The organism is Pseudactinotalea suaedae (assembly GCF_009733815.1).
Lineage (GTDB): Bacteria > Actinomycetota > Actinomycetes > Actinomycetales > Beutenbergiaceae > Pseudactinotalea > Pseudactinotalea suaedae.
In genome coordinates this window covers 228224-283891 of sequence record NZ_WNXY01000008.1, presented here as the reverse complement: position 1 = coordinate 283891, position 55668 = coordinate 228224, and the positions used below count along the sequence as shown (strand labels likewise).

Below are 55668 nucleotides of genomic sequence, written 5' to 3'. Positions count from 1 at the left end.
CCCGCGGCATCGAGGACGCCTACCGCACCGGGCGGGGCTCGATCACGATGCGTGCCGTCGTCGAGGTCGAGGAGATCCAGGGCCGGCAGTGCCTGGTGGTGGGTGACCTGCCGTACCAGGTCAACCCGGACAACCTGGCCGCCAAGATCGGTGAGCTGGTCCGCGACGGCCGGATCTCCGGCATCGCCGACATCCGCGATGAGACCTCGGGCCGGTCGGGTCAACGACTGGTGATCATCCTCAAGCGCGACGCGGTCGCGAAGGTCGTCCTCAACAACCTGTACAAGCACACGCAGCTGCAGGACAACTTCAGCGCCAACATGCTGGCGCTGGTCGACAACGTGCCGCGCACGCTCAGCCTCGACGCGTTCATCCGGCACTGGGTGGACCACCAGATTGAGGTCGTGGTCCGCCGTACGCAGTGGCTGAAGGCCCGCGCCGAGAAGCGGATCCACATCCTCAAGGGCCTGATGAAGGCGCTCGACGCGCTCGACGAGGTGATCGCGCTGATCCGCGCGTCGGCCACGGTCGACGCGGCCCGCACCGGGTTGATGGAGCTGCTCGACATCGACACCGACCAGGCCGACGCGATCCTGGAGATGCAGCTGCGGCGGCTGGCGGCGCTGGAGCGTCAGCGGATCCAGGACGAGCACGACGCGCTCGAGCGGGAGATCGCCGAGTACAACGCGATCCTGGAGTCCCCGGCCAGGCAGCGCGAGCTGATCCGCTCGGAGCTGAAGGAGATCGTGGACAAGTACGGCGACGAGCGCCGCACCACGATCCTCCCCTACGACGGCGACATGAGCGTCGAGGACCTCATCCCCGAGGAGGACGTGGTCGTCACGATCACCCGGGGCGGGTACGCCAAGCGGACCCGGGTGGACAACTACCGGGCCCAGCGTCGCGGCGGCAAGGGCGTGCGCGGCGCGCAGCTGCGCGGCGACGACGTGGTGGACCACTTCTTCACCACGACCACGCACCACTGGTTGCTGTTCTTCACCAACCTCGGACGCGTCTACCGGGCCAAGGGGTACGAGCTGCCCGAGGGTGGCCGTGACGCCAAGGGCCAGCACGTCGCGAACCTCATGGCGTTCCTGCCGGACGAGAAGATCGCCCAGGTGCTGGCGATCCGCGACTACGAGCAGGCGGAGTACCTGGTGCTCGCCACCGCGCGCGGCCTGGTGAAGAAGACGCGTCTGGGCGAGTACAACTCGCCGCGCTCGGGCGGCCTCATCGCGATCAACCTGCGCGAGGTCGATGGCGCGCCGGACGAGCTGGTGGCCGCACGCCTGGTGGACTCCGACGACGACCTCCTGCTCGTCTCGCGCAAGGGTCAGTCGCTGCGGTTCACCGCGACCGACGAGGCGCTGCGCCCGATGGGACGCGCGACCTCGGGCGTGACCGGGATGAAGTTCCGGCACGACGACGCGCTGCTGAGCATGGACGTGGTCTCCGACGGCTCCAACCTGTTCGTGGTCACCGAGGGCGGCTTCGCCAAGCGCACCAAGGTGAGCGAGTACCGGGTGCAGGGCCGCGGTGGCCTCGGCATCAAGGTGGCGAACCTGGTGGAGGCTCGCGGCGACCTGGTCGGGGCGTTGATCACGCAGGAGAGCGACGAGGTGCTCGTCATCATGGAGCGCGGCAAGATCGTGCGCTCCGCCGTGAGCGGGGTGAACCTCACCGGGCGCACCACCCAGGGTGTGACGTTCGCCAAGCCCGACGACGGCGACCGGATCATCGCGATCGCGCGGAACATCGAGTCCGTGCCCGTGGTGGCCGAGGGCGTCGAGGGCGAGGGTGAGATGCCCGCCGAGGGTGAGGCTCCGCCGTCGGGACCCTCCTCGGAGACGGCTGAGATGGCCGATCCGGAGAACGATGGCGTACCGTCGACCGAGCAGAGCAAGCCGGAAGGACGCTGATGAGCGAGAAGACCGTGACCTCGGGCGGCTCGGGCGGGCTGCCCCCGGCCGTTCCGCCGAGCGTCCCACCGGCGCGACCTGGCGGCAGCGGGAGCAACCCGCCGGCGCGTGTGTCGACGGCGGCGGCCCGCAACGGCGGCGGGGCGGGCACCTCGGGCCGGGAGGCCGACAGGCCTACCACCGAGCGGCCCGCGTCGAACGACGGCGGCTCCGGGGGCCGCGAGAAGCCGGCCCCGAAGGCCAAGCCTCCGGGCCCGCGCCGGGTGCGGCTCGCGGTGTCCCGCGTGGACCCGTGGTCGGTGATGAAGCTCTCCTTCCTGCTCTCGATCGCGCTGGGCATCGGCCTCGTGGTGGCCACGGCCACCGTGTGGACCGTGCTCAACCAGATGGAGGTGTTCGCGGAGATCCAGAGCGTCATCGAGCAGGCCGAGGCGATGAACCAGTTCGGGCCGCTGCTGGCGTACCTGGAGTTCTCGCGGGTGCTGTCGGTCGCGACCGTGGTGGCGGTCGTCGACATCGTGCTGCTGACCGCGCTGGCCACGCTCGGCGCGTTCGTCTACAACCTGGTCGCCGCGATGGTCGGCGGCCTGCACCTCACCCTGACCGACGACTGACGCATCGGTTTGGGTGGAACGAGGGGGCTGAGGTACCCTCGTGCGGCGCCCGCTCGTCGGGTGCCTTGCTTGTGCGGGCCTATAGCTCAGACGGTTAGAGCGCTTCCCTGATAAGGAAGAGGTCGCTGGTTCGAGTCCAGCTAGGCCCACGACCCGCGCCGGAGGAGTGTGACATGAAGAAGCTCGTGATCACCGGGCTCCTGGTTGCCGCGGCGGCAGTGATCTGGCGTGCGTGGGAGGACCAGCGCGAGCAGCGCGACGTGTGGACCGAGGTCACCGACCCGCTCTCCTGAGCGTCCAGGTCGCGACAACTTCATCCAGGGGCCATGGCGCAATTGGTAGCGCACCTGCTTTGCAAGCAGGGGGTTGGGGGTTCGAGTCCCCCTGGCTCCACCCATCAGCTCAGCTCGAGCGCCAGCCCGACCGCCTGTGCGGGACGAATTGGTCGCTCATCGTGGCGAGTCCCCGATGTGAGCGTTCACGTCCGCGACCAGCGACGAGTTCTGCCCGCTGCTCCGGACCAGGCCGGACCTACCGGAGCAGCCGGGCCTCCATCGCGACGATGCGATCGCCCTCGCTCGTGATGAGCAGCAGCGACGACGGCTCGCCGTTCTGCGAGCTGAGCACGCCGAGCTGGTCCCCAAGATCCACGACCTCGAACGCGTATCGGGTCGCGCCCTGGCGGAACCGCGTGGCGCCGTTCGCGACCTGCGGCGCGCCGCGCACGATCCGGATGCCCGAGGGGCCCTCGTCGATGCGGAACTCCACCTCCGGGTGCAGCACCCCGATCAGCGCCTCGAGGTTTCCGGCGCCCGCCGCCTCGAGGAAGGCATCCACCACGGCGCGCTGCTGCCGGCGGGTCGCGTCACCACGGGAGGTCCGACCGCCCCCACGCAGCCGCTCCCGAGCCCGGCTCGCGAGCTTGCGCGCGGCCGCCGGTGTTCGATCGACCACGCCCGCGACCTCTCGGAACGGCAGGCCGAACACGTCGTGCAGCACGTACGCGAGCCGCTCGTCGGGCTCGAGCTGGTCGAGGACGATCATCAGGGCGTAGCTGACGCGTTCGGCGGTCTCGGCGCGCGACGCCGGTCCGGGGGCCGGCGCCTCCACGTCGGGAAGAGCCTCGAGCGGGTCCTCGGGACGCCGGCTCCGGGCGCGGAGCTGGTCCAGGCTTATCCGGCTGACCACACGCGTCAGCCAGGCCCGCAGGTCCTCGACGTCGGACACGTCAGTCCGCGCGAGCCGCAGCCACGCCTCCTGCACCGCGTCCTCGGCGTCCGCGTGCGAGCCGAGCATCCGGTAGGCCACCGTCGCCAGGTAGGCGCGGTGCCGGTCGAACTGGACGGCGAGACCCTCACCCGCTGCGCTGCCGGTCATCATCGACGACACTAGTTGGCGCTCCTCCTCGCGAACAGCGCCGCCGGGTCGTACGAGGCCCGGACCTGCTCCAGTCGGCGGCGGGTTGCTTCAGGACGGGCGCTCGCCTGCACCTCGGGTGAGCTTCCGTCGAGGAAGTTGGCGTAGGCGCCGTCGACGTGCGGCGTAAGCCTGGCCCAGACGCTCTCGACGCCGGCGAGGATCCCGTCGAACGCCGGGGCCGGGCCGCCCGCGAAGGTGCTCAGCATCAGCTCGGCGCGGCGGTGTGCGAACGCGGTCTCGTCGGCTCCGACGTCGGCCAGGGCGCCGCCGAGACTGTTGAGCACGATGGCGGTCGGCTGCGGCTCAGCGGCGATCGCCACCACCTCGGCCACCGCGGCGTCGGCGGACTCCGGCGGTACGAGCCCGTTCCGCACGGCGAGCCGAAGTCCCGCCGGCAGCACATGACCTTCCTCGAGGATGTCACCGTACGCCTGCACCGCGACGGTGTCGCTCTGCAGCGTCCCGAGGCCGCGCAGCGGCGCGACGAGGGAAGCGGCGTCCTCCCCGATCGCACACACCGTGACCTCGACCGGAGCGTCCGGCCCGCCTGCGAACGGGTTCGCGAGCCTGACGGCGGAGGTCAGCTCGCGCGGTGCCGTCCGCAGGTGTGCCGCCCACCCGCCCACCACCTGGGCAGCCTCGGCGGCGGGGAACGTCAACGTGCCGAACGTGACCGTGGTCAGCTCTGCGGCCTGGAGCTCGAACGCGGTCACGACCCCCACGCCACCGCCGCCGCCGCGCAGCGCCCAGAAGAGGTCGGGGTGGCTGGTGCTGGACGCCGTGAGGACCTCGCCGGCCGCGGTCACCACCTCCGCCGCGACCAGACGATCGAGCGTCAGCCCGTGCGCCCGCACCATCCAGCCGATCCCGCCCGAGAGCGTCAGACCACCCACACCGACCGATGCCGTGTCACCCGAGGAGATCGCGAGGCCGTGCGGCGCGAGCGCCCTGACGACCTCACCCCAGGTGGCGCCGCCACCGACACGCACACGACCGCCGTCGAGCACCTCGACCGAGCTGAGGGCGCCCAGGTCGATGACCACCCCGTCGTCCACCGTCCCGAGAGCGGCGAACGAGTGCCCGCCGCCGCGCACGGCCACCGGCAGACCGGATGCGGCAGCGGCGCGAACGGCTCGCTGCGCGTCGGCCACGTCGCGCGGGCGCAGCACGAGCGCCGGGCTGCTCGAGGCCAGCGGGGTGCGGGCGGCGGCGTCGTAGTCGGGCGAGTCCGGGGTGATGATCGGGCCCGTGAATCCGTCGAGCTGCTGCTCGAGCGTGCTGAGCATGAGGTCTCCTTCCGAATCCCGCCCGAATGGCGGGTCATGAGGAAGACGTCGGGCGCGGCGAGAATGTGACCGATCGGCGAGCGCGTCGCTGCCGTGACCGGGCGACCGCCTGGTCGCCGGTCCGCTACAGCTGCCGCGCGACGGCGGCCGCCGCGCGCAGCCACGCCCGCTGGGTCGCCGAGCCCAGGGCGTCGAACCGCAGCACGTTCTCGACCATGGCCCGGTCGTAGGGGATGGTGACCGCGCTGGAGACCCATCCCTCGAAGCCGCGTGCGATGTCGGCGGCGGAAGGGTTGGAGTCCTTCTCACGCGCCTGCGACACGATCACCACGGCGCGCTGGGCGAGCTCGGCGGACCGCCCACCGCGCTTGGTCAACGCCTCGAGCAGCAGCGCACCGGCCTCGGCGTGCTCGGGCTTGGCGATGGTCGGCACCACCAGCTGGTCGGCCTTGTCGATCATGCGCAGCCAGTGGCCGGCGGACTCGTCGTTGCCGGAGTCCACGAAGATCAGCCGGTAGTAGCGGCCGAGCACGTCGTGGATCGAGTCCACGTCGTCACCGCTGATGCGCTGCTCCGAGCTCAGCAGGTTGGGGTTGGAGCGCAGCACGTCGTACTTGTCAGCAGCCTGGTGATGCACGTAGTGGCTGATGTCACCGGCGCGGGCGCTCGGTTCGAGCAGCTCGGCGGCCCGCGGGATCAGGTCGAGCACGGTCGACTCGTGCTTGCCCTGCTCGGTGCGCCAGCCGAGGGTGCCGCGGGTCTCGTTGTTGTCCCAAGCGATCGTGGCCGCACCGGAGTACCGGGCGAACGTCGCCGCGAGCAGGGCCGTGGTCGGGGTCTTGCTCGCGCCGCCCTTGCCGTTGACGACGGCGATCGTCCGCACCCCCGGCCAGTGCTGGGAGACCGCGTGGATGTCGTCGCGCTCGGAGCGCTCGGCCGCCGACGGCTGGGTCCGCACCCCGACCCGCGCCAGCACGCCGCGGAATCCCTTGGTCGCCGGCGCTTCGGGCTGCTCGGTCTTGAGGAAGGACTCCCGCAGCTGCCGGCGGGTCACCGGCGTCTCGGGGCCGAACGGCCCGACGGCGGAGCCTGGCTGGGCGGGCGCCCCACCCTGGTCCTGCGTCCACCCGGGCGGAGGCGTCTGGTGCTGTCCCGGGTTCTGCTGGCCCGACGGCGAGCCCGGCGTCCACGGTGAGGCGGCCGAGGGCTGCTGCATCGCGGGCACTGGGACCTGCTGCACGTGCGCCTGCTGGGTTGCTGCCTGCTGAGGTGCTGCCTGCTGGGCCCTCCCCTGGTGGGTCTGCTCGACGGGCGCCTGCTGGGCCGGTCCCGGTCGCTGCTGGTGGGCCGGGAGCGCCTGCGGATCGCTCGCCGCCGACCTCATCCACGACGCGACGGCGGCCGGATCTGCGGGCTGCTCCCGCGGCGCGGACGTCTGCGGGACGGCGTGCGGTGACGGCTGCGGTGGTGCCGAGGGCTGCGGTGCGGACGCCGCTGCCGGTGGTGGCGGCGTCTGCAGCGGGGACGGCACCGGCGGTCCCGCTGTCGGCTGCTGCTGGGCCTCGGCCGCGGCCGGCTTCGGCCCCCGCGGGCCCCAGGCGGTCACCGTGTCGTCGAGCGCCGGCGGGATGTCGATCGGCTTCTGCAGCTGCGCGGGCGGGATGGTGTCTTCGGGCAGGTCGTTGCTGGTCATCTCGCCGAGCGAGCCGTCGGGATTCACGGTGAGGAGGAAGCGGCCCTCGGGGTCGTAGACGTCGACCTGGATCGGCCTGCCCTCGGCTCGTGCCCGCGACGCGACGTGCGCGACGACGTCGGAGCGCGTCTGCTCGAGCGTGGTCGCGAGCACACGCTGCGCGACGCCGTCGATGACGATCTCGGCGTTCCCGTCGGCGCGGATGGTCGCAACAGCGCGTGGTGGCTCGAAGGTCACAGCAACTCCCTTGGCTCCGGCAGGGCGCACGCCGCGCGCGCACCGGGGTCCATCGTGGCAGCAGTGGGCCGCCCGGCGGCCCAGGTCGGTGGTGAGTACTCCCCACCCGCGAGGGCACCGCCGTCGGGCATCGGCTCGGCGCTCCGCTCGCGAGCGCGGGCCGGGGACCGAGGCACCGTCAGCCGGGCTCGCCCGCCGATGGGAGGATCACGTGATGGCCGCAACTCTCCTGGTCCAGGGCCTGGCAGGCGGGTACGGCCACCGCACGCTCTTCGACGGCGTCGACCTGACGGTCGCTCCGGGTGACGTCGTGGGTGTCGTCGGCGCCAACGGTGCCGGCAAGTCCACTCTCTTGCGCCTGCTCGCCGGGGTGGACGTACCGCAGGAGGGCACGGTCGTCCTCTCCCCCGCCGACGCGTTCGTCGGATGGCTGCCGCAGGAGCACGAGCGCATCCCGGGTGAGACCGTGACCGGCTACATCGCCCGCCGTACTGGCTGCGCGCAGGCGACCGCGGACATGGATGCTGCGGCCACCGCGCTCGGAGAGCCACCCGAGAGCGGGCCGAGTGGCGTCGATCCGGCCGATCGCTACTCCGCTGCGCTCGAGCGCTGGTTGGCGAGCGGCGCCGCCGACCTCGAGGAGCGCATCCCGGTGGCGCTCGCCGACCTGGGTCTGGAGGTGGCCGGCCAGGACGTCGGAGCGACCCTGATGACCTCGCTCTCCGGCGGGCAGGCGGCCCGCGTGGGGCTGGCGGCGCTGATGCTGTCGCGGTTCGACGTGGTGCTGCTCGACGAGCCGACCAACGACCTCGACTTCGACGGGCTGGACCGGCTCGAGGCGCTCGTGCGCGGCCTGCGGGCCGGGGTGGTCCTGGTCAGTCACGACCGCGAGTTCCTCGCGCGCTGTGTGACCCGGGTGCTGGAGCTCGACCTGGCGCAGCGCTCGAACCGCGTCTACGGCGGCGGTTACGACGCCTATCTGGAGGAGCGAGCCACGCTCCGCCGTCAGCAGCGGGAGAAGTACGAGGAGTTCGCCGACAAGAAGGCCGACCTCGTCTCACGGGCCCGGACGCAGCGCGAGTGGTCGAGCCAGGGCGTGCGCAACGCGATGCGGAAGGCGCCGGACAACGACAAGATCCGGCGCAAGGCCTCGACGGAGTCCAGCGAGAAGCAGGCGCAGAAGGTGCGGCAGATGGAGAGCCGGATCGCGCGGCTCGACGAGGTCGAGGAGCCACGCAAGGAGTGGCAGCTCGAGCTCACGATCGGTGCGGCGCCCCGCTCGAGCACGGTGGTCGCGACGCTCAACGCTGCCCTGCTCAGGCTGGGCTCGTTCACTCTCGGGCCGCTCTCGCTGCAGGTCAACGAGGGCGAGCGCATCGGGATCACCGGACCCAACGGCGCCGGGAAGACGACGCTCCTCCGGGTCCTGCTCGGGCGGCTCCGGCCGGACGAGGGGACCGCGAGCCTGGGAGCGAGCGTGCAGGTCGGCGAGATCGACCAGGCGCGCTCGTCGCTGGCCGGGAACCAGGCGCTCGTGGAGAGGTTCGCCGCGCAGACACCGGAGATGATTCCCGCCGACGTGCGGACGCTGCTGGCCAAGTTCGGGCTGAAGGCCGATCACGTGGGTCGCCCGGTGGACGAGCTGTCCCCGGGGGAACGGACACGGGCGGGGCTGGCCCTGCTGCAGGCGCGCGGGGTCAACCTGCTGGTGCTCGACGAGCCCACGAACCACCTCGACCTGCCGGCCATCGAGCAGCTGGAGCAGGCGCTCGAGTCCTACCAGGGCACGCTGCTGCTGGTCACGCACGACCGGCGGATGCTCACGACGGTGCGCACCGACCGGCAGTGGGTCGTGGAGTCCGGCCGCGTCATCGAGCGGTGACGACGGCGGCTCGGCTCTTGCCGACGTCGGTGGTGCGTGCCAGCCTGAGGAGCATGTGCCGCAACATCCGACCCCTCCACAACTTCGAGCCGCACGCCACCTCGCAGGAGGTGCACGATGCCGCGCTGCAGTACGTCCGCAAGATCAGCGGGACGACCAACCCCTCGCAGGCCAACCGCGAGGTCTTCGACCGCGCCGTGGCCGAGATCGCGCACGCGACCGAGCACCTGCTGGCGGATCTCGTGACCACGGCGCCGCCGAAGGACCGCGAGGTCGAGCGTGAGAAGGCTCGCGCCCGCAACGCCAAGCGATTCCCGGAGACCGCCGCGTCCTGATCCCGGGGCTCCGCACCGGGCTCGCCACGAGGGCGCGTCCGGAGGAGGCGCTCGAGGGCGGCTCCGTCAGACCTCGCTGCGCCAGCTGTGCTGGGGTGCGAAGCCGAGCAGCCGCCGCGCCTTGTCGATCGAGAGCAGCGTCTGGTGCTCACCCAGCTCCCCGCGCACCTCGACGTCGGGGAACACCTCGGCGAGCAGCGACGCGTTGGGGCGCGTCATCACCGTGTCCTCGTTGGCCACGATGAACACCTCGGTGCCCGTCAGGTCCGAGTCGAGCGCGAGCCGGACCGCCTGCGCGCCGTCGCGCGCGTCGATGTAGCCCCACAGGTTCCACTTGCGTGCCTGTGCGTCGTCGTCGAACGCGGGGGATCGCTGGTAGTCGGCGGGCTCCATCACGTTGGAGAACCGCAGGCCGATCATCTTGAGCGCGGGGTCCCAGCGGCACAGCTCGACCGCCATCCGCTCCTCCAGCGTCTTGACCAGCGAGTACGTGGAGTTGGGTCGGGGTGGGTACTCCTCATCGACCGGCACGTACGGCGGCGGCACGTCGAAGGGCAGCCCGAGCACCGTCTCGCTGGAGGCCCAGACGATGTTGCGAACGCCTGCTCGCCGGGCCGCGCTGATCAGGTTCCAGCTGCTGAGCATGTTGTTGGCGAACGTCTGGTGGTCCGGGACCATACCGGGCGCCGGCACGGCCGCGAGATGCACCAGGGCGTCGACCTGGTGGTAGCGCTCCTCCACCCCGAGCATCGCGTCGATGACCTGGCCGTAGTCGGTGAGATCGAGCGGGATGTAGGCCACCCCGTCCGTGGGATCCGCCGGCCGGGCGCGGTCGAACACGACCACGTCCCATCCGTGGTCGACAAGATCGCGGACGCACGCGCGTCCGAGCTTCCCGGCTCCGCCGGTCACCACCACCCGTGCCATCGACCACTCCTGCCCCGCGTCGGACCGCCCCGATGAGGGGCCGCTTCCCGAATATAGACCGCAGCATGTGTGGCCGGCTCGTCAGTGACCCGGCCTTCGGCTGGCTCTCGGCCACCCACCACGTATCAGCGATATCATCGCCGTATGACGATGAGTGTGACCGAGGCGCGGGACGGAGCCGACAGCCGCTGTATCACCACCCGGCACGACCACGAGGCGGTCGCCGCCGTGTTCCGCGCGCTCGCCGAGCCGGCCCGGCTCCAGATCGTCCATGCCCTGTCCGACGGCGAGCGCCGGGTGGTCGACCTCGTCGCCCAGGTGGGACTGGCGCAGTCGACGACGTCGGCTCACCTCGCCGTGCTGAAGGAGGCCGGACTGGTCACACCTCGCGCCGTGGGGCGCTCGACGTACTACTCGCTGACGACGACGTCCCTCGGCGCCCTTCTCCAACGCGCCGAGGAGCTGCTGGACGAAGGCCTGCTCGCCGTCGTCCACAGTCACGGAGCCGGGGGCTGAGATGGGTCTGGGTCACGACCACGGCCATGACACCCCCGGGCAGCGGCACCGAGGTCGGCTCGCGGCCGCGCTCGCGATCACCTGCGTGGTGCTCGTGGTGGAGGTCGTCGGTGCCGCCGTCACGGGCTCGCTCGCACTGCTGTCCGATGCCGGTCACATGCTCACCGACGCCGCGGGGCTGACGATCGCGCTCGCGGCGACCTGGTTGGCAGCCAGGCCCGCCGACCATCGGTGGACGTTCGGGTGGCAGCGCGCCGAGGTGCTCGCCGCCCTGGTCAACGGGGTGCTGCTGACGGTGGTCGCCGTGCTGGTGCTGGTCGAGGGCGTGCAGCGGTGGCAGCAGCCACCGGAGGTGCAGGCACCGGGGATGCTCGCGATCGGTGTGCTCGGGCTGCTGGCGAATCTCGTCGCCCTGCTCCTGCTGCGCGGTGGCCAGCGCGAGAGCATCAACGTGCGCGGCGCCTACCTCGAGGTGCTCGGCGACCTGATCGGCTCGATCGCGGTGATCGCGGCAGCGGTGGTGATCGTCACCACGGGCTGGGAGCGCGCGGACGCCGTGGCCTCGATCGCCATCGCGCTGCTGATCCTGCCCCGGGCGGTCTCGTTGCTGCGGACGGTCGCGAAGGTGCTCCTCGAGGGAACGCCCGAGGACCTCACGCTCGCCGACGTGCGCAAGCATCTGGAGGGTGTCGACGGCGTCGTCGACGTGCACGACCTGCACGCCTGGACCATCACGTCCGGGGTGCCGGTGCTCACCGCGCACGTGGTGGTGGACGACCGCGTGCTCACACCGGACGCCTTCTGCCACGTGCTCGACGCGATGCAGGGCTGTCTGCGTGGGCACTTCGACGTCGAGCACTCGACCTTCCAGATCGAGCCGAGCACCCACGACGACCACGACGAGGTCGCGACCCACGCCTGAGGCGAGCCGAACCGCCCCCGACGACCGCCGCCGTCAGGCGACGGGTTGGGCTCCGATGACCGACAGCAGCCGCAGCTTCTCGGCGCTCTCGCTGCCGGGGACGGCGGTGTAGACGAGCAACGAGTGCGACTGGTCGGGGTCCAGCAGCCGCTGGCAGGTGAGCTCCAGACCGCCGAGCTCGGGATGCACGAACCGCTTGACCGTGTGCGGCCGGATGCCGATCTCGTGGTCGGCCCACACCCGCCGGAACTCCTCGCTCCGCTCGAGCAGCTCGTCGACCAGCCGTGCGGCGCGCGAGCCAGGACCCCGGAGAGTGGCGATCTCCCGCAGGCCCGATGCCCACATCCTGGTGAGGAACGGGTGCTCCTCGGGTGCGTAGAGAGCGCGGGACGCGGGATCGGTGAACCAGCGGTAGCCGATGCTGCGCGCGGAGCCGGTGTGGCGGGTGTGGTCCCCGGTCAGGGCGACGCCCATCGGGGACTGCCGGAGCGTCTCGCCGAGCTCCGTGACGACCTCAGCCGGGGTGTCGTCGAGCCGGTCCAGGATCCGCAGCAGGCCAGGGCTGATGTGCTCGCTGATGCCGCCTCGCACGGGCGGCTGGTGACCAGCCAGGCGGAACAGGTGGTCGCGCTCGGCGACCGCGAGATGGAGCCCCAGGGCGATCGAGGCGAGCATCTGCTCCGAGGGTTGAGGTCCGCGTTCTTGCTCGAGGCGTGAGTAGTAGTCGGTCGACATGTGGCACAGCGAGGCCACTTCCTCGCGGCGCAGGCCACGGGTGCGGCGGCGCATCCCGCGCGGGAGGCCGACATCCTCGGGTTGCAGCGCCTCACGGCGCCGTCGCAGGAACTCGGCCAGCCCGGCGCGGTCGATCATGGTGGTCCCCCTCGTGGTCCTGCCTCGTTTGTACCCCGGGACGGCGCCCGTAGCCACGGTTCGCTGATCCCCCTCTGGCCGGGGCGGACCGCGGACCCGGGGATCGACGCTCCCTGGAACGGCCTGCGGGCGTGCCTGAAGGTGAGGACACACCACCACAGGAGGAGCACAGCCCCATGCCCAGTCACATCGACTTCACCATGCCGGACCTCTCCGGCACGCGCGCTCTCGTCACCGGGGCCAGCGACGGCATCGGGCTGGGAATCGCCACCCGCCTCGCCGGGGCCGGCGCCGAGGTGATCATGCCGGTCCGGAACCCGACCAAGGGCGAGGCCGCGGTCGCGAGGATCCGCGACCGGCACCCGCACGCCAAGGTCTCGCTCCGCCGTCTGGATCTCTCGTCGCTGGCGTCGGTGGCGGCCCTGGGTAACGAGCTGCGCGAGGAGGGGTCTCCCATCCACCTCCTGGTCAACAACGCGGGAGTCATGACACCGCCGGATCGCCAGGTCACGGCCGATGGTTTCGAGCTGCAGCTGGGGACCAATCACCTCGGCCACGTCGCGCTCGTCGGCCACCTGCTCCCGCTGCTGCGGGCGGGGAAGGCGCGCGTGACCTCGCAGGTGAGCATCGCGGCGCGGAGCGGACGCATCACCTGGGACGACCTCAACGGGGAACGCCGCTACTCCGGGCAGCGTGCGTACATCCAGTCCAAGATCGCGCTCGGCCTCTTCGGGCTCGAGCTGCAGCGGCGCAGCCGGGCGGGCGGCTGGGGCATCACCAGCAACCTGTCACACCCGGGCGTTGCACCGACCAGCCTGCTCGCCTCGCGCCCCGAGATCGGGAGGACCCAGGACACGGCTCAGGTGCGGGTGATCCGGGCGCTCTCGGCCCGGGGCATCCTGGCGGGCACCGTCGAGACGGCCCAGCTACCCGCGCTCATGGCCGCCACTGCCCCCGACGTCAAGCCGGGTGTCATGTATGCGCCGCGCGGACTTGGCGGTGTCGGTGGCCCGCCCGGCGAGGCTCGCCTCTATGGTCCGCTGCGGAGTGCTGAGGAAGCCGCGCGGGTGTGGGAGTTGTCGGTGGAGCTAGTAGGAGCGAAGTTCTCGACGGCGTGATCGATCAGCGATCCGAGTCAGCCCGTTCGCTACCAGTCGACCGGGACTGGATCAGACTCGACGCCGTCGACCACCAAGACCGCCTCGATCTCGGAGTCAGGCTGAATCCGGGGGTCGACCGCGATGAGGACCCACAGCTCCCCCAAGGAGATGACGGCACCGATCTCCCTGTCCGGACCCTCCTCGACGAACCGAACGACGACCGTGCCGCTTTCTGAGGTCGTTCCTGTCACGGTCAAGACGCCGTTGAGGAAGACGACCGTGTCGATCTGCAGAGGCGGTGCGATGAAGGGAATGCTCGCCGCCTCGCTCACTGACGTCCGGTCGCCGAGGGTTTGTGTCGCTACGACAGGGGTGTCGCTGAGCGCGTGGTCAGCGGGGACCGAGGAGGACCATTCGCCATTCTGATTCACCGAGACCGGATCGGTCTCGAAACCCTCGCCACTCACCGTCACCGAGGCGCCCGGCTCACCGGTGCCGGAGAACCTGATGACGTCGCCATCGACAACGGGGACGCTCAGAATCAGATCAACGAGCACGAACTCGGGAATTGGGTACGCCGAGACCTGCGACGGAAGGTCATCGAACCACTGACGTGCCGTGATCTCGCCCCCACCCGAGGTCAGAAGGTCGATATTGGCGCTCCAAGTGCCGTCCTGAAGCAGGACCAGATCGGTAACACGGGTGCCATCGCTCGTGTCGATCTCGATGTCCCCACCTGCCTCGATCTGTCCACGGATCGTGACGTACTGACCAACTCGATCTGAGAAGGTGATCTCCGGCGCTGCTGGCCGCGAGGGAAGGTCGACGGTGACTGCCGCCGACACCCTCCCGTCGACGGTGGTCTGGATGGCCGAGACGCGCTGCCCGGCGACCAGGTCGAGCTCCGGTGTCAGTGTCCAGTCCCCGTCCGGGTCGACCTCGACCGTGTCGAGCGGCGTACCGGTGACCTCCGTCGGCATCCGGAGCGGCACGGAGCGGACGGCCCCGCCAGCCGCGTCACCTCCGCCGCCACCGGCGACGGGCACAGTCTCCAGCGTGATGGTCGCGCCCGGTTCGCCACGGCCAAAGAGCACGATCACGCCCTCGACGACGTCGAAGTCCAGGCCTGGGGCCGCGGCCTCGTCCGGCTCATCCGTGGGCGGCACGACCGGCGGAATGGTCGGCGGCGTCGTCGGAGCCGGGGACACCGCGGGATCCGAGGAAGGCGTGGGGTCGGGATCCGGCGTCTGGTCCGGACTCGACGGTGGATCGTCCCGGATCGTCGTCCGCTGCGCGGTCGTGGTGTCGTCGGGGCCGGGCGTCGGCACGGCCGTGGGGTCGTCCGACGGTCCGTCCGTCGGCTCGTCGCTCGGGTCCTCGCTCGGGTCCTCGCTCGCCTCGTCCGCATCAGCGCCGGCGCCGTCGTCGTCGGGACCGGACCCACCCGGAAGACCGAGCGTGACGAGAGGCCGGGCCCCTCCCGGATCGTTCCCGAAGGCGTCGGCGGCCCCGGGATTCATCGTGACGGTCGCGATGACGATCGCGGTGACCGCCGCGGTGGACGTCGCCCCCAGCGCCATGCTTCGCGTGCTGACACCAGCGGCCATCTTGGAGAGCCCGGCCAGCGTTCCACCTGCGACACCGCCGCCCGCGAGCGCGAGCCCGGCCCACACGGCGACAGGGATCAGCAGCACGCGCAGCTCAGATGCCGCGGTGTCGACCTCGAACAGGACCCCGCGGCAGTAGTCGCAGTCCTCGAGATGGGACCGGACCTGGGCTTCGCGGCGGTCCGTGAGCTTGCCCTGCGTGTAGCGGCTGAGGTCGGTGACGAACGGGCGGCACTCGTCGGGCACCAGGCCCTCGTTGACATGGGCATCCAGCCACGCCGTGCGCAGGCCTTCCCGGGCGCGGTAGGACAACGCGGCCGCGGAGTTCGCCGACATGTTCCAGCGATCGGCGAGCTCGGCGGGCGCCACGCCTTCGACCTCACCCAGCCACAGCGCCTCCTGCCAGCGTGTGGGCAACGACTTGAACGCCTTGGTCAGGAGGTGCCAGCGCAGCCGCGACTCGGGCCGGTGGCTGTCGCGGGTGTCCTCACCTGCGAGCTCCTCGAGCTTGTCGGTGAGGATCGTCTGCTCGCCGCGCGTCCATCCGGCGATGACGTGGCGGACCGTCGTCGCCAGGTAGGCGCGGAACTCCGTCTTCGGGCCGCCACCATCCTGTGTGGCCTGCAGGATGCGCATGAACGCCTCCTGCACCGCGTCCTCCGCGAGCTGTGTGCGCGAGGAGTAGCTGTGGGCAGCACGCGTGGCGGCGCGGTGATGCCGACGATAGAGGGCCTCGAACGCCTCACCATCGCCGTCCCGGGCACGCGTGAGCAACGCGTGATCGGGCATGCCGACCGGCACCGCCAATATCCGCCCCTGTCTCGTGCACATCGGCGTGTTCCGACGCCGTCCCCAACCGCCTCATGCTACGTGACCACCGCTATGACCTAGTTCACACCCGAGGCCGCGTCATGATCACCGCTCCCCAGCATCTCTGAGTCAGATCCAACCGGGCAGGGTGGATCAGATCATCAGCTCGGGCGGTGGGGCGGAGTCGGGGGGCCCCACCCCACCGCACGAGGATGGTTGACACGATCGTTCGGAGGGGACGGCCGTGCGTGGCGGGCTGGAGAGGGGACCAGCCCGCCCGCACCACGCGGGGGACGTCGCCCAGCTGCTGAGTCCAGCGGCTGGGCGACACACCGCGCGACTCACATCCGGTCGGGCGCCGCGATGCCCAGGAGCTCCAGCGCCTGCGCCACCGTGCGCCGCGTCAGATCCACCAGCGCCAGCCGGCGATCGCGCACCGAGCCGTCCGCCGCCAGCACCGGGCACGCCTCGTAGAAGTCGGTGAACGCGCGCGCGGTCTCGTACAGGTAGGTCGCCAGCTTGTGCGGCTCGTAGGAGTCGAGCACGTCCGCGAGGACCTCGCCGAAGGCGTCGAGCTGGAGGGTCAGCGCCCGCTCGGCGGGCTCCAGCGCCACCTCGACGGCGGCGGGCACCCTGCCGGGCACGCTGAGTCCGCGGTCGATCGCCTTGCGCAGGATCGAGGCCATCCGGGTGTGCGCGTACTGCAGGTAGACGCCGGTGTTGCCGGTGAACGCCACCATCCGCTCGGGATCGAACACGTAGTCCTTGACCCGGTTGCCGGAGAGGTCGGCGTACTTGACCGCACCGATCCCCGCCTGCTCCGCGATCTGGGAGAGCGCGGCCTCGTCGACCACCTCGCCGCGGGCCTCTGCGCCCTCGCGGACCACGGCCGCCGCTGCCTCCACCGCCTGGTCGAGCAGCTCGGCGAGCCGCACGGTGCCGCCTGCGCGGGTCTTGAACATCTTCCCGTCCGGGCCCAGCACCGACCCGAACGGCACGTGCACGGCCTCCACGGCCTCGGTCAGCCAGCCGACCCGCCGCGCCGCCTCGAACACCTGCTTGAAGTGCATCGCCTGCGGTGCGCCCACGACGTACAGGATCCGGTCGGCCTGCAGGTCCTTGATCCGGTGCCGGATCGTGGCCATGTCGGTGCTGCCGTAGCCGTAGCCGCCGTCGGACTTGCGGATGATCAGTGCTGCGGGCTGGTCGTCGCGCCCGGTGATCTCCTCCGACAGCACCACGAGGGCGCCGTCGCTCTCGACGGCGACCCCGGCGTCGACCAGCTCCTGCACCACCGAGGCGAGCACCGCGTTGTACGTCGACTCGCCCGCCGAGTCCGCCGAGGAGATCTGCACGCCGAGCCGGGCGTAGACGGCGTCGAAGGCGTACTCGGACTCGGCGACGATGTCCTTCCAGACCACGAGGGTGTCCTCGTCGCCGGCTTGCAGGGCGACCACGCGCTGACGCGCCCGGTCCGCGAACTCCGGGTCGCCGTCGAACGCTGCCCTGGCCTTCTTGTACAGCTCGTCGAGCGCCGAGACGGGCGACGTGGCGTCGTCCGACGCGCCGCTCTCGAGGTCGGCGTGGCGCCACGGCTCGTCCGGGTGCTCGTCGATGTAGGTGATGAGCATCCCGAACTGGGTGCCCCAGTCGCCGAGGTGGTTCTGCCGGATCACCTGGCTGCCGAGGAACTCCAGCACCCGCACGAGCGCGTCGCCGATGATCGTCGAGCGCAGGTGCCCGACGTGCATCTCCTTGGCGATGTTCGGAGCCGAGTAGTCGACCACCGTGCGCCGCCCCAGCTCGGTCGCCGGCACGCCGAGCCGGTCGTCGGCCAGCCGCGCCTCGACCTGCGCCCACAGCGCGGTGTCGGAGAGGGTCAGGTTGATGAAGCCCGGCCCGGAGATCTCGACCTTGCCGATCAGGAGGTCGTCACCGATGTTCCCGACGACGGCGCTCGCCACCTCTCGCGGTGAGGCGCCCACCTTCTTGGCGAGCGCGAGGGCCGCGTTAGCCTGCAGATCGGCGTGGTCGCTGGGTCGGATCAGCGGGTCCGCCCCGGTCTGGTCCGGGTAGGAGGCGGCGATCGCGTGGCCGAGCGAGGCGGTCAGCTGCTCGGCGAGGGGCGTGACGGGGGCAGACACGCGCGCCATTCTCGCACTGCGCCGCCCCCGACCGCTTTCACCGCACTTTCGGCACGGCGAGACTTCACCGCACGTCCGACGAACGCGCTCGTGCAGGTGGACGCGCGTCGAAAGTGCGGTGAAACCGGTCTGTGGTCGAAAGTGCGGTGAAACCGGTCGGTGGTCGAAAGTGCGGTGAAATCGAGTGAGCGGGCGGGCGGGACGACGACGGCCCCGCACCTTCCGGTGCGGGGCCGTCGTGGAGATGACCTGAGGTCAGTCGTTCTTGGCGTCCTTGACGGCGCCCTCGGAGCTGTCCTTCGCCTCGGCGACGGCGTCCTCGGTCTTGTCCTTCGCCTCGACGACGGCCTCGTCGGTCTTGCCCTTCGCCTCGGCGGCGGCGTCCTTGGCCTTGGTGGTGGCCTCGGCCGTGGCGTCCTTGACCTTGGCGGCGGCGTCGGAGGCAGCCTCCTTGGCCTTCTCAGCTGCTCCCGCGACCGAGGTCGCGACGCCGGAGGCGGCGTGCTTGGCCTTGTCGACGGCGGAGGTGCCCTGCGTGGGCGAGCTCGCCACCGCGTCGTCCCAGTACTCCTCGGCCCACGGGTCGTCGACGGGCTGGGTACGGCGCCAGATCAGCACGCCGGCGCCTGCGACCGCGGTGCCCACGAGCACCCAGCCGAGGGTCTTGGCGAACTTGTTGCCGCCGCGAGCCTGCGCCTCCTGCTGCTTGACGGCCTTCTCGGCGGCCGCGATGGCCGCCGTCGCCTTGCCCTGCAGGTCGTCTGCGCCACCGCGGGCGGCCTTGGCGGCCTCCTCCATCGCGGCGATCACTCGCGGGATGACGTCGTCGACGAGCTTGTCGTGCGCGATGTCGACGGCGTCGCGGCTCTTGTCAGCGGCGCTCAGGACGCGCGGCGCGGCGGCCTCGACGCCCTTCTTCCAGGCACCTTCGACCCGGGGACCGGCCCACTCGATCGCGGCCTCGACCTTCGGGGTGGCCCAGTCCTTGCCCTGGTCGGCGAGGGACCTGGCGATCTTGCCCGCTTCCTGTGCAGCGTCCTGGGCGGTGTCGCGGAGCTGGTCCGCGGAGATCTTGTCCTTGCGCGCCATGTCTCTCCCCACGCTTGCGCATCTGCGTCGATCCGCAGATGACGGGTTTTGCCACAGCCTATGTCGTCTGGGCGCGGCGCGCACATGGAGCGAGGCAATGCGAGGATGAGGGGCATGGATGCGATCCTCCACACCAGCGCCGGCGACATCGTCATCGAGCTGCTGCCCCACCATGCCCCCAAGACCGTCAAGAACTTCGTCGAGCTCGCCACCGGTGCGCGGACCTGGACGAACCCGGCCACGGGTGAGGAGACCAACGAGCCGCTCTACAACGGCACGGTGTTCCACCGCGTGATCCCGAACTTCATGGTGCAGGGCGGCGACCCGCTCGGCACCGGCACCGGTGGTCCCGGCTTCGAGTTCGACGACGAGATCCACCCCGAGCTGCACTTCCGCGAGCCCTACGTGCTCGCGATGGCGAACGCGGGCAAGCGGATGGGCCGCGGCACCAACGGCTCCCAGTTCTTCATCACCACGGCCGCCACCACCCACCTGCAGGGCAAGCACACGATCTTCGGCAAGGTCAAGGACCCGGCGAGCACCGCCGTCGTCGACGCGATCGGGAGCACCCCGACCGGCCCGAACAAGCGCGCGATGGAGCTGTTCTCGATCAGCGACCCGCGCCAGGCACCCGGCGACGCGCCGGTCGAGGACGTGGTCATCAACTCGGTCGAGATCGTCGACTGACCCCATGACGTCCTACCCCTCGGCACCTCCCCCCGGTCAGTCCGGCCAGCCCGGCCAGCACGGCGACGGCGCGCCCGCGTACGGCACCCCGCCCGCCGCCGGGCCCGGTCAGAGCTGGGCCGGCCAGGGGTGGGGCGGCCAGGGGGGTGCGCCCGCGCCACAACAAGGTGCGCCGGTCTGCCCGCGACACCCGGACCGCGTCAGCTACGTCAGCTGCCAGCGGTGCGGCCGGCCGGCGTGCCCGGAGTGCCAGCGGCCCGCCGCCGTGGGCGTGCACTGCGTCGACTGCGTGCGGCAGGCGAGCCAGGGCGGGCGCGGGCAGGTCACCGTCTTCGGCGGCAGGGCGCGGCCGGGTGCGAAGCCGGTCGTGACGATCACGATGATCGCGCTCTGCGTGGCGGTCTTCCTCATCGACATGGTGAACCCCTCGCTGCGGCAGGCGTTCACGTTCAGCCCCGCCGCCGGGCAGATCGAGCCGTGGCGCATGCTCACCACGGCGTACCTGCACGCACCCGGCCAGTTCGGGATCGTGCACCTGGGCTTCAACATGGTGGCGCTGTGGTTCACGGGTCCGTTCCTCGAGCAGGCGCTCGGGCGGGCCCGGTTCCTCGCGCTGTACCTCGTCAGCGCGCTCGGCGGCTCGGTGGCGGTGCTGCTGCTGACGCCGCTGGAGCTGTGGAACCGCGGGGCCGTCGGCGCCTCCGGCGCGGTGTTCGGCCTGTTCGGCGCCGTGGCCGTGGTGATGCTGCGCCTGAAGATGCGCAACACCTCGATCTTCAGCGTGATCGGCATCAACCTCGTCATCACCTTCGTGATGCCGAACATCTCCTGGCAGGCCCATCTCGGTGGCCTCGTCACCGGTGCGGCCATCGCCGCCGTGCTCGCCTACGTGCCGAAGAAGATCCGGACGTGGGCCGGCCCCGCTGGCATCGCCGCCATCGCGCTGCTGCTGATCATCGCCACCGTGGTCCGGTACGCGCTCGTCTGAGCGCTCGCACGTCGCCGGACCGGGGCTTACCCGGCGTCGGTCGTCTCCCCCCGCACGTGTGCACACCCTGCGGACCCCGTGATCCAGCCGCGGCAGTGGCGCGGCTTCGCGCTGCCCCGACGGGCCTTTCGACGGCCCCCGCCACCCGGTCCTGGTGATCCACAACCTTGTTCACACCTGTGGAATTACATGGCTGTAGTTCTCCACACGGTTACCCACACCTGGGGATGCCGCGGGAGGATGAGCCGTGAGCTTGTGGGTGGGCACCGCACGGGTGGACGTGGACGTCCCCGTCGGGACCGAGATGTCCGGGTTCGCCGCGCGGAGCGGCCCGAGCGACGGCGTGCACGACCCGCTCACGGTCCGGGCGCTGGTGCTCGACGACGTCGCGCTCGTCGCGGTCGATGTCTGCGGGCTGCACGAGCGCACGATCGCGATGGTGCGGGAGCTGCTCGGGGACGAGGTCCGCGAGGCCGTCGTCACCGCCACCCACACCCACTCGGGCCCGTGCGTGGCGTTCGAGAGGCTCGGCCCGCACGACGGCGCGGTCCACGACGCGGTGGTGGCCGCCGTCGTCGCGGCGGTGCGCGGCGCCGTGGCGAGCCGGACCGCCTGCACGGTGCGGTACGGCGAGACGCCCGCGCTCGGAATCGCCAACAACCGCCGGCACGACGACCGCCTCACCGACCCGCCCGCGCAGTTCCTGCGCTTCGAGAGCGAGGGTCGGACGGCGGCGTGGCTGGTCGTGCTCCCGGCTCACCCGGTGATGTTGGACGCGACGAACCGGTCGATCTCAGGCGACTTCCCGAGCTACGTGCGGGATCGGTTGGAGGCCGCCACGCCCGGTGCGCTGTGCGTCTACGCGACGGGGGCCGCGGGCGACCAGAACTGCGGTCAGCAGGTCGACCTGACCTACGACGTCGACTCCTCCGACGAGCGCACGTTCGCCGCGGCCGAGCGGATCGGGACCGCGCTGGCGGAGGCGGTGCTGGCGGCGCCGGCGCGCGAGGTCGGAGCGGCGTCGGCAGCGGTGGCCGTCGAGCCGGTCGAGCTGCCGATCGAGCGGGTGGACGTGGCGCAGGCCCGGGCGCAGGCGGCGAAGTGGCGCGCCGAGATCGCGGCGGGCGTCTCACCGCAGCGGGAGGCACTCCTCGGCGCCTGGCTCCACTGGAGCGCGGAGCTGCTGGCCGGTTCCTACGACCACGTCCCGGACGCCTGGGCCGGGACCGTGACAGCGGTGACGCTCGGCGACGTCGCCCTGGTGGCCCTGCCCGGTGAACCGTTCCTGGCCACCGCGACACGCATCGCCTCCCAGGCACCGACGCACCCCGTGCTGGTGCTGGGCTACGCCAACGGCTGCCCGGGCTACGTCCCACCCGCCGACGAGTACCCCCACGGCGGCTACGAGGTCGACGACGCCCACCGCTACTACGGCATGCCCGGCCCCTTCGCCACAGGCTGCGCAGAACGCCTGGAAACCGCCGCCCTCCGTGCCCTCAGCACGCTCCCGGAAGCCGCAAGCAGCACCCACCAAGAGAACCAAGCCCACCCCTGAGAGGAGGCGCTAAAAGAACCCGGCAACCGCCGTCGTCGGCCTCAAGAGGGGCGAGAACCACCCAAGGAAACGCACCAGGGGTCACCGGGATATGTGTGCGCGACGCTGGATGGGCCTGGCGGGAGCACGGGGAGCGAGGAACGAGCGGACCGTGCGGATGGTCGCGTCGCGCACACATGTCCCGGCGACCCGGACGAGAACGAGCAACACCACCCGCAACTCAGGTCAGACGGAAACCCCTACCGCCACCGCATCAGCATGATGAACCCGACCATCATCACCGAGAACCCGATCGCCAGGTTCCAGCCACCGATCCCGGGGATCGGGTAGGCCCAGTCGAGGATGTAGGTGGTGACGACCCAGACGAGGCCGACGATCAGGAGCGTGACGCAGACGGGCGCGTACCAGGGCTTGCTGATCGCGGGCGCGGAGGAAGCAGGGGGCGGCGTGTAGGCGGGCTTCTTGCGGCGCCGGGACGCGGACTCGGGCATCGACCTGGACTCCTTCGCGTGGTTCTGCCCGATCACGGCGTGGGCCGTCCGGACGCGCCCATGGTAGCCCGGTGAGACCGACCTAGACTGACCGCATGTCCCCGCATCGCCACGCCTCGGCACCTCAGGGGAGCTCAGGCGGCCGACGGCGGGGTGGCCGGTACTCGTTCCAGGCGTCGGTGGGCCTGGGGGTCGTGGGTCTGCTGGCGGGCCTGATGTTCAGCACGAGCGCCGGGCTGGCGGACGACCAGTCCGAGCGGCAGCCGGAGAACTTCCGCGACCTGGTGCGGGTGGAGTCCGAGCGGCTGGCCGAGACGAACGCCGACGTGGTGGCGCTGCGCGAGGAGGTGGCGGCGCTGCTGGAGGAGCAGAACGACCCCGCCGAGGCGGACGAGCTGCTGGCGCATGCCTCCGGGACGACGGCGGTCACCGGCCCAGGCCTGCTGGTCCGGCTCGACGACGCCCCGACACCGGTGCAGCTGCCGGAGTGGGCGAGCCCCGACGACCTGGTGGTGCACCAGCAGGACCTGGAGGCCGTGATGAACGGCTTGTGGGCCGGCGGCGCCGAGGCCTTGATGGTGCAGGGCCACCGGGTCACGATGACCACATCGGTCCGCTGCGTGGGCAACGTGCTGCTCATCGACGGCGCGACCTACTCACCGCCGTACGAGATCGCGGCGATCGGTGACCCCGACGAGCTGGAGGAGACGCTGCTCTCGACCGCACCGATCCAGATCTACCTCCAGTACGTGGACGCGCTGAACCTGGGTTGGCAGGTCCGAGCCGAGGAGACCATCGAGATGCCTGCGGACGAGAGCAACCTGAGCATGGAGTACGCGAGTGTCCCGGGCTGACGTGGCGGCACCCCCGGAGGTGCGCCGCCGCGCGGGGCACGCACGGCCCCGCCCCGCCCCGGGCATGCGCGCCGTCGGGTTCCTCGGGGAGCTGCTGATCACCGCGGGTGTGATCGTCGCGCTGTTCGTGGTGTGGCAGGTCTTCTGGACGGATGTCACGGGTGGCCGTGAGGCGAGCGCGCACATTGAGGCGTTCGCCGAGGAGGCGCCGGACTCGCCGGAGCGGGCGGGGACGCCGCAGACCGGTGAGCCGCCCGTCGAGCCGGTGCCGGCCGCGGGCGAGACCTTCGCGACGATGTTCGTGCCGCGCTGGGGTCCCGACTGGGAGTGGCCGGTCGCGGAGGGCGTGGGTCGGGCGGACGTCCTCGACGCCGGGTTCACGGGCCACTACCCCGACACGGCGCTGCCGGGTGAGATCGGCAACCTGGCGATCGCGGGCCACCGGCAGTCGCACGGGAAGCCGTTCTTCGGCGTCGACTCCCTCGAGGTCGGGGACGCGGTCATCGTGCAGACGGCGCAGGCCTGGTACGTCTACCGGGTCACCGACTCCTACGTGGTGCTTCCCACGCAGACCGAGGTGATCGCACCCAACCCGGTCGACCCGGCCGCTGAGGCGACGCAGCGCATGATCACGCTGACGACGTGCCACCCGCTGTGGTCCACGCGGGAGCGGTGGATCATCCATGGGGAGCTGGACCACTGGGTGGACCGCTCCGAGGGGCGCCCCGCCGAGATCATCGAGCTGCTGGAGGAGGGCTGATGTACGGATGGATCTGGCGTCACCTGCCCGGACCCGCGCTGGTGCGGGCACTGATCCTGCTGGTGCTGGTGGCCGCAGCCGTGCTGCTGCTGTTCGAGGTGGTCTTCCCCGCGGTGGCGCCGTTGCTGCCACTTGATGAGAACACGGTCGGCGACGGATCATGAGTGCCGTGACCCGCATCCTCGTCGTCGACAACTACGACAGCTTCGTCTACACGATCGTCGGCTACCTCAACCAGCTCGGGGCGCAGACCGAGGTGGTGCGCAACGACGACCCGCTGCTCGCGGAGATCGTCGCGGACCCGGCCCGGCTCGCCGCCTACAGCGGCGTGCTGATCTCACCCGGACCGGGCACACCGGCCGGCGCGGGTCAGAGCATCCCGGTGATCGAGGCCTGCGCGGCCACGAGGACCCCGATGCTGGGGGTGTGCCTCGGCCACCAGGCGCTCGGTGAGGTGTTCGGCGGCACGGTCGCGCACTCGCCGGAGCTGATGCACGGCAAGACCTCGCCCGTGGACCACGGCGGCTCGGGCGTCTTCGACGGCCTGCCGACCCCGTTCACGGCCACCCGCTACCACTCGCTCGCGGTGCTCGCCGAGACCGTACCGCCCGTGCTCGAGGTCACCGCGACCACCGGTGACGGCATCGTGATGGGGCTGCAGCACCGGGAGCTGCCGCTCCACGGCGTCCAGTTCCACCCCGAGTCCGTGCTCACCGAGGGCGGTCACCGGCTGCTGGCCAACTGGCTGGCCACCTGCGGCGACGAGGACGCCGTCGCCTCCTCCGAGGGGCTGGCCCCCCTCGCCCCGGCCACCTGATCCCCAGGTTTCAACACCTTTCCGTTCATGCACGGAAAGGTGTTGAAACCTCAGGGGTTGTTGCCGTTGCCGTTGTTCCCGTTGCCCGTGCCGTTGCCCGGGCCGTCCGGGCCGTCGGTTCCGGCCTCGGGGCCGGTCCCGCCGTCGGGGTCGGTGCCGGCGTCGGGGTCCGTCCCGGCCTCGGGGTCGGTGCCCGGGTCGGTTGTCGGCTCCTCCGTGGTCGGTTCGGGCGACGGGCCTGAGGAGACCGTCAGGGTGATCAGGGCGTCGTACTCCACGAGACCGGCGCTGGGGTCGGTCGCCGCGATCGTGTCGGGCTCGTAGTCACCGCTGAACACCGTCTCGCCGAACCGGTAGTTCAGCTGCAGGTCGTCGAGGATGTCCTGCGCCTCACCCGCCGGCAGGCTGCGCAGATCCGGGAGCTCGACCCGGCCGCTGCCGATGAAGATCGTGATCGGGGTGTCCGGCGCGGCCTCGGTACCGGCGGCAGGCTCGGTGCGGTCGGCCTGACCCTGCGGGGTGCCGGCGATGTCCTCGGGAGTGATCGTGAAGTTCGCGGCGTCGAAACCGGCCGTCGCGAGCTCCTGCCTGGCCTGCTCCTGCGTCATGCCGTTGACGTCCGGGATCGCGATCGAGTCAGGGCCGGCGGAGAACCACACCTGCACGGTCCGGTTGGTCTCGACGCTGACGTCGACCGTCTGGCCGGACTCCGGGTTCGAGCGGATGAAGCCACCCGCCTCGACCGTGTCGCTGGCCTCCGGGTCCTGCACGTCGGCCACCAGCTCGACCTCCTCCAGGGCTGCCGTGACCTCGTCCTCGGTCATGCCCTGGGTCAGCGTCGGGATGACGACCATCTCGGCCGCGGTCGTCGTCGGGCTCTCCGGCTCCTCCGGCGTGGTCCCTCGGTTGAGCAGCAGCCAGATGATCGCGCCCAGGGCGATCACACCGATGATCGAGAGGATCCAGATCAGCGCCTTGTTGCGCTTGGGCGGCTCCGCATCCTCGTCGGTGAGCGCCTGGGCCTCGGCCCGCGTGGTCGGCGTGACGGCGGGCGCCGGGCCTCCGAACACCTGGGTCGCACCGCCGCCCGCACCCGCGAGCACGGTGGTGGCACCCAGCGGCGGGGCGGACACGACGCCCTCCCCAGCGACCGCCTCGAGGTCGGACCGGAACTCGTCGGCCGTGCTGTAGCGCTCCTCGCGGTCCTTGGTCAGGGCCTTCATGACGATGCGGTCCAGCGCTTCGGGCACGTCGGGCGCGATCGCCGACGGCACCGGAGCGGCCTCGCTCACGTGCTGGTACGCCACGCTGACGGCGGAGTCGCCCTGGAACGGCGGCCGCCCGGTCAACAGCTCGTACAGCAGGCAGCCGGTGGAGTAGAGGTCGGAGCGCGTGTCGACCACCTCGCCGCGCGCCTGCTCCGGGGAGAGGTACTGCGCGGTGCCGACCACGGCCTGGGTCTGGGTCATGCCGCCCGAGGCGTCGGTCATCGCCCGCGCGATGCCGAAGTCCATGACCTTGACGTCGCCCGTGGGCGTGAGCATCACGTTCGCGGGCTTGATGTCGCGGTGCACGATGCCGGCGCGGTGGCTGTACTCCAGCGCCGACAGCACGCCGGCGGTGATCTCGATGGCCTCGTCGATCGGCAGGGCGGCACCGTCGCGCACCAGGTCGCGGACCGTGTGGCCCTCGACGTACTCCATGACGATGAACGGCACGTGCGTCTCGACGCCGTTGCCGTCCAGGCCGCCGTCCTCGCCGGTGTCGTAGACCGACACGATCGCGGGGTGGTTCAGCGACGCCGCCGACTGCGCCTCGCGGCGGAACCGGGCCAGGAACGTGGGGTCGCGCGCGAGGTCGCTGCGCAGCACCTTGATCGCCACGGTGCGGCCCAGGCGGGTGTCGCGCCCGATGTGCACCTCGGCCATGCCGCCGCGGCCGATCAGCTCGCCGACCTCGTAGCGCCCGGCAAGCATGCGCGGGGAGGGTCCGTCAGCCACTCGTCGGTCTCCTCCTCGTATGCGAACTGCGCCCGCGTTCCGCGGCGCTCAGAGCGCTCTGCTTTCCCAGCATCCCTGCGGCGCCCAGCGCCGGTGCCAGCGCAGCCGCCTGGGCAAGCGTACCCAGCCACAGCACCAGCACGATCAGCATGGCCGCGACCACCAGGACCTTCACAAGTGTCTGCCAGGCCCACACACCGGCGATCCGCTCGTGCCGCCGTCGCCGTGGCCGGGTCGTGAGAGCCGGGCGTTCGACGACGGTGCGCACCCCGGCACCCAGCGGCGCCCATGCCGGTGCGAACCCTCGATCGGGGGTCTCGACGGCGTATCGGGCGTCGGTCTCGTCGGGTCGCCACGCCGCGCCGGCCGGCTCGGGCGCACGGTTCCGACGCGGACGTGAGGGCAGCGGCGGTCGCCGCACCCCCGCCGCCTTCTCGAGGACCGCCCGCTCGGCGATGGCCGGCTGGGCCGGCTCGGCCGGCTCGACGGTGGCCTGCTCGACGGCGGACCTCCCCGTGACGGCCTGCTCGACGACGGTCGCCGCAGCTGCCGCAGCCACCGCCGTAGCTGCCGCCGCCGGCTCGGGTGCGGCCTCGGACTCGAGGTGGTCGAGCTGCAACGCCGACGATCCGACCACCGGTGCCACCACGCTCAGCCGCGCGCGGTGGTCGGCTGGCGCCGCGGCTGCGGCCGCGGCTCCGGTGGCCGCCACCGTGCGCTGGTCGCGCGGGCGCTGACGTGCTCGCTCCCGGACGAGCTGGGCCTCGTCGCGTGCCGACCCCGTCATGGGCATCGCCTGGGTGGCGATCGCCGCTACCTCGGCGCGGGCCGCCAGGTGCGGCGCCACCCGCCCGTGGGCGACCTCGGCCTGCAGCTCGCGCAGCAGGTCGTCGAGGATCCGCGCGAGTGAGGCGCCGCTGCGGGGCCGTCGCTCGGGGTCCTTGTCGAGCATCGACATCACCACGTCGCGCACCCGCGGGTCGACCCGCTCGGGCATCTGCGGCACCGGCTGGTTGACGTGCGCGAACGCGATGTCGACCTGGGTGGCACCGGTGAACGGCCGCCGGCCCACGAGCGCCTCGTAGGCGATGACCCCGAGCGCGTAGATGTCGCCCACGCCCTGCGCCGCCTTGCCCATCGCCTGCTCGGGCGGCAGGTACTGGGCGGTCCCCATCACCATGCCGGCCGCCGTCATCGGGGCCTGGTTGGCCCCGAGCGCGATGCCGAAGTCGGTGATCTTGACCGTGCCGTCACGGGTGATCAGCAGGTTGGAGGGCTTGACGTCACGGTGCACCACGCCGGCCATGTGCGCGGCGTGCAGACCGCGTGCGGTCTGGGCGAGGATCGGCAGCAGCTGCCCGGGTGCGAGCGTGCGCTCGCGGGAGAGCATGTCCGACATCGGCTCGCCCTCGACGAGCTCCATGATCAGGTAGCCGGCGCCGCTCTGCTCGCCGTAGTCGTACATCGCCGTGACGTTGATGTGCGAGAGACCCGCGGCGTTGCGCGCCTCGGCACGCATGCGCGCGAGGAAGGAGGTGTCGCCCGCGAACTCGGCGCGGAGCACCTTCGCGGCGACCATCCGGTCCAGGTGCAGGTCAGCGGCCCGCCACACCTCGCCCATGCCGCCGACGGCGATGCGATCCATCAGCTCGTAGCGGCCACCTAACGTGAGCCCTGCCTCTGGCTTCATTCCCCCAGCACCGCCTCGATGACCCCCGCGGCAATCGGTGCCGCCACCCTGGCGCCGGTGGCCTCGTCTCCGAGGTCGCCGCCCTCCTCCACCACGACCGCGATCGCGATCTGCGGGTCGTCCGCCGGAGCGAACGCCGTGAACCACGCCGTCGGTGCCACACCCTCGACACCAGACTGGGCCGTACCGGTCTTTCCGGCCACCGACACGCCGGGAACCTGTCCCGGCCATCCTGTGCCGTTGTCCACGACGTTGACCATCATCTGGGTCATCAGCGAGGCGGTCGAGGCCGACACCGGGCGTGAGAACACGCTCGGCTGGGTCTCGGCGACCACGTCGAGGTTCGGGCCGCGCTCGGTCGCCACCAGGTACGGGTGCATCAGCACGCCGCCGTTGGCGATCGAGGCCACGACCATCGCCATCTGCATCGGCGTGACGCGCACGCTGCGCTGCCCGATGGCGGTCTGCGCGAGCGCGGGGTCGTTGGCGTCGAAGTCCGAGCCCAGCGTGCTCGGCGTGACCGTCATCGGGATCGCGAGGTCCTGGCCGAACCCGAACGCCTGCGCCTGGTCCTGCAGCGCCTCCGGGCCGAGCTGCACCGCGAGCTGGGCGAACGGGGTGTTGCAGGAGACCCGGAGCGCCTCGGTCAGCGTGGCGGTGGTGCCGTTCCCGCAGACCGCACCGCCGGGGTTCCTGATCCCGGTGCTGGTGCCCGGCGGGGTGTAGACCGTGGGTGCGGGCACCTCGCTGTCGGGCGTGAAGTCCCCCGACTCCAGCAGCATCGCGGTGTCGACCAGCTTGAACGTGGACCCCGGCGCGTACAGGTCGCCCGCGATCGTGCGGTTGATCATCGGGTCGGTCGGGTCCTCGAGAAGCTGCTGCCAGGCGGCGTTGACCTCGCTCGTGCTGTGACCGGCGAGCACGTTCGGGTCGTAGCTCGGCTTGCTCACCATCGCGAGGATCGCGCCGGTCTTGGGGTCGAGCGCCACGACCGCACCGCGCTGGTCGCCGAGCAGGTCCCATGCCGCCTGCTGCGCCGCGGGGTCGATCGTGACCTCGACGGCGCCACCCTGCTGGCTGCCACCGGTGAACAGCTGCTGGATGCGCTGGAACAGCAACGAGGAGTCGGTGCCGTTGAGCACGGCGTTGCCCTTGTCCTCGATGCCGGTACTGGAGAAGACCACCGAGAAGTGCCCGGTCACGGGCGCGTACAGCGGACCGTTCGCATAGATCCGCTGGAACCCGAACGGGTCGTCGACGGGCTCGGAGAACGCGACCGGCGTGCCCGCCACGACGATCGGGCCACGGTCCTGCCCGTACTCGCGGTAGATCGTGCGCACGTTGCGCGGGTCGTCGTTGAGCGCACCCGCCTGCCCGTACTGGACCCACGAGGCGTTGCCCATGAGCAGCACGAACATCGCGAGCATCACGATGGAGAGGCGGCGCAGCGGGGAGTTCATCGCTTCACCACCTCCGTGGGGTTGTCATCGTCGTCAGCGTCGCTCGTCGAGGTCTGGTCCGGCGGACCGGGGACGTCTCGCGCGACGCCAACCATCCGCTCGCTCGTTCCTCGCTCGCTCCCGCCAGGCCCATCCAGCGTCGCGCGAGACGTCCCCGGCCCGCCTTGTTGGTCACCTGTCGTGTCGGCCGGGTTCGATTCATGGCCGACGGCGTTGGTTGGCCGCTCTTCACGGTGGTCGATGAGCTCGGTGCGGGAGCTGGCGAAGGTGTTGGGCTCGGGTTCGACGTCGTCCCAGCCGAAGGCGGAGGGGCGGGCCGGTACTGAGGGCACGGACGCCGGGACGGGGTCGGCGGGGGCGACGTCGCCCAGCGCGATCAGGGCGGTCTCGTTGCCGACCACCGAACCGGCGCCGGCCGGGGCGGGGCGGCGCGCGGCGTCGGAGATCCGCAGCAGGATCGCCACGATGATCCAGTTCGCCACCAGCGAGGAGCCGCCGGCCGCCATGAACGGCATGGTGAGACCCGTGAGCGGGATCAGCCGCGTCACGCCGCCGACCACCACGAACACCTGGAACGCGATCACGAAGGCGAAACCCGAGGCGAGCAGCTTGCCGAAGCCGTCACGCACCCCGATCGCGGCGCGCAGGCCGCGCTGGGCGAGCACCAGGTACAGCATGAGGATCGCGACCAGGCCGGTGAGCCCCAGCTCCTCGCCCAGGCTCGCGACGATGAAGTCGGAGTTCGCGTAGGGCACCAGGTCCGGGTGGCCCAGGCCGAGGCCCGTGCCCATCAGGCCACCGGCCGCGAGCCCGAACAGCCCGCGCACCAACTGGCCGGAGCCGCCGGGGTCGCGGTTGTAGATCTCGGAGTCGAGCGCGTTCAGCCACACGTCGAACCGGGCCGCCACATAGTCGAACGTCGAGTAGGCGAAGACCACGCCCACGCCCACCAGCAGCAGACCGATGAAGATCCAGCTGACCTTCTCGGTGGCGACGTAGAGCATCGCCACGAACAGGCCGAAGAACAGCAGCGAGGTGCCGAGGTCCCGCTCGACCACCAGCACACCCACGCTGACGACCCAGATCACCACGATCGGCGCCAGGTCGGCGAACCGCGGCAGGTGCAGGCCCAGCATCTTGTTGCCTGCGAGCGTCAGCGCGTCGCGCCGGTTCACGAAGTACCCGGCGAAGAAGATCGCCAGCAGGATCTTGGCGACCTCGGCCGGCTGGAACGAGAACCCGGCCACGTTGATCCACAGCCGTGCGCCGTTGATCGTCTGCCCGATGAACGGCGCCATCGGCAGGCACAGCAGCGCGAGGCCGGCGATCATCGCCAGGAACGGGTAGCGCCGCAGCGTGCGGTGGTCGCGCAGCAGCGCCAGCACCGCGATCGCCAGCACGATCCCGATGATCGTCCAGACCAGCTGTCGCTCGGCGAAGCCCGCCCGCAGCCCACGCTCGGCCAGCGGCTGGTCGATCCGGTAGATCATCGCCAGGCCCAGCCCGTTGAGCGCGGCCACCACGGGCAGCATCACCGGGTCGGCGTTCGGCGCGCGCCAGCGCATCACGAGGTGCAGCACCACGGTCAGCACGACCAGGATCCCGACGTGACGCACGAGATCGACCGGGACCACGCCGTCGAGGTTCAGACCCACGATCGCGTACGCGGCGACGCCGACGGCGAGCGCGATCGCGAGCAGCCCGAGCTCGCTGTTGCGGCCGGCGCGGGGGCGCGTGGAGGGTGCGACGGTCGCCATCAGCCGGTGGCCTCGCTGGTCGAGGTCGACGGGTCTGACGGCGTGGGGTCGGTGGCCGGGTCGGTCTCAGCGGTGCTGGCGTCGTCGGTCGGTTCCGTGGTCTCGGGCGAGCTGACCTCGGCGGCCAGGCCCTCCACGGTGTCCCGGGCGGCCTCGAGGCTGGACGCGGCGATGCCCGCCTCCACCCGCGCCTGCACGAACGGCGGCAGCTCGGCGACCACGATGTCCGACCGCTCCTCGATGCTCGACAGCGACACCGGCCCCAGCTCCTGAGGCACGCCGCGGTAGATCGCGACCACCCCGTCGGTCTCGTCGGGGGCGACGTAGAACTGCGTCTGGGTCCACCGGTAGCCGAGCGTCCCGGCCCCGGCGAGCATCAGCAGCACGACGACGATCGCGAGGATGGTGAAGATCGGACGACGCCGGGGCGGGGCGTCGAGGTCCAGCTCCTCCTCGTCGTCGGAGCTGTCCCGGATCATCTGGCGCGGCGAGCTCGCACGGGAGCCGGCGGTCAGCGCGGCGGCGCGGGCGGCCGGCGAGTTCCCGCCGCGGGTCGGGGCCTTGCGGTCGACCGCAGCCGCTCCGACCACCTGCGGCGTGGTGTCGGGCAGGCGTCCGGGATCGGTGGCGTCCTTCGTGACGTCCGCGACGATCACGGTGATGTTGTCCTGCCCGCCGGCGCGGAGCGCGAGCTGCACGAGGTCGTCGGCGCACTGGCCGGGGTCCGCGGTCTCCGCGAGCACGTCGGCGATCGTCTCGGCGGACACGTACGAGGACAGGCCGTCCGAGCACAGCAGCCAGCGGTCGCCGTCACGGAGCTCCCGGACCGACTCGTCCAGCTCGATCTCGGCGCTGGAGTCGCCGAGCACGCGGAGCAGGACCGAGCGCTGCGGGTGGTTCTCCGCCTCCTCCTCGGTGAGCTGGCCGGTGTCGACGAGGTGCTGCACGAACGTGTGGTCGTGGGTGACCTGGTGCATCGTGCCCGCGCGCACCAGGTAGGCGCGGGAGTCGCCGATGTGCACCATGGCCGCGGTCGCGCCGGTGCGCAGCAGCGCGATCACGGTGGTGCCGAGGCCGGCGTTCTTCGGGGTGTCACGGGCGTAGGCCAGCAGGTCCGAGTGGGCGTCCGCGACGGCGGAGCGCAGCAGGTCGAGGAGCTCGTCCGCGGAGTGCTCGTCGCCGTCGAGCGAGGCGAGGTGCGCCACCGCCACCGAGGACGCCACGTCACCGGCGGCGGCGCCGCCCATGCCGTCGGCGACCACGAGCAGCTGGGGGCCGGCGTAACCGGAGTCCTGGTTGTTCTCGCGCGTGAGCCCCACGTCGGAACGGGCCGCGTAGTTCAGGGAGACGGTCACGGGCTTACCGGCGCAGCTCGATGACGGTCTGGCCCACGCGGATCGGGGTGCCGGCGGGGACCGGGGTGGGGCCCTCGACCTGCGACGAGCCCAGCCACGTGCCGTTGGTGGAGCCGAGGTCCTCCACGTACCAACCGCCGTCGGCGGGGAAGATCCGCGCGTGCCGGGTGGAGGAGTAGTCGTCGTCGAGGACGAGGGTCGACGACGGCGCCCGGCCCAGCAGGATCGAGTTCTCACCCAGGCGCAGCGTCGTCCCGTTGAGCGGGCCCGCGGTGACGACCAGGCGCGTGGGGGCGCCGCGCTTGGCGCGCGCTCCCCGCCCAGGGGCGGCTCCGCCGTCGGGCGCGGCCTTGGCGCTCGAGCGACCCATGAGGCTGCCGCGCGCGAGCACCCGCGTGCCCGAGATGTCGCGGCGGAGCACGCCGATGGCGGCGAGCACCAGCAGCCACAGCAGCACCAGGTAGCCCAGCCGGATCAGCGTGACAACCAGCTCGCTCACGCGATCGCCTCCATCACGTGATCACTCCGAATCGTCGGTCCCGGTCCAGAACATGATGCGGGTGCGGCCGATCGTGAGGGTGTTGCCGTCCACCAGCGTGGCGGCCGGGACGCGGTGGCCCTCCACGAAGGTGCCGTTGGTCGAGCCCATGTCCGAGGCGATGACGCCGTCCGGGGTGACGCGGATCTCGAGGTGGCGGCGGGAGACGCCGGTGTCGTCGACGATGATGTCGGCCTCGCTGCCGCGGCCGATGACCGTGACCGGGCCGGTGAGCAGGTAGCGCTGGCCGTCGATGTCGAGGATCGGGTGGCGGCGGCTCGGGGCGCTGCCGGTGGCCGGCGCCACGGCGCCGCGGCGGGAGGAGGACCGGACGCGGAAGGAGCCGGTCGGCTCCTCGGTCTCGGTGAACGTGACCTCGACCGGGCCCACGAACACATACCCCTGCTCGCGCGCGTGGTCCTCGGCGGCGGCGACCATCTCCTCGGCCAGGGCGTCCGCGCCCCAGTCCTGGATCTGGTCGAACTCGGTCGGTCCCAGCTCCACGGTGAACGTGTTCGGCACCACGGTGCGGCCGCGGGACAGGGCTGCGGTGCGCTCGTCCATGTCGCGGCGGATGGCCGCGGCGATGTCCACCGGCTTCAGGTCCGGCTTGAACGCCTTGGAGAACGTGTTGCTGAGGGCGCGCTCGACACCCTTCTCGAACCTGTCGAGAACCCCCATGTGGCGCCCCTCCTTCCGCTTCGCTGGCCCGCGCGAGCCACGACGGCTGCGCACACACGTGTGCACGCTCATCGTAAGCGGGGAATCGGTTCGCCACCGGGAGGCACGGCGGAGGGACAGGGGATGACCGGTGGCCGCGGTGTGAACGGCGGCGCCACCCCCACCCCGACCCTCCACCCCCACCTCCACCCCACCCCCACCTCCGCCGGTTCGAGGTAATCCGCCACCTCGCCGTGGTTGCCCTTTACCTCGACCCAGCTCGACGGCGGGGACGCGCTGCCGCGGTCGAGGTATTGCGGCACCTTCTGGCGGCCGTTGATTACCTCGATGCGATCGGAGCCGCGGGGGCCGCCGCGAGCTGCGAAGCGCGCCGGAGTCCGCCGGAGTCCGCTGGGTTCGAGGTATTCCGCCGCCTTCCGGTGGCCGTCGATTACCTCGAACCGCCGGATGGGGGCATCGCGGGGCGTCGCGGGGCGTCGCGTCGCGTCGCGTGGGGGGCATCGCGGGGCATCGCAGACCTGCACCGGCGGGGGTCGAGGTAATTCCGCACCTTGCGGTGGCTGCCGTTTACCTCGACCGCGGGTGAGGGGGTACGCGTTCCCCGAGTGGCAACCTCAGTTGCGGGGGATGTTGCGGAGGTTGGACCGGGCCATCGAGACCGCCTCGCCGGCACCGCCGTTGAGGACGATCTTGCTCAGCGCCGTCGCGAAGCCGAACACCTGGTCGCGCGTGATCTTCGGCGGGATCGACAGCGCGTTGGGGTCGGTGACGACGTCGACGAGAGACGGGCCCTTGTGCGCGAGCGCCGCGGTGAGGGCGTCGCGGACCTCCGTCGGGTCCTCGACGCGGCGGGCCTGCATCCCCATCGCGGACGCGATCGCGGCGTAGTCGACGCCGGGCACGTCGACGCCGAAGTCGGGCAGCTTGTCCACGAGCATCTCCAGCTTGACCATGCCCAGCGTGGAGTTGTTGAAGACGACGACGGTCAGCGGCAGGTCGTACATCACCGCCGTCAGCAGGTCACCGAGCAGCATCGAGAGCCCGCCGTCGCCGCTGACGGCGATCACCTGCCGGTCGGGGAAGGCGAGCTGGGCGCCGATCGCATGAGGCATGGCGTTCGCCATGGTGCCGTGCTTGAACGACCCGATCAGCCGCCGTCGACCGTTGGGGTTGAGGTACCTGGCGGTCCACACGTTGCCCATGCCGGTGTCGGCCGTGACGATCGCGTCCTCGCTCGCCACCTCGTCGAGGACCGAGGCGGCGTACTCGGGATGGATCGGGCGCAGGTGCTCGACGTCCTTGGTGTAGGCGCCGACGGCGTTGTTCATGAGCTTGTCGTGCTTGTCGAGCATCTTGTCGAGGTAGCGCCGGTTCTTCTTCTGCTTGACGAGCGGCAGCAGCGCTCGCAGGGTGGGCTCGACCTCGGCGTGCACCGCGACGTCCACGGTGGTGCGGCGACCGATGACGGCGGCGTCGGAGTCGACCTGGGCGGTGCGGACCTCCGGGAGGAACTGGTCGTAGGGGAAGTCGGTGCCGAGCAGCAGGATGAGGTCGGCGTCCTCGAGGCCCGCGGCCGCGGCGCCGTAGCCCAGCAGGCCGGTCATGCCGACGTCGTAGGGGTTGTCGTACTGGATGACGTCCTTGCCGCGCAGGCTGTGCCCGATCGGCGCCTTGATCTTCTCCGCGAGCTCGACGACGAGATCGTGCGACCCGGCCGCGCCGAGCCCGACGAACAGCGCAACCTTCTTGGCGTCGTCGATCGCGTCGGCCAGCGCCTGCAGCGCCTCCGGGGCCGGGGCGAGGACACCCTTCTGGACACGGCAGAACGGCGGTGCCTCCGCCGTCGCGCGCTCGTCGGCGATGTCGCCGGGGAGGGTGACGACGGCGACGCCGCTCCTCGCGAGCGCGTGCGTGATCGCGGCGTGCACCACGCGGGGCGCCTGATCGGTGGTGCTGACCATCTCGGAGTAGACCGAGCACTCGTTGAACAGGCGGTCGGGGTGGGTCTCCTGGAAGTAGCCCTGCCCGATCTGGACGCTGGGGATGTGGCTCGCGATCGCGAGGACCGGTGCGCCGGTGCGGTTCGCGTCGTAGAGACCGTTGATGAGGTGCAGGTTCCCGGGGCCGCAGGAGCCCGCGCAGACCGCGAGCTCGCCCGTGAGCTGGGCGTCCGCGGCTGCGGCGAGCGCCGCCGCCTCCTCGTGGCGGGTGTGGATCCAGTCGATCCCGCCCTTGGCGGACCCGCCGGTGCGGCGGACGGCGTCCACGACCGGGTTGAGGCTGTCCCCCACGATCCCGTAGATCCGCCTGACGCCGGCGGCCTGGAGCTGACTGATGAGCTGTTCGGCGACCTTCATTCCCCGACGCTACGCGGAGCCGGGGAGTTCTGCCCAGGGCTTGGGCGACGCACGGGCGTGGGCGTGCACACAGGCTCGGTATGAGTGCATCGGCGAGGGGTGTCCGTGCGGTGGTGGCTGCGGCCGTGCTGGCGTTGCTGGGGGCGTGCTCGCTGCCGTGGGTGGTCGGCGGGCCGGGTGAGCGGGTCGGCGAGCAGGTGGGCTCGTGGTCCCAGGCGAACACGGACAGCTGGGTCGACGGGATCGCGCCGATCGCTCCGGTCCTGCTCGCCTCGCAGGAGCAGGTCGAGGAGTGGGTCGCCGCGCACGAGGGTGCGGCCGAGGCCGGCGTCCTCGAGGTGCTGCAGGCGGTCGACCTGAGCGAGAACGTGCTGGTGGTCGGCGGGTACCCGCGCTGCCAGGAGACCAGCGCCGTGATCCTCGTCAGCGAGACCGAGGTGGCCTTCACGGTGATCTCCGGCGACGAGCAGATCGCCTGCGCCTGGTCGCCGTACACGGTCGACGCGTGGGCCGTGCCTCTCGAGCAGACCGACGGCGAGGTGCCGACGCTGCTGACAGCGGAGGATGGGTGACGAGCCCTCGCTCGATGCCCTGGCGCTCTGGTGCGCTCCCGCGCCTGGGACGGCTGAAGCATGGGTGCGCAGCGCAGTCCCGGACGTGAGTCGCATGCCGCCCGCGTGCTACCCTGCTACCCGCTCATCGGCTTGGGAAACCAGGCAGATGGGAGCACCACGCGCAAGTGGCGGAATAGGCAGACGCGCACGGTTCAGGTCCGTGTGCCCGAAAGGGCGTGGGGGTTCAACTCCCCCCTTGCGCACACCACAGGATCGGCGGAATCCCAACGGAAGTAGGGGTTCCGCCGGTCCTTTTTCATCCCCATCTGCCATCCCATCCGCCTTTGTGTCCCGACGCGGCGCGCCGCAGTGACGTAGCCGCAATCGTGTTGGAGCGGTGGCTACGAGTAATGCACCAACCCACTCGCAACCGGAACGGCAGGACCCTGAGCGGATCACGACGGCCGAGCAGGCGAGGCAGGCAAACCGCCACCATCATCGCTGCCGACGTCGCCCTCCTCGCGGCGGCCGCCATTCTCGCCATCGTGACGGCATTCGTGGCCTGGCAGCCCGGGGCCACTCGCCGCTCGAGACTGGTTGTGGGACGGCCGTGCTCCGTTTTGTGGCTGCATATGCCGGGTCTGCTCGTCTCGTCATCGGCTTGATCAAACTCTGCGTCAACCTTGCGTATTCGTGCCTCAAGCCGGCGACCGTCGGGGGAGCTAGCCGGTCTCGGCTCATCCTGGGTGGTCGTTGGCCAGCCGTTTGTCGAACGCCAGGGCCGAGCCGGCCCCCACCGATGGAGGCCGGGAAGCGTGCGATCACCGGAGCGCGTCTACAAAAGTAGACAATCGTCTACTATAGTGGAGAGCAGGACGGAGGTAACCATGGACTGGACTAACCCCATCTCAGCGGTGTTTCCCACCCTGGAGGGCGTCGTGCTGGAGCACCTGTGGCGAGTCAACGAACCACGCACCGCAGCAGATGTGTATCTGGTCACCCGTGCGGGGTCGCTCAACGGGATCCGCAAGGCACTTGAGCGTCTGACCGAACAAGGCGTCGTCGACATGCGTCCCGTCGCCAACGCCTACCTATATTCGCTGAACCGTGACCACCTCGCCTACCCAGCCATCGACGCAGCCCTGGCCGCCTACGATCCCGTCGCGCAACTGCACCGACGTATCGCGGAGCTGGTCGCTGACCACACCCGAACCCTCCCGGCCGAGCCGACTGTCGCAATCTTCGGATCCGTCGCCCGCGGGGAGGCGACCACGCAGTCTGACCTCGACCTGCTGATGCTCGTCGACGACGACACCCCCGAGGATCTCATCGAGCACCTAGAGGCCGATCTACGCGAGCAGGGTGAGCGGTGGACCGGGAACCAGGTGCAGGTGTTCCGCCGCACGTTGTCGTGGCTGGCCGAGGCGCTAACGAACGACGACCCGTTGCTGAAATCGTGGAAGGCAGACGCCCAGACCGTGCACGGTGAGCCCGTGCAGCAGCTGCTCGCGGGTGGTGGCGCATGAGCGCGCGCGGTGGCCGCCGACGCCGAGTAGACGCCGCGTACGTGACGAAGCGCGCCCAGACGGCGCGGACGTTCCACGCCGCCGCCGGTCTAGCTGCCGAGGAGAGCGACTGGCACCAGGCCGCCGCCGCCCTGTTTGTCCTCGCCGGGATCGCGGCCGCCGACACCATCTGCGGCAAGGAGCTCGGTCAGATCTCGCGAGGGCAGGACCACCGGCAGGCCACAGCGCTGCTGAGCGAGGTTAAAGACACCGAGAGGGCTGTCGCGGCGCTAGCGAACCTGCTCGAGGTCAAGGACGAAGCGCACTACAGCTTCACCGTGACCGCTCAGGAGTTCACACGCGCCAGGCGATCCGCACAGACACTGCTCGACGCAATGGAGTCGCGGCTGCTCCGCTGAGAGCGGATGGTTCACCACCAGCTGAACCGCCACCGCCACGCCGGCCGCGCCGCCCCACCTCGCGAACAGGCGAACAGGCCCGCGGCGCCACGACGAGTACGACGACCCGGGCCCCGACGAGACGAGCGCGATCACGAACGCGAACGCGACGAAGACGACCAGCGCGAGCACGAGCCGCAGGAACAGCAGCACGATGAGGCCGAGACCGACGTCGGGGGCCGCTGTCGCGGTCGCGGACGAGCCTGAGGCGGAGACGCAACAGCTAGGGCATCTGCAGGCCCTCGCACCTATTTGGTTACACGCCCGGCGAGCGACAGCGAGCAGCTCACCGGCCGCCGCAGGCGGCACCTACCGGGGGTGCCAAGACGTAACCCCAACCCGCACCGACCGCCGAGCGCTGCCCAACAAATCTCGCAACCTTGGGCTGGCGCGATTCCACGCCGATGCCGACAAGCTCAAGGACGAGCAGCTCCCGACCCGATACGTGGTGTTCCGCGACTGGGTCCCTGGGCCTGTCGGTGACCGCCAACTGAGTTTCACGTTCTTCCCTGGCCTCGTGGCTTGATTGAAGCGGGCCTCTCGCGCTCATCTGACGGTCCATCTGCTGCTATCTGCGCATCCGTGCACCTCCAGATGCGTGGGTCCCTCCGTTACGCGCATGTCGCGCCGTGGGGTTCAACTCCCCCCTTGCGCACAGCGTGACTCGAGTCGCGACACCGTTGACAGACGGGGTCGCGACTCGAGTCGTTTCTGGGAACGTCGCCCGAAAGCGGCGAGGCGCGTCGGCAGTCGGCGTCGAGGGCTACTCCACGCGGTAGCTGAGCATCACGGTCCCGGCGCTGGTGGCGACGTGCGACTGCAGGTGCAGGCGTCGCGGGTCCGGGAGGCCCCGGAACAGCCGCTTGCCCGTGCCGAGCAGCAGCGGATGGATGAAGAGGCGGAACTCGTCGACCAGGTCCAGCTGCATCAGCTCGTGCACCAGAACCCCGCTGCCCAGCACAGCGATGTCGCCCTCGCCGGTGCTCTTGAACGAGCTGACGGCGGGGCCGAGCTCGCCGTCGAGCACGGATGCTCCGTGCCACGCCAGTTCGGTGAGGGTGCGTGTCGCGACGTGCTTGGGCGCCTGGTTCAGCGAACGCGCCATCGGGTTGTCGTCGGGCTGGTGCGGCCAGAACGCCGCCATCTTCTCGTAGGTGCGCCGGCCGAACAGGTAGGCCGAGGTGCTGTCCGTGCCGCCGGCTGCCACCGCCTCGTGGATGGCCGGTGCGTAGGGCGCACCCCAGCCGCCGTGGGCGAAGCCGCCGTCGGTGTCTTCGTCGGGCGAGCCCAGGCCCTGCATGACCCCGTCGACGCTCAGGAACTCGATCACCACCAGTGTTCTCATGGCACCCATCGTGGGCGCGCGGCGGGGTGGCTGGCTTGAAGAAAATCGACCGGTGCCCTGCGACACTTTCTGACATGGAGGGCCAGCACAGCCTCGAGCTCGTGCGACACCGCGTCGCACCCGTGCTGCGCGGGCTGGTGGCCGGGATGGTCGGCATGTCGGAACGGAGCGCCGAGCGGGTTCACCGCCGCCAGCCGGCGGGCACCGTGGTACCCCTGGTGCTCTCGTTCGGTGATCCGCTGCGGATCGACGCCCTGGCGGACGGCGCGGGCGCGGGGCGGGCGTACGGCTCCTTCGTCGCCGGTCTGTCCCAGGGGGTGGCCGCCAGCTCGTTCGTGGGTGTGCAGCGCTGTGTCCAGGTCTATCTGACGCCGACCGGCATCCAGCAGATCCTCTCGGTCCCGGGCAGCGAGGTCGCGCGCCAGGTGGTCACTGTCGCCGACATCTCGGCGGCGCTGGGCGACCACCTGGCCGAGCAGCTGCACGACGCCGGCTCCTGGGAGGCGCGCTTCGCGCTCGTCGAGGATCTTCTGCTGTCACGCCTGGCCCGAGCCGACCCGGCGCCCGACTGGGTGCGCTGGATGTGGAGCGAGATCGCGCGCAGCGCCGGAAGGGTCGCCATCCGGGACCTCGTCCGCGCCAGCGGCTGGAGCCACCGTCACGTCTCGACCACCTTCGCCCGCCATGTCGGACTCGGTCCCAAAGAACTGGCCGGCGTGGTTCGGTTCGAGAGCGCGAGCGCCGATCTCGGCAGACGACCACTGGCCACGATCGCTGCCGAGCACGGCTACGCCGACCAGAGCCACTTCGCCCGCGAGGTGGCGCGGTACGCCGGTGAGACGCCGACCCAGCTGCTGGCGGCCCGCCGTCCGACACCCGCCACGCAGCTCGTCGCCGCCCGCACCCTGAGACCGACCGGCTGAGCCGGGCAGCGGTCAGGTCACGACCAGGTGCTGCCGGCCGTCGAGGTGCTCGCGGGCCATGTCGAGGTGGCCGGCATGCACCGAGGTCTCCTCCAGGACCCGCAGCAGGACCTCCCAGCCGCTCGCCAGCCGGGGACCGCCGAACATCTCTGACGGCGGCCACCACGCCGGCGGTGCGTCGAGGTCGGCCTCCGCGAGCACACGGTTGCCGCGATCTGCCTCAGCCCGGTAGGTGGCGCGCAGCTCCGGTCCGGGGAGCGGCGGTGCCGTCCACCCGTCGCGCAGCCGGCTGATGGCGACCTGGTCGGCACCCAGCACCGCCTGGAGCCAGAAGATCTCGACGTCGTGGAGCAGATGGCTGACCATCGACCGCGGTGTCCAGCCCGAGGGGGCGACGACGGTCCCGAGCGCTCGTTCGTCGAGCCCCTCGATCGTCTGCAGGACGTGCTCCCGGCCCGCCTCGAGCCGGGTCAGCAGGAGGTCGCGCGCCAGGCGCGGTTCCGCATCCGTGCGGTCCTCGGTCACGTGGGCTCGTGGAGCGGTCGGATCTCGACGCCGCCGTGGCTCGCCGCCGACTCGTGCAGCCGTTCCGCCCACCCGACCACCTCGTCGAGGTCGCGGGCCTCGATCACGTAGTAGCCGCCGATGACCTCCGTGGACTCCACGAACGGGCCGGTGGTCCGCGTGCGCCGACCCGTCGCGTCGGCGCGCAGGGTGGTCGCCCGCTCGGCGGGCCCCAGCTGGCCGGAGGCGAGGACCCCCGGACCGGCCGCCGCCACCAGGTCACGATGGCCCGCGTCGATCGCGGCCTGCTCCTCGTCGGACATGCCGTCCCACGCCTGCTCGTTGCCGTAGATCAGCACCAGGAAGGTTGTCATCTCGTCATCCTCTCGTCAGGCCCGTCGGGCCGTTTCGGTGATGACGCATGATCGGACTCGGTTTCGACTCGGCGGCACACCTCACCCGGTCTCCTGCACGGCGAGGGTGAACCGGTAGCGGACGTCGTTCCGGCGCAGACGGTCCAGCGCCGTGTTCACCTCCGTGAGCGGGAGGACCTCGACGTCGGCAGTGATCCCGTGCTCGGCGCAGAAGTCGAGCATCTCGCGCGTCCCGGGAACCCCGCCGCTGCCCGCCGAGGCCAGGCTCTTCCGGCCGATGAGGAGGGCGAGCGGATCGAATGTCGGCTGCCCGCTCATGCCGACGATGCAGAGGGTCCCGTCGAGCCGGAGGGCGTCGAGGTACGGGTCCAGGTCGTGCTGGCCGGATGCGGTGTCGAGGATGAAGTCATGGCCGCCGCGCTCGGCGGCGAGCTCGCCGGGTCGGGTGCTGACGACCGCGCGCGAGGCGCCGAGCCGCATCGCCTCGTCCGCCTTGGCGGCCGTCGTCGTGAAGACGGTGACCTCCGCTCCGAGCGCCGCCGCGAGCTTCACCGCCAGGTGTCCCAGTCCACCGAGCCCGACGACGCCCACCGCCGTGCCCGCGCCGACATCCCAGCGTCGGAGCGGCTCCCACACCGTGACGCCGGCGCACATCAGGGGCGCAGCTCCCGCCGGGTCGAGGCCGTCGGGCAGCGCGTAGGCGAACCGCTCCCTCACGACGTACTCGGTGGCGTACCCGCCCTGAGTGGTCGTGCGGTCGTGCCGGTCCGTGCCTCCGTAGGTGAGCGTGGGGAACTCTCGGCAGTAGTTCTCCTGGCCGGCCACGCACATGTCGCAGTCGCCGCAGCTGTCGACGATGTTGCCGACGGCGACCCGATCGCCGGGTGCGAGCTGCGAGACGCTCGCACCGATCGCGCGGACGATCCCCACGAACTCGTGCCCCGGGACGAGCGGAGCCGGGCCCTGGTGCCCGCGGATGGCATCGAGATCGGAGTGGCACACCCCGCAGTGCGTGACCGTCACGGCCACGTCGTCGTCGCGGAGCTCTCGACGAGTGATCGTGATCGGCTGCAGCGGGTGTCGGACGAGAGGGCGGCGTAGGCCGTTGCCGAAGCCATCCCTAGATCAGCCGGCCTGGACGGCGGGCAGGGCTGGTGAGGTGTCGCGTGGTCATGGGGTCCGTTCCTCGTCGTGGGGTCGGTGTGGTTCGCACCGGGTCAGGGCGCGAAGGTGCGCTGCGCGGTCTCGCGCAGGATCGCGCGCCGCCGCTGATGCTCGGACTCGTCGTCGTCCGGCGCAGCCGCGACGAGGACGCTGGCGGGCGACCAGGTCAGACTCAGGCCGATGGCGAGCTGATACGCCTCGGCCGGGCTGTACCGGTCCGTCACCACGCCCTGCGCCTGGGCGAGCGCGATGCTCTCCAGCATCGGGCCGAGGTGGTCGTTCATCTGCTCCGAGAGCAGGCCCGCCGGCACCCGTTCGAGTCGCATCCAGGTCGCGAGCCGCACGTGCGTGGGGTCCTCGAGGTAGAAGTCGTACAACCGCACGACGTAGTCGGGCAGGTCGAACCCGTCGACACGGATGAGCTGAGCGATCGCGGCCAGGTGTCGGGCGAAGACCAGCGCGAACAGGTCGTCCTTGTTGCCGAACCAGGCGTAGGACTGCGCCTTGTTCACGCCCGCAGCGGCAGCGATCCGGTCGACGCGCGCCCCGGCGAGACCGTACTGCGCGAACTCCGCGGTCGCTGCGTTCAGGAGGCGCTCCCTGGACGCCTGGCCGTCCCTGGTCGAAGCGGATGTGGTCACGCGTCGAACGTAGTAACTATCTAGTTGGTTGGCAACGACACTCGGCGGAGTTACTCACCCGTAGACCAGGTGTGTACATACACACCTGTCACATACTGCACACTAAGCACATTCGGCACATCCGACACGCCCACATCTGGGATCCACATGACATCGGGGGATGACATGACACCGCCACGACTCCTTGGCCAACGCCTCTTCGTGCGTGCGGCCGCTGCCGCTTTCGTGGGGGTGCTGATCACCGCGGGCATGAGCGCGCCGTCGGATGCCACACCGACCGAGCCTCCGACGCAGGAGCAGGTCACCGAGGAGGGCACTCCGGAGCCGTCACCCACGCCGACGTCCACGCCCACGGCCGACCCCGGTGGCGAGCCCACCACCGAGCCGGCGCCCGAACCCACCGACCCGGCAGAGCCGGGTGAGGAGACCACCGAGCCGGACGCCGTCGTCGTCGACGAGGGCGCTTCGACGGACAGGACCGAGGTGACCACCACCCAGGTCGGGCCGCAGTCCCTGACGGTGATGGCGGTGCCTCTGCTGGTCTCCCCGCTGCAGCCCGGGGTGTACCGCATGACCTCCCCGCAGGGCCCTCGGTGCGCGCCGACGGTCAACGCCTCCCTGGCACACATGGGTCAGGATCTGGCCGCACCGCTGGGCACCCCGATCTACGCGATCGCGGCCGGCACGGTGAAGACGGCCAAGCCCAACGCGGCCGCAGGTCAGTGGATCGTCATCGAGCACGTCATCGACGGCAAGATCATCACCAGCTCCTACTCCCACTCCCGCAACGCCACCGAGTTCGTGCGGGCCGGCGACCGGGTCGTCGCGGGGCAGCGGATCGCCACGGTCGCCTCCACCGGTGTCTCCACCGGACCGCACCTGCACCTCGAGCTCTGGCAGGGCCGGTACGGCGAGGCTGCCGGCGGCAAGGTCCTCAACCCCGACACCTGGCTCGCCGCTCGTGGCGTCTCGCTGCGTGCCGGGGCGATCTCGGTGAGCCAGCCCAAGGCACCCGCCTCCTGCACCTACTGGGCGCAGGGAAACACCAGCTTGCGCGCCGCTCCGTCGTCGACGGCGGCGGTCGTCACGACGGTCCGGTCCGGGACCGTGCTCACCACCCCCGGGGCCGGTGTGAAGACGAACGCGTTCATCCAGGTGACCACCCCCAACGGCGTCCAGGCCTGGGCCCCCGCGTCGCAGGTCTCCCCGCAACGGGTGGCGGCGGCACCGGTCCCCTCGCACGTGCTCCACCGCGACTACACCGGGGACACGTTCTCGGACGTCCTCGCCGTGGACGCCTCCGGCGCGCTGCGCCTGTACGCCGGCAACGGCGCGGGCGGCTGGTCCGCCTCCCGCGTGGTCGGTTCCGGGTGGAAGACGTTCCGCATCCTCGCGGCCAACGACGCCAACGGCGACGGCAAGGCCGACATCTTCGGCATCGACGCCGCCGGCCGGCTGCACCTCTACCCCGGCCGGGGCAACGGCTCCTTCGGCACCCGCCTCTCGTTCGGGCCCGGCTGGTCGTCGATGGCCCAGGTGTTCTCGCCGGGTGACTTCGACGGCGACGGCCGGAGCGACGTGGTCGCCGTCGACACCAGCGGCCGCCTGTGGCTGTACAAGGGCAACGGCAAGGGCGGCTTCCAGTCCGGGCGCACCCAGATCGGGCACGGCTGGGGTGCGTTCACCCAGGTTCTCGCCGGTGGCGACGTGAACCGCGACGGCCGCCCCGACATCCTCGGCGTCGACCGGTCCGGGCGCATGTTCGCCTACCTCGGCAACGGCTCCGGCCGCTTCGCCGGCGCCCGCCAGCAGGTCGGCACCGGATGGGCCAACCTGCGGGTGCACTCCGTGGGCGGCTTCGACGCCGACGGCCTCGACGACTACCTGACGATCGCCCCCAACGGCGCCATGTACCTCTACCGCGGGTCCGCCAAGGCCTGGGTGCAGTCGCAGCAGAAGATCGGGCAGGGCTGGTTCAGCATGCGGCTGGCCTGACCCGCCGGGAGCTGCGGCCCTGCGTGAGCGCGGGGCCGCAGAAGGCCGCCCGACCGCCCGGCGACGCTACCCGCGGTCGAAGGCGATCCGGAAGCCCTGGTTGCCGGACGCCGAGTCCGGGGTGTTCTGGGTGCGGGCCGCGACCCGGTACCGGTTGCAGTAGGAGTCGTGGCAGAGGTAGGAGCCGCCGCGCATCACGCGAGCCTCGCCCTGGCTCGGGCCCGTGGGGTCGGTGAGCGGCCCGGCGGGGTGCTGGGTCTCCCACCGGTCGGCGACCATCTCCCACACGTTGCCGGCGACTCCCTGCAGCCCGTAGCCGTTGGCGGGGAACGCGTGCACCGGGCAGGTGCCGCGGTAGCCGTCTTCCACGGTGTTCTTCGTGGGGAAACGGCCCTGCCAGATGTTGCACATGTGCACGCCGCCCGGCGTGAGCTCCTCGCCCCACGGGTAGCGGGCCTGCTCGAGCCCGCCGCGGGCGGCGTACTCCCACTCGGCCTCGGTCGGCAGCCGGCCACCGGCCCAGGCCGCGTACGCCTCGGCGTCGCGCCACGAGACGTGCACCACCGGGTGGTCGGCGCGCTCGGCGAGGTCGGAGCCTGGCCCCTCGGGCGCCTGCCAGGTCGCGCCGGTGACCGCGCACCACCACGGCGTCTGAGCCACGCGCTGCGACGCGGCCCGCAGCGCGGCCGGCAGGAACGCCGCGAACACGAACGACCAGCCGATCTCCTCGGCCTCCGTGACGTAGCCGGTGGCGTCGACGAACGCCGCGAACTGCGCGGTGGTGACCGGCGTCGCGCCGATCGCGAACCGCGAGAGCCGGACCTCGCGGACCGGCCCCTCGCCGTCGAGGGGGTTCGCGTCCGGATCGGCGCCACCCATGAGGAACGACCCACCGGGGAGCTCGACGGCGGGAGTCACGTCCCGCTCGAGGGTCCCGTTCCGGTCCGCCGACGGCGGAGCGGTCGCCGGCGCTGTGGCGCCGGCTGTGGGGGTGGTGGCCAGCGTCACGGCCGCCCCGCGACCGGGGGCGCAGCAGGAGTCGCTCACGGCTTCGAGGGTAACGCCGGGCTCAGGACTGCTCGGCGGGGGCGTCCGGCTCGGAGGTGGGCGAGTCCGGGTCCTCGTGCCGACGAGGCCAGAACGCCCACGTGACGAGGAAGGCCGCGCCGATGGTGAGGGCGCCGAGGATCACCGGGTTCTGGAACCCGGCGACGAGGTTCGCGATCCCCGGGACGTGGCCGTGCACGAGACGAACCGCCTCGGCGGTGTAGGGGTGGACGTCCGGGTCGGCGTTGGCGTCACCCTGCATGGTGAAGGTGACCAGGTCGCCATCGGTCTCGAGGATCTCCGTGACCCGGTGCGTGACCGGGAGCTGGCCGGGGCGGTCGACCGTGACGACGTCACCGACGTCGATGTCGGTCGCGGGCACCTCCTGCACCAGCGCCACCGAGCCGGCGGGGATCGCCGGTGCCATCGACCCGGTGCTGAACATGATCAACGACATGTTCATCGTCCACCCGAGGATGACGAGGACGATGCAGCCGAGGCCGAGGAGCGCGAGGACCGTGAGCAGCATCGAGCCCAGCCGTGTGAGGATGCGGCGCGGCAGCGGTGCCGCCACGGTCGCTGAAGCAGCCCGGTGGCGGGCGGTCACAGCCATGCGCAGTTGCCGAGGAGCGACGTCAGGACGTTCACTCTGGCACGCAGAGAACCGCTCGTGAGGGTGGGTGTGTCTGCGCGGATCTCCAGCGTGTAGCTCCCGATCGCGAGGAGGCTCAAGGAGATGGTCAACGATCGGTCGCTGCCGACGGAAGTCCAGTCACGGGCGACGCCGCCAGTAAGGAACAGGACCCGATAGGAGTATGTGATCGGAACGGCTGACACGCGTGGCGATGCACTCCAGGTCGCGTTGAGTGCGCCGAGCGACACGCCACATGTGTTCTGTACCGGCGTCGCGAGGCCGGCCGTCAAGGTCGCGGCCCGCGCGTGCTCGTGGTCCTGCCACGCTGCTTCGGTGGCGCCGGTGCTCTGGGTGGCCGAGAGCGCGGCGACGAGCCCGAGCGCGGCGAGCAGCGCCGCCACCTGCCGTCGCACGCTCCTCCGGCCGATGCCGGGCCGGGCGCTCATGTGAGCTCCCGCCGCGATCGCCGGCGAGCCAGTCCGGCCAGCGCCACGCCCGTGAGCGCGGCCGCGACGGCGAGGGCGGCCTGCCCGACCACGGCTGCGCCGGTGTCCGGCAGCGAGCCGGCTCCGGGCGCCGGAGCAGCGGGCACCGGAGCACCCGGATCGGTGCCGGTGCTGAGCTCTTCGCCGACGCCGTCGGCGGTCAGCTGCAGGGTCGCCTGGGCGGCGTCGGCCTCACCCACCATCGTGACCGTCACGCGGTACCAGGGGTCGCTCCCGGCGTCGGTCGAGCCGAGCGTGCTGCTCTCGCCGACCGTGACCGGCGCCTCGAGCAGCGGGAGCTCGCCGGACGAGCAGCCCTCCGCCGTCCAGCGCTGGTCGCACCGGGAGACCGCGACCTCGAAGGCGCTCGCGGTGGCGTCGAGCACCCGGAGAGAGACGTCGACGGTCGCCTCGCCGGCGGTGATCACGCTGACCCCGACGTCCCACGTCGCGGCCCGGCCCGGGGCGAGCGCGGCCATGGCGTCGCTCGTCACCGAGACCAGCTGCAAGTGCTCGCCGGTCACGACCTGCTCCGCGGTGGCTGCCCCAGCCGGGGCGGCGGGGAGGCACGCGAGCACGGCCGCCGCGGCGACGGCAGCTCGTGCTAGGCGTCCCATCCGGGTGCTCCCGGCTCCGGGTCTCAGTCGGTGGTGGCGGTGAGCTGCCAGGTGGCGGTGGTCTCGCCACCCTGCCCCAGGCCGGCGGCCGCGGTCACGATGAAGCACAGCTGCGTGGCCGCACCCGGCTCGGTGGTCGGGTCGCCCACGGGCAGCGCGGTGGTGCCACCGGCGATCTCCGCGTCGTCCGCGAGCGTCGTCGCGGTGCCCAGCAGCGTGCCGCCGGTCGCGGTCTCGTCGCAATCGGCGGCCGCGTCGATGGCGTACACCGAGTAGCCGAGCTGGCCCGAGTTGGTGCCCGTGGTGTCGGTCGAGTCGATCGCGACCAGGTCGAGGGTGGCGGGCGCGGTGGTGCCCGCGTCGAGCCGCACCCAGAACGGCGCGTAGGTGACGTCACCGGGCGAGAGGTTGTCGAAACCTGCCGAGAACCCGAGCGCGGCAGCGCCGTCGGCGGCGGCGTGGTCGGCGTATCCCTCGGCGGCACCCTCGGTCGAGCCCTGCAGGTTGAAGACACCGGAGCTGAAGGTCCCGGTCGCGAACTCGCTGTCGTTCCAGGCGGCGAGGGTCGCCGCTGCGCCGATCCCGAGCACGACGCCGCCCGCCAGCAGCGCACGGACCTTCCTGCTCATACCTGTGCGTGACGTTGCTGACGCTGTGGTGCTCATCCGATTTCCCCGACTGTTGACGACGCCGGCGGATCAGAGGGCGCCCCCAATGGCGCCGTCAACGCGGCTCGTTTGGTTGACGACTCTAGCAATGCCGGTCAAGCGCAGTCGCCCCCTCGACCCTGTGACGGTGCGCACCATGAAGGTGAAGCGGTCCCCGCATCGGCATCCATAGGGTTCGATGAGGCTGTGACGAGCGAGACGATCCCGGACCCGAGCGGCCCGACCCAGAACACCGATCCGGCGATGGCCGCCGTCACCACGGCGCGCGAGACCGCCGAGAAGGTCGCCGAGCACGGTGAGCCGCCGCCACCGCGACGCGCGGCGATCATCTTCAATCCCACGAAGGTCGACCGCGAGGTGCTGCAGGCCGCCGTCACCGCTGCGGAGGAGAAGGGCGACTACGAGTCGAGCCTGTGGATCGAGACGAGCGCCGAGGACCCGGGCGTCGCGATGGCGCGGGAGGCCGTCGAGGCGGGTGTCGGTGTGGTGCTCGCCGCCGGCGGTGACGGCACGGTCCGCGCTGTTGCTGAAGGCCTCCGTGGCAGCGGCGTCGCGCTCGCGCTGATCCCGAGCGGCACCGGCAACCTGCTGGCTCGCAACCTCGGGCTCGTCCTCGACGACGTCGATACCGCGGTCTCCACGGCCTTCGCCGGCGAGGAGCGCCAGATCGACCTCGGCGTGGCCGCGTTGCGTCGCGAGCACGGCGGCGAGGTCGAGGAGCGCGTGTTCCTGGTGCTGGGTGGCGTGGGGCTGGACGCGCAGATGCTGGTCAACACCGACTCCGAGCTGAAGAAGAAGGCCGGCTGGCTGGCCTACGTGCAGGCGATCGGTCGTTCGTTGAAGGGTGGCCGCCGCATCAGGCTCGGCTACCGCATCGACGGCTCGGAGCCCCGCAAGGCTCGCGTGCACACGTTGATGGTGGGCAACGTCGGCATGCTGACCGGTGACGTGGTGCTGCTCCCCGACGCCGAGATCGACGACGGCGTCCTGGACCTGGTCGCGCTGCGACCGGACGGTGCGGTCGGCTGGGCCACGGTGATCTTCCGCGTGCTCGTGGAGCACCGCATCATGCGCCGCAAGCCGGACTCCACGACGCTGCCCCTGAACAAGGGCGGCTCGATGCAGCTGGACGCGCTGAAGTACCTGCGCGGCGAGCGCATCGAGGTCCGGCTCAACGCGCCGGAGCCGTTCGAGCTCGACGGCGACGAGATGGGTGACGTGGTCGCCTTCACGATGAGCGTGGAGCCCCAGGGCCTGACCGTCCGCGTGCCCTGAGTCCTCGCTAGGCGCCGGCATCGGCGAGCAACGGGTCGACGGCGTCGGGGTCGTCGTCGAGACCGGCCATGTCCTCGCCGAGCGCGTGCAGGGCATGATCGATCGCGACGGCGTAGGTCACGTCGGTCCGTCTGGTCGCTCCCCAGGACGACCAGCCCCACCGGCTGGTGCGGGCGGCGACCAGCAGCCCGTCGGGCAGCGACGCGCTCGCGAGGTCCGCGAAGAACGGCAGCGACGAGACGTAGCTGCGGAACGCCTCCCAGCGGCGCGCGAGCTGACCGCGCCACGGCGCCACGACCACCATCACGCGGCCGTGCTCCAGCCGGTTCGCCACCAGGTCGATCTCCCAGCCGAATCCTTCACGTACCGATGACGGTGTCGCCGAGAGCACGACGACGGCGGCTCGCTGAGCGAGCTCGGTCACCTTCTCCTGCCACTCGTCGTGCCCGTAGGAGGCGCGTGCGGCGCCGATCTTCGGCAGCCGCGCACCGGGTGGGGCGATCGCGACCACCGGGCCGCTGCGTTGCAGCTGCACCACGATCGCCTCCTCGAAGCGGCGCCGTCGGATGACGTTCAGCGTGTCCATCAGACCGCGCCGGTGCAGGGTGGCAGGGAGCGTGAGGCGGTCCTCGTCGAAGGACCGCAGGTACAGGATCGGCGGGCGCGGGTCGGCGACCAGCACCTCGCGCAGCGACGCCGCACGCAACCGCCGCCCGAGCGCGTCGATCCCGGCGACCGCCACCAGCAGCGCGACCACGCCCAGCAGCACCAGCACCATCGAGTCCCGTATCAGCAGCCCGACCGTGACCAGCAGCAGCACCGGCGCCGCGGACCCGGCTGCCGCGATCTCCCCGATCGAGGGGATCCGGTCCGCCGGAGGCAGGACCACGCTGGCCACCGCTGCCAGGGCGGTCCCGAGCACCACACCGATCGCGAGGGCGTAGGCGAGCGCGCTGAGCGCGGTGCCCCACCAGGCGCGCGCCCCGAGCGTGGTCGGCAACCGACCGGCGTGCTCGACCGGCAGTGCGGCGTTCTTGCGCACCATCACGACGCCACCGACCGTGCCGAGCACGCCGACGAGGACGCGCGCCACGCCGTCGACCACGGCGCCGAGCGCCGTGTTCAGCACCCCGAAGACCACGAGGCCGAGCGCGATTCCGGTGACCCACCACCCGGCGCGGCGCCAGCGCCGGCGCCGGGTCAGCGCGGCAGCGGCCGGCGTGATGTCCCGCCACCGGGGCTCGGCCGTGGCGACGTCGTAACGCGGGCGGCGCAGCGCCACCACGGCGCGTGCGGGCAGCACCAGGAGCAGCCAGATCATCAGCGGAGCGGCGATGAGGATGCCCTGCACGCCGTAACCGTCGGCCTCCGGCGGCAGCGGGTCACCCGGCAGAGCCGCGGCCAGGTCGGGTGCGTGCTCGGCGCCCAGCTCGAACGCCTGGGCCGCGTCCCCACCTGGAACGCTCGTCGCGAGCACCACGATGGTGGTCTCCTGCACCCAGACGCGCAGGGCGACGCCGTCGGACTCCGACCAGCTCACGTGCTCGACGTCGAGGACCTTCTCCTCGGGGTGGTCTTCGGAGAAGAGCACCTGCCCCGATGCTGCCGCCTGCGCAGCGGTCGGGCTCTCGCACGGTACGAGGATGAGCCCGACCTGCTCGCTGCCGCTCGCCCACGTCCAACGCCCTCCCTCGGAGCAGCGCGACTCGCCGTCGATCAGGTACGCCGCGTCGTCCTGCAGCTCGTAGCCGGCGGGTGACCAGGGTGGCTCGTCGGCGTGCGCGGGCGTGTGCGGCAGGACGATCAGCAGCACGGCCACGACGAGCACCGCCAGCACCCGCAACGGCGACCCGGGCTGACGCATGACCCGATCATCGCTGCTCCTCGATCACGTGTCACCCCGGGCGGCCTCGCACCGCTGTGACCGCCGTCCCATGATGGACACCAGCGACGATGTGGATCTCATCGCGCCAGTCGTCGGCCGCGAGCCGGACAGCATGATCGGCTTGGCACCCTCGATGGCGGTCCAGCGTTGCAGCGGGTCGGGCGGGATCGACCGATCAGCTGACGGCGCGCCACCAGTCACGGGAGCTGAACAGGACGTCGCGGCGCCAACGGACGGTGTGGTCGAGCAGACGTTCCTTCTCGTGCGCGTGTGCGCCGTCGTCCCACAGGTTCTGGCGCTCCTGGGGGTCGGCAACCAGGTCGAAGAGCTGACCATCGTCAGCATCGGAGAAGGAAACGAGCTTCCAGCGGCCGTCGTAAGTCATAGTCATCATCTCGGACTCGCGTTGGATACCGTCGCGAGCCTGCTCGGCGAACACCACGTCGCGGCCCGTCCACTCCTGCCCGAGCAGTGCGGGCATCAGCGATCGTGCTGAGACGCCCGGCAGCTGCTCGACGCCAGCGAGCTCGAGGATCGTCGCTCCGAGGTCGAAGTGGGAGATCAGGTCAGGCACCGTCGCCCGGGGGCGGAACCGATCGGGCGCGTGCACGATCGCGGGCACCCGCACGGCAGGTTCGTACATCGTCCATTTCTGCGAGAGACCATGGTCGCCGAGCGCGTCGCCGTGGTCAGAGGTGAACATGATGACGGTGTTCTCGAGCACACCGCGCCGCTCGAGCGCGCTGATCAGCTCTCCGACCTGCTCGTCGATGAGCGTCACGTTCGCGTAGTAGTGGATCCGCTGGCGTCGCAGCTGCTCGGGTGTGGGGTGCTCCAGGTGGACGATCGAGTCGTGGTCGTGCTCAAGGTGCTCGCGACGGACGGAACGCACCTGCGGCGGCATCGCCGCGAACTCCGCCTCGTCGCGGTTGACCTCGGGCAGATCGACATCGGCGTAGAGGTCGAGCAGCCGCGCCGGCGCGTCGTAGGGAGGGTGCGGGCCGGGAAACCCGACCTGGAGGAAGAATGGCTCGTCGCCGGGGTAGGTTTCGAGCCAGTGCGTGGCGATCGCGCCCACGAACGCGTCGGCGTGCAGCCGCTCCGGCAGCGTCCACTCGAACGCGCCGAGGCGCTCGTGATAGTCGGGCTCGTTGCGCAACGTGCGCCGATCCGGCTTGGTGACGCCGCTTGCGTGCAGCGCCTTGTCCCAGTTGTCGAGCAGGTAGGGCACTGTGGGGGTGCCGCGGTCCTTGTTCTCGACGACGTGGCGCTCGTGAAACCCGGTTGGCGCCTCGTAGGGGAACGTGTGCATCTTCCCGACGTTGACGCAGCGGTAGCCCGCAGTTGCGAGATCCTCGACCCACGTGCGCGGCCACGACTCGTCATTGCGCAGCACGCCGCAGCCCGAGGGATACAGGCCGGTGAAGAAGCTCGCGCGGCTCGGCGTGCACGACGGAGCGGTCACGTGCGCGTGCCCGAAGGCGACGCCCTCGCTGACCAGCCGGTCGAGGTTCGGCGTGACCATGTGCGAGTACCCGAGCGCGGCGATCGTGTCGTGGCGCTGCTGGTCGGTCATCACCAGCACGACATTGGGCCGGTCGGGCGCGCTCGTCTCAGGCATCGAGGTCCTCGTTTTCGGGGGCGTCGACGTGCAGCCGTACCCCGGCGGCCTCCAGTGCTTCCTGGACGTCAGAGGGTGGCGGCGAGTCGGTGACCAGGTGCTGTGCGGAGTTGAGGGGAGCGACCAGCGCGAACTGGTGTCGGTTGAACTTGGTGGCGTCGGTGACGACGACGACCGTGGTGGAGCGGCGGATCATCTGCCGCATCATCGAAGCCTCGCCCAGGTTGCTCACCGAGTAGCCCTCCGTGGTGACACCGCCGACGCCGATGATCGCGATGTCGAAGTGCACCATCCCGGGAACTTCGACATCCGGGAACGACGTGAATCCGATGGTCACTTGGGAGCTGAAGCGGACATCGCCCCCGAACACGTAGAGATTGTTGACAGCGTGGGCAGGGATCTCGAAGGGGATGCTCAGGTTGTTGGTCGCGACCGTGAGCTCGCGGTGATCGGTGAGGTTGCGCGCAACGGCCAGCGTGGTGGTGCCGCCGTTGAATGCGACCACGGCGGCGTTCTTGATCAGTGGTGCCGCCAGCTCGCCGATGCGGGCCTTCTCCTGCTCCTGCAGCATCTGCCGGATCCGGAGCTCGCGGTCGGGGCTGTTGAGGAG

The 55668-nt window shown here is 71.2% G+C and carries 51 protein-coding genes, 3 tRNA genes and 1 pseudogene (2 of these 55 only partly in view); 24 read left to right on the top strand and 31 right to left on the bottom strand.

Annotated elements, in window-relative coordinates:
* The 5 genes from gyrA to GPA04_RS14545 all read left to right on the top strand — a co-directional run.
* On the top strand, positions 1–1919 hold the 3' portion of the coding sequence (gene gyrA, locus GPA04_RS14560) for a DNA gyrase subunit A (protein ID WP_436277916.1). 640 nt of this gene lie to the left of the window's left edge; 1919 of the gene's 2559 nt are visible here — the last part of the coding sequence; its start codon lies off the left edge, out of view; its stop codon occupies positions 1917–1919.
* Positions 1919–2533, top strand: a complete 615-nt coding sequence (locus GPA04_RS14555; protein WP_156224896.1) for a DUF3566 domain-containing protein — start codon at positions 1919–1921, stop codon at positions 2531–2533. The genes gyrA and GPA04_RS14555 overlap by 1 nt, the downstream gene beginning before the upstream one ends.
* Positions 2534–2608: 75 nt before the next feature.
* A tRNA-Ile gene (locus GPA04_RS14550) sits at positions 2609–2682 on the top strand.
* Positions 2683–2706: 24 nt separating this feature from the next.
* Positions 2707–2826 carry a DLW-39 family protein gene (locus GPA04_RS21355; RefSeq protein ID WP_241680817.1) on the top strand — a complete coding sequence of 40 codons (120 nt, stop codon included), beginning with the start codon at positions 2707–2709 and terminating at the stop codon, positions 2824–2826.
* A gap of 27 nt (positions 2827–2853) precedes the next feature.
* A tRNA-Ala gene (locus tag GPA04_RS14545) sits at positions 2854–2926 on the top strand.
* A gap of 138 nt (positions 2927–3064) precedes the next feature.
* On the opposite strand, the gene GPA04_RS14540 is transcribed toward GPA04_RS14545, so the two are convergent.
* The 3 genes from GPA04_RS14540 to GPA04_RS14530 all read right to left on the bottom strand — a co-directional run bounded on the left by GPA04_RS14540 (position 3065) and on the right by GPA04_RS14530 (position 7168).
* Positions 3065–3910, bottom strand: a complete 846-nt coding sequence (locus GPA04_RS14540) for a sigma-70 family RNA polymerase sigma factor (protein ID WP_156224895.1) — start codon at positions 3908–3910, stop codon at positions 3065–3067.
* A gap of 11 nt (positions 3911–3921) precedes the next feature.
* The gene (locus GPA04_RS14535) at positions 3922–5238 is read right to left on the bottom strand and encodes an FAD-binding oxidoreductase (protein ID WP_156224894.1); all 1317 of its coding nucleotides are present in this window, start codon (positions 5236–5238) and stop codon (positions 3922–3924) included.
* A 124-nt stretch (positions 5239–5362) separates the two neighbouring features.
* Positions 5363–7168, bottom strand: a complete 1806-nt coding sequence (locus GPA04_RS14530) for an AAA family ATPase (protein ID WP_156224893.1) — start codon at positions 7166–7168, stop codon at positions 5363–5365.
* A 214-nt stretch (positions 7169–7382) separates the two neighbouring features.
* Here GPA04_RS14530 and GPA04_RS14525 point away from each other — a divergent pair, with 214 nt between their 5' ends.
* Positions 7383–9050: an ABC-F family ATP-binding cassette domain-containing protein gene (locus tag GPA04_RS14525; RefSeq protein ID WP_156224892.1), complete on the top strand. Its 1668-nt coding sequence runs from the start codon at positions 7383–7385 to the stop codon at positions 9048–9050.
* Between the two features lie 53 nt (positions 9051–9103).
* Positions 9104–9385 (top strand): DUF2277 domain-containing protein, encoded by a 282-nt coding sequence (locus tag GPA04_RS14520; RefSeq protein WP_156224891.1) that lies wholly within the window; start codon positions 9104–9106, stop codon positions 9383–9385.
* A 66-nt stretch (positions 9386–9451) separates the two neighbouring features.
* On the opposite strand, the gene GPA04_RS14515 is transcribed toward GPA04_RS14520, so the two are convergent.
* Positions 9452–10312, bottom strand: coding sequence for an NAD-dependent epimerase/dehydratase family protein (locus GPA04_RS14515; RefSeq protein WP_156224890.1), 861 nt, complete (start codon positions 10310–10312; stop codon positions 9452–9454).
* Between the two features lie 144 nt (positions 10313–10456).
* Here GPA04_RS14515 and GPA04_RS14510 point away from each other — a divergent pair, with 144 nt between their 5' ends.
* Together GPA04_RS14510 and GPA04_RS14505 are read left to right on the top strand one after the other, a co-directional pair.
* Positions 10457–10828, top strand: coding sequence for an ArsR/SmtB family transcription factor (locus GPA04_RS14510; RefSeq protein WP_241680816.1), 372 nt, complete (start codon positions 10457–10459; stop codon positions 10826–10828).
* 7 nt (positions 10829–10835) lie between these two features.
* Positions 10836–11750, top strand: coding sequence for a cation diffusion facilitator family transporter (locus GPA04_RS14505; protein ID WP_436277915.1), 915 nt, complete (start codon positions 10836–10838; stop codon positions 11748–11750).
* 33 nt (positions 11751–11783) lie between these two features.
* Here the strand turns inward: GPA04_RS14505 and GPA04_RS14500 are convergent, their stop codons facing one another.
* Entirely contained in the window at positions 11784–12623 is an 840-nt protein-coding gene (locus tag GPA04_RS14500; protein ID WP_156224888.1) for a helix-turn-helix transcriptional regulator, read from the bottom strand.
* Positions 12624–12799: 176 nt separating this feature from the next.
* On the opposite strand from GPA04_RS14500, the gene GPA04_RS14495 reads away from it, so the two are divergent.
* On the top strand, positions 12800–13741 hold the full coding sequence (locus GPA04_RS14495) for an SDR family oxidoreductase (protein WP_156224887.1): 942 nt from the start codon (positions 12800–12802) through the stop codon (positions 13739–13741).
* A 29-nt stretch (positions 13742–13770) separates the two neighbouring features.
* On the opposite strand, the gene GPA04_RS14490 is transcribed toward GPA04_RS14495, so the two are convergent.
* The 4 genes and pseudogenes from GPA04_RS14490 to GPA04_RS14480 form a co-directional block, all read right to left on the bottom strand.
* Positions 13771–15576, bottom strand: a complete 1806-nt coding sequence (locus GPA04_RS14490) for a zf-HC2 domain-containing protein (RefSeq protein ID WP_241680815.1) — start codon at positions 15574–15576, stop codon at positions 13771–13773.
* A gap of 45 nt (positions 15577–15621) precedes the next feature.
* Positions 15622–16119 (bottom strand): annotated as a pseudogene (locus tag GPA04_RS21535) (RNA polymerase sigma factor); the annotation flags it as partial.
* 362 nt (positions 16120–16481) lie between these two features.
* Positions 16482–18293, bottom strand: a complete 1812-nt coding sequence (gene argS, locus GPA04_RS14485; RefSeq protein WP_156224885.1) for an arginine--tRNA ligase — start codon at positions 18291–18293, stop codon at positions 16482–16484.
* A 246-nt stretch (positions 18294–18539) separates the two neighbouring features.
* Positions 18540–19373 (bottom strand): hypothetical protein, encoded by an 834-nt coding sequence (locus GPA04_RS14480; protein ID WP_156224884.1) that lies wholly within the window; start codon positions 19371–19373, stop codon positions 18540–18542.
* Positions 19374–19487: 114 nt separating this feature from the next.
* On the opposite strand from GPA04_RS14480, the gene GPA04_RS14475 reads away from it, so the two are divergent.
* The 3 genes from GPA04_RS14475 to GPA04_RS14465 all read left to right on the top strand — a co-directional run bounded on the left by GPA04_RS14475 (position 19488) and on the right by GPA04_RS14465 (position 22603).
* Positions 19488–20060: a peptidylprolyl isomerase gene (locus GPA04_RS14475; protein WP_156224883.1), complete on the top strand. Its 573-nt coding sequence runs from the start codon at positions 19488–19490 to the stop codon at positions 20058–20060.
* A gap of 4 nt (positions 20061–20064) precedes the next feature.
* The gene (locus GPA04_RS14470) at positions 20065–21048 is read left to right on the top strand and encodes a rhomboid family intramembrane serine protease (RefSeq protein WP_156224882.1); all 984 of its coding nucleotides are present in this window, start codon (positions 20065–20067) and stop codon (positions 21046–21048) included.
* 247 nt (positions 21049–21295) lie between these two features.
* Positions 21296–22603, top strand: coding sequence for a neutral/alkaline non-lysosomal ceramidase N-terminal domain-containing protein (locus GPA04_RS14465; protein WP_156224881.1), 1308 nt, complete (start codon positions 21296–21298; stop codon positions 22601–22603).
* A gap of 239 nt (positions 22604–22842) precedes the next feature.
* On the opposite strand, the gene GPA04_RS14460 is transcribed toward GPA04_RS14465, so the two are convergent.
* Complete coding sequence (locus tag GPA04_RS14460; protein WP_156224880.1) at positions 22843–23094, bottom strand: cell division protein CrgA; 252 nt, start codon at positions 23092–23094, stop codon at positions 22843–22845.
* A 95-nt stretch (positions 23095–23189) separates the two neighbouring features.
* Here GPA04_RS14460 and GPA04_RS14455 point away from each other — a divergent pair, with 95 nt between their 5' ends.
* The 4 genes from GPA04_RS14455 to GPA04_RS14445 are packed head-to-tail and all read left to right on the top strand — an operon-like array spanning position 23190 to position 25525.
* Positions 23190–23948 carry a DUF881 domain-containing protein gene (locus GPA04_RS14455; RefSeq protein ID WP_156224879.1) on the top strand — a complete coding sequence of 253 codons (759 nt, stop codon included), beginning with the start codon at positions 23190–23192 and terminating at the stop codon, positions 23946–23948.
* Positions 23935–24708, top strand: a complete 774-nt coding sequence (locus GPA04_RS14450) for a class E sortase (protein ID WP_241680814.1) — start codon at positions 23935–23937, stop codon at positions 24706–24708. The genes GPA04_RS14455 and GPA04_RS14450 overlap by 14 nt, the downstream gene beginning before the upstream one ends.
* Entirely contained in the window at positions 24708–24872 is a 165-nt protein-coding gene (locus GPA04_RS21110; RefSeq protein ID WP_170299363.1) for a hypothetical protein, read from the top strand. The genes GPA04_RS14450 and GPA04_RS21110 overlap by 1 nt, the downstream gene beginning before the upstream one ends.
* A 5-nt stretch (positions 24873–24877) precedes the next feature.
* Complete coding sequence (locus GPA04_RS14445) at positions 24878–25525, top strand: aminodeoxychorismate/anthranilate synthase component II (RefSeq protein WP_156224983.1); 648 nt, start codon at positions 24878–24880, stop codon at positions 25523–25525.
* A 50-nt stretch (positions 25526–25575) separates the two neighbouring features.
* On the opposite strand, the gene pknB is transcribed toward GPA04_RS14445, so the two are convergent.
* The 8 genes from pknB to GPA04_RS14405 all read right to left on the bottom strand — a co-directional run bounded on the left by pknB (position 25576) and on the right by GPA04_RS14405 (position 37363).
* Positions 25576–27501 (bottom strand): Stk1 family PASTA domain-containing Ser/Thr kinase, encoded by a 1926-nt coding sequence (gene pknB / locus GPA04_RS14440; RefSeq protein ID WP_156224982.1) that lies wholly within the window; start codon positions 27499–27501, stop codon positions 25576–25578.
* Positions 27502–27517: 16 nt separating this feature from the next.
* Positions 27518–29170: a serine/threonine-protein kinase gene (locus GPA04_RS14435; protein ID WP_241680812.1), complete on the bottom strand. Its 1653-nt coding sequence runs from the start codon at positions 29168–29170 to the stop codon at positions 27518–27520.
* A 41-nt stretch (positions 29171–29211) separates the two neighbouring features.
* On the bottom strand, positions 29212–30675 hold the full coding sequence (locus tag GPA04_RS14430; RefSeq protein WP_156224877.1) for a peptidoglycan D,D-transpeptidase FtsI family protein: 1464 nt from the start codon (positions 30673–30675) through the stop codon (positions 29212–29214).
* Positions 30672–32432, bottom strand: coding sequence for an FtsW/RodA/SpoVE family cell cycle protein (locus GPA04_RS14425; protein WP_156224876.1), 1761 nt, complete (start codon positions 32430–32432; stop codon positions 30672–30674). Before GPA04_RS14425 ends, GPA04_RS14430 begins: the two co-directional genes overlap by 4 nt.
* On the bottom strand, positions 32432–33787 hold the full coding sequence (locus tag GPA04_RS14420) for a Stp1/IreP family PP2C-type Ser/Thr phosphatase (protein WP_156224875.1): 1356 nt from the start codon (positions 33785–33787) through the stop codon (positions 32432–32434). Before GPA04_RS14420 ends, GPA04_RS14425 begins: the two co-directional genes overlap by 1 nt.
* Positions 33788–33791: 4 nt before the next feature.
* A complete protein-coding gene (locus tag GPA04_RS14415; RefSeq protein WP_156224874.1) occupies positions 33792–34286 on the bottom strand; it encodes an FHA domain-containing protein FhaB/FipA in 495 nt (164 codons plus the stop codon).
* A gap of 21 nt (positions 34287–34307) precedes the next feature.
* A complete protein-coding gene (locus GPA04_RS14410; RefSeq protein ID WP_156224873.1) occupies positions 34308–35006 on the bottom strand; it encodes an FHA domain-containing protein in 699 nt (232 codons plus the stop codon).
* A gap of 614 nt (positions 35007–35620) precedes the next feature.
* Positions 35621–37363 (bottom strand): pyruvate dehydrogenase, encoded by a 1743-nt coding sequence (locus tag GPA04_RS14405; RefSeq protein WP_156224872.1) that lies wholly within the window; start codon positions 37361–37363, stop codon positions 35621–35623.
* Positions 37364–37443: 80 nt separating this feature from the next.
* On the opposite strand from GPA04_RS14405, the gene GPA04_RS14400 reads away from it, so the two are divergent.
* The 4 genes from GPA04_RS14400 to GPA04_RS14385 all read left to right on the top strand — a co-directional run bounded on the left by GPA04_RS14400 (position 37444) and on the right by GPA04_RS14385 (position 39841).
* Positions 37444–37935: a hypothetical protein gene (locus tag GPA04_RS14400; protein ID WP_156224871.1), complete on the top strand. Its 492-nt coding sequence runs from the start codon at positions 37444–37446 to the stop codon at positions 37933–37935.
* Positions 37936–38096: 161 nt separating this feature from the next.
* A tRNA-Leu gene (locus tag GPA04_RS14395) sits at positions 38097–38180 on the top strand.
* A 624-nt stretch (positions 38181–38804) separates the two neighbouring features.
* Entirely contained in the window at positions 38805–39443 is a 639-nt protein-coding gene (locus GPA04_RS14390) for a nucleotidyltransferase domain-containing protein (RefSeq protein ID WP_156224870.1), read from the top strand.
* Positions 39440–39841, top strand: a complete 402-nt coding sequence (locus tag GPA04_RS14385; protein WP_156224869.1) for a hypothetical protein — start codon at positions 39440–39442, stop codon at positions 39839–39841. The genes GPA04_RS14390 and GPA04_RS14385 overlap by 4 nt, the downstream gene beginning before the upstream one ends.
* An 802-nt stretch (positions 39842–40643) precedes the next feature.
* Here GPA04_RS14385 and GPA04_RS14380 read toward each other — a convergent pair.
* On the bottom strand, positions 40644–41225 hold the full coding sequence (locus tag GPA04_RS14380) for a dihydrofolate reductase family protein (protein WP_156224868.1): 582 nt from the start codon (positions 41223–41225) through the stop codon (positions 40644–40646).
* Between the two features lie 74 nt (positions 41226–41299).
* On the opposite strand from GPA04_RS14380, the gene GPA04_RS14375 reads away from it, so the two are divergent.
* Complete coding sequence (locus GPA04_RS14375) at positions 41300–42148, top strand: helix-turn-helix transcriptional regulator (RefSeq protein WP_156224867.1); 849 nt, start codon at positions 41300–41302, stop codon at positions 42146–42148.
* Between the two features lie 12 nt (positions 42149–42160).
* On the opposite strand, the gene GPA04_RS14370 is transcribed toward GPA04_RS14375, so the two are convergent.
* The 4 genes from GPA04_RS14370 to GPA04_RS14355 all read right to left on the bottom strand — a co-directional run bounded on the left by GPA04_RS14370 (position 42161) and on the right by GPA04_RS14355 (position 44831).
* Positions 42161–42673, bottom strand: a complete 513-nt coding sequence (locus GPA04_RS14370; RefSeq protein ID WP_241680811.1) for a mycothiol transferase — start codon at positions 42671–42673, stop codon at positions 42161–42163.
* Positions 42670–43026, bottom strand: coding sequence for a YciI family protein (locus GPA04_RS14365; protein ID WP_156224866.1), 357 nt, complete (start codon positions 43024–43026; stop codon positions 42670–42672). The genes GPA04_RS14370 and GPA04_RS14365 overlap by 4 nt, the downstream gene beginning before the upstream one ends.
* A gap of 81 nt (positions 43027–43107) precedes the next feature.
* Positions 43108–44049, bottom strand: a complete 942-nt coding sequence (locus GPA04_RS14360; protein WP_241680810.1) for an NAD(P)-dependent alcohol dehydrogenase — start codon at positions 44047–44049, stop codon at positions 43108–43110.
* 194 nt (positions 44050–44243) lie between these two features.
* Positions 44244–44831: a TetR/AcrR family transcriptional regulator gene (locus tag GPA04_RS14355; RefSeq protein ID WP_156224864.1), complete on the bottom strand. Its 588-nt coding sequence runs from the start codon at positions 44829–44831 to the stop codon at positions 44244–44246.
* Positions 44832–44996: 165 nt separating this feature from the next.
* Here GPA04_RS14355 and GPA04_RS14350 point away from each other — a divergent pair, with 165 nt between their 5' ends.
* Positions 44997–46826, top strand: a complete 1830-nt coding sequence (locus tag GPA04_RS14350) for an FG-GAP-like repeat-containing protein (protein WP_156224863.1) — start codon at positions 44997–44999, stop codon at positions 46824–46826.
* A gap of 66 nt (positions 46827–46892) precedes the next feature.
* Here the strand turns inward: GPA04_RS14350 and GPA04_RS14345 are convergent, their stop codons facing one another.
* The 5 genes from GPA04_RS14345 to GPA04_RS14325 form a co-directional block, all read right to left on the bottom strand.
* Positions 46893–47873 (bottom strand): formylglycine-generating enzyme family protein, encoded by a 981-nt coding sequence (locus GPA04_RS14345; RefSeq protein WP_156224862.1) that lies wholly within the window; start codon positions 47871–47873, stop codon positions 46893–46895.
* A 22-nt stretch (positions 47874–47895) separates the two neighbouring features.
* On the bottom strand, positions 47896–48486 hold the full coding sequence (locus GPA04_RS14340; protein ID WP_156224861.1) for a signal peptidase I: 591 nt from the start codon (positions 48484–48486) through the stop codon (positions 47896–47898).
* Complete coding sequence (locus GPA04_RS14335) at positions 48477–48953, bottom strand: hypothetical protein (RefSeq protein WP_156224860.1); 477 nt, start codon at positions 48951–48953, stop codon at positions 48477–48479. The genes GPA04_RS14340 and GPA04_RS14335 overlap by 10 nt, the downstream gene beginning before the upstream one ends.
* The gene (locus GPA04_RS14330) at positions 48950–49516 is read right to left on the bottom strand and encodes a hypothetical protein (protein ID WP_156224859.1); all 567 of its coding nucleotides are present in this window, start codon (positions 49514–49516) and stop codon (positions 48950–48952) included. The genes GPA04_RS14335 and GPA04_RS14330 overlap by 4 nt, the downstream gene beginning before the upstream one ends.
* A gap of 116 nt (positions 49517–49632) precedes the next feature.
* Positions 49633–50238, bottom strand: coding sequence for a SipW-dependent-type signal peptide-containing protein (locus GPA04_RS14325; RefSeq protein WP_156224858.1), 606 nt, complete (start codon positions 50236–50238; stop codon positions 49633–49635).
* Positions 50239–50463: 225 nt separating this feature from the next.
* Between GPA04_RS14325 and GPA04_RS14320 the strand changes: the two genes are divergently transcribed.
* Entirely contained in the window at positions 50464–51552 is a 1089-nt protein-coding gene (locus GPA04_RS14320) for a diacylglycerol/lipid kinase family protein (protein WP_241680809.1), read from the top strand.
* Positions 51553–51559: 7 nt separating this feature from the next.
* Here GPA04_RS14320 and GPA04_RS14315 read toward each other — a convergent pair whose 3' ends face one another.
* The 3 genes from GPA04_RS14315 to GPA04_RS14305 all read right to left on the bottom strand — a co-directional run.
* A complete protein-coding gene (locus GPA04_RS14315) occupies positions 51560–53416 on the bottom strand; it encodes a hypothetical protein (RefSeq protein ID WP_156224857.1) in 1857 nt (618 codons plus the stop codon).
* A gap of 196 nt (positions 53417–53612) precedes the next feature.
* Positions 53613–55058 carry a sulfatase family protein gene (locus GPA04_RS14310; protein ID WP_156224856.1) on the bottom strand — a complete coding sequence of 482 codons (1446 nt, stop codon included), beginning with the start codon at positions 55056–55058 and terminating at the stop codon, positions 53613–53615.
* A protein-coding gene (locus tag GPA04_RS14305; protein ID WP_156224855.1) for a DeoR/GlpR family DNA-binding transcription regulator crosses the window boundary here: on the bottom strand, positions 55051–55668 show its 3' portion. Its footprint extends 222 nt past the window's final position; only the last 618 of its 840 coding nucleotides appear in the window; its start codon lies off the right edge, out of view; it ends in the stop codon at positions 55051–55053. The genes GPA04_RS14310 and GPA04_RS14305 overlap by 8 nt, the downstream gene beginning before the upstream one ends.

What these genes read in the sequence shown, in the direction of transcription:
- GPA04_RS14555 (WP_156224896.1), top strand. Translation starts at nt 1,919, where the DNA reads ATGAGCGAGAAGACCGTGACCTCGGGCGGCTCGGGCGGGCTGCCCCCG.
- GPA04_RS21355 (WP_241680817.1), top strand. Translation starts at nt 2,707, where the DNA reads ATGAAGAAGCTCGTGATCACCGGGCTCCTGGTTGCCGCGGCGGCAGTG.
- GPA04_RS14540 (WP_156224895.1), bottom strand. Translation starts at nt 3,910, where the DNA reads ATGACCGGCAGCGCAGCGGGTGAGGGTCTCGCCGTCCAGTTCGACCGG.
- GPA04_RS14535 (WP_156224894.1), bottom strand. Translation starts at nt 5,238, where the DNA reads ATGCTCAGCACGCTCGAGCAGCAGCTCGACGGATTCACGGGCCCGATC.
- GPA04_RS14525 (WP_156224892.1), top strand. Translation starts at nt 7,383, where the DNA reads ATGGCCGCAACTCTCCTGGTCCAGGGCCTGGCAGGCGGGTACGGCCAC.
- GPA04_RS14520 (WP_156224891.1), top strand. Translation starts at nt 9,104, where the DNA reads ATGTGCCGCAACATCCGACCCCTCCACAACTTCGAGCCGCACGCCACC.
- GPA04_RS14515 (WP_156224890.1), bottom strand. Translation starts at nt 10,312, where the DNA reads ATGGCACGGGTGGTGGTGACCGGCGGAGCCGGGAAGCTCGGACGCGCG.
- GPA04_RS14510 (WP_241680816.1), top strand. Translation starts at nt 10,457, where the DNA reads ATGACGATGAGTGTGACCGAGGCGCGGGACGGAGCCGACAGCCGCTGT.
- GPA04_RS14500 (WP_156224888.1), bottom strand. Translation starts at nt 12,623, where the DNA reads ATGATCGACCGCGCCGGGCTGGCCGAGTTCCTGCGACGGCGCCGTGAG.
- GPA04_RS14495 (WP_156224887.1), top strand. Translation starts at nt 12,800, where the DNA reads ATGCCCAGTCACATCGACTTCACCATGCCGGACCTCTCCGGCACGCGC.
- argS (WP_156224885.1), bottom strand. Translation starts at nt 18,293, where the DNA reads ATGGCGCGCGTGTCTGCCCCCGTCACGCCCCTCGCCGAGCAGCTGACC.
- GPA04_RS14480 (WP_156224884.1), bottom strand. Translation starts at nt 19,373, where the DNA reads ATGGCGCGCAAGGACAAGATCTCCGCGGACCAGCTCCGCGACACCGCC.
- GPA04_RS14475 (WP_156224883.1), top strand. Translation starts at nt 19,488, where the DNA reads ATGGATGCGATCCTCCACACCAGCGCCGGCGACATCGTCATCGAGCTG.
- GPA04_RS14470 (WP_156224882.1), top strand. Translation starts at nt 20,065, where the DNA reads ATGACGTCCTACCCCTCGGCACCTCCCCCCGGTCAGTCCGGCCAGCCC.
- GPA04_RS14460 (WP_156224880.1), bottom strand. Translation starts at nt 23,094, where the DNA reads ATGCCCGAGTCCGCGTCCCGGCGCCGCAAGAAGCCCGCCTACACGCCG.
- GPA04_RS14455 (WP_156224879.1), top strand. Translation starts at nt 23,190, where the DNA reads ATGTCCCCGCATCGCCACGCCTCGGCACCTCAGGGGAGCTCAGGCGGC.
- GPA04_RS21110 (WP_170299363.1), top strand. Translation starts at nt 24,708, where the DNA reads ATGTACGGATGGATCTGGCGTCACCTGCCCGGACCCGCGCTGGTGCGG.
- pknB (WP_156224982.1), bottom strand. Translation starts at nt 27,501, where the DNA reads ATGCTTGCCGGGCGCTACGAGGTCGGCGAGCTGATCGGCCGCGGCGGC.
- GPA04_RS14435 (WP_241680812.1), bottom strand. Translation starts at nt 29,170, where the DNA reads ATGGATCGCATCGCCGTCGGCGGCATGGGCGAGGTGTGGCGGGCCGCT.
- GPA04_RS14430 (WP_156224877.1), bottom strand. Translation starts at nt 30,675, where the DNA reads ATGAACTCCCCGCTGCGCCGCCTCTCCATCGTGATGCTCGCGATGTTC.
- GPA04_RS14425 (WP_156224876.1), bottom strand. Translation starts at nt 32,432, where the DNA reads ATGGCGACCGTCGCACCCTCCACGCGCCCCCGCGCCGGCCGCAACAGC.
- GPA04_RS14410 (WP_156224873.1), bottom strand. Translation starts at nt 35,006, where the DNA reads ATGGGGGTTCTCGACAGGTTCGAGAAGGGTGTCGAGCGCGCCCTCAGC.
- GPA04_RS14405 (WP_156224872.1), bottom strand. Translation starts at nt 37,363, where the DNA reads ATGAAGGTCGCCGAACAGCTCATCAGTCAGCTCCAGGCCGCCGGCGTC.
- GPA04_RS14400 (WP_156224871.1), top strand. Translation starts at nt 37,444, where the DNA reads ATGAGTGCATCGGCGAGGGGTGTCCGTGCGGTGGTGGCTGCGGCCGTG.
- GPA04_RS14390 (WP_156224870.1), top strand. Translation starts at nt 38,805, where the DNA reads ATGGACTGGACTAACCCCATCTCAGCGGTGTTTCCCACCCTGGAGGGC.
- GPA04_RS14385 (WP_156224869.1), top strand. Translation starts at nt 39,440, where the DNA reads ATGAGCGCGCGCGGTGGCCGCCGACGCCGAGTAGACGCCGCGTACGTG.
- GPA04_RS14380 (WP_156224868.1), bottom strand. Translation starts at nt 41,225, where the DNA reads ATGAGAACACTGGTGGTGATCGAGTTCCTGAGCGTCGACGGGGTCATG.
- GPA04_RS14375 (WP_156224867.1), top strand. Translation starts at nt 41,300, where the DNA reads ATGGAGGGCCAGCACAGCCTCGAGCTCGTGCGACACCGCGTCGCACCC.
- GPA04_RS14365 (WP_156224866.1), bottom strand. Translation starts at nt 43,026, where the DNA reads ATGACAACCTTCCTGGTGCTGATCTACGGCAACGAGCAGGCGTGGGAC.
- GPA04_RS14350 (WP_156224863.1), top strand. Translation starts at nt 44,997, where the DNA reads ATGACACCGCCACGACTCCTTGGCCAACGCCTCTTCGTGCGTGCGGCC.
- GPA04_RS14340 (WP_156224861.1), bottom strand. Translation starts at nt 48,486, where the DNA reads ATGGCTGTGACCGCCCGCCACCGGGCTGCTTCAGCGACCGTGGCGGCA.
- GPA04_RS14335 (WP_156224860.1), bottom strand. Translation starts at nt 48,953, where the DNA reads ATGAGCGCCCGGCCCGGCATCGGCCGGAGGAGCGTGCGACGGCAGGTG.
- GPA04_RS14325 (WP_156224858.1), bottom strand. Translation starts at nt 50,238, where the DNA reads ATGAGCAGGAAGGTCCGTGCGCTGCTGGCGGGCGGCGTCGTGCTCGGG.
- GPA04_RS14315 (WP_156224857.1), bottom strand. Translation starts at nt 53,416, where the DNA reads ATGCGTCAGCCCGGGTCGCCGTTGCGGGTGCTGGCGGTGCTCGTCGTG.
- GPA04_RS14310 (WP_156224856.1), bottom strand. Translation starts at nt 55,058, where the DNA reads ATGCCTGAGACGAGCGCGCCCGACCGGCCCAATGTCGTGCTGGTGATG.